Raw genomic sequence first — 55,486 nt, forward strand, 5'->3', positions numbered from 1 at the left:
CGCCGCCGACGCCGGCGTCGATCTCGTCGAAGATCAGCGTTCCCGCCTCGCCCAGCTGGCTGGTCGTTACGGCGATCGCCAGCGCGATGCGCGACAGCTCGCCGCCCGAGGCCACCTTGGCCAGCGGCCGCGGCGTGCTGCCGGCGTGGCCGGCGACCAGGAACTCGGCCGACTCGAGGCCGAAGGACTGCGGCGCGTCCTGCGCGACCAGCGCCACCTCGAAGCGGCCGCCGGCCATGCCGAGCTGCTGCATCGCCTGCGTGACGCTGGCGGCGAGCCGGGGCGCCGCGCCCTTGCGGGCCTTGGAGACCTCCTTCGCCAGCTTGTCGAAGCCGGCCTGCGCGCGCTGCAGCTGCTGCTCGAGCGCGGCCAGGTCGGTGGCCGCGTCGAGCGAGCGCAGCTCGTCCTTCCACTGCACCAGCAGCGCCGGCAGCTCGGCGGGCGGGCGGCGGTAGCGGCGCGCCAGGCTCAGCCAGGCGGCCAGGCGCTCGTCGAGCGCGGCCAGGCGTTGCGGGTCGAGTTCGGTGCGACCGAGGTAGCCGTTCAGGGTGTGGGCTGCGTCCTGCAGCTGCGCCTGCGCGCCCTGCAGCACTTCGGCCACCTCGGCCAGGGCATGGTCGAAGTCGGCCACCGATTCGAGTGCGTCGATCGCGCGGCCGGCCAGCGCCTCGGCGTTTTCGTCGGCCTCGGCCAGCGCATCGAGCGCGCGGCGCGCCGCGTCCAGCAGCGCCTGCGCGTTGGCCAGGCGCTTGTGTTCGGCCTCGAGCTCGTCCCACTCGTCGGTGCCGGGCGCGAGCTTGTCGAGCTCGCCGATCTGCCAGGCCAGGCGCTCGCGTTCGCGCTCCAGGTCGGCCTGCGCGCCGCGCGCCTTCTCCAGCGCCTCGCCGGCCGTCTTCCACTGCTGCCAGGCCGCGGCCAGCGGCGCGGCGTCGATGCCCGCGTAGGCGTCGAGCAGCGCGCGCACCGCCGCGCCGCGCGTCAGGCTCTGCCAGGCGTGCTGGCCGTGGATGTCCACCAGGTGCTCGGCCGCCTCGCGCAGCTGCGCGACGGTGGCGGCGCTGCCGTTGATCCAGGCGCGGCTCTTGCCCTGCGCGTCGATCGTGCGGCGCAGCAGCAGGGTGTCGTGGGCCTCGAAGCCGGCCTCCTCCAGCCAGGTGGCGAGGCTTGGCGGCGGGTCGAACTCCGCGCCGATCTCGGCGCGTGCCGCGCCCTCGCGCACCACGCCCGCATCGCCGCGGCTGCCCAGCGCGAGCTGCAGTGCATCGACCAGGATGGACTTGCCCGCGCCGGTCTCGCCGGTCAGCACGCTGAAGCCGCCGTCGAGCTCGACCTCGAGCGCGTCGACGATGACGAAGTCGCGCAGGGACAGGCGCCGCAGCATCAGGCCGCTCCCATCATGCGACTCCCGCGTTCCAGTGCAGCTTGCGGCGCAAGGTGGCGTAGTAGCTCCAGCCGCGCGGGTGCAGGAAGCGCACCTGGTCGCGCGAGCGGCGGATGCCGACGCGGTCGCCGTGCAGCAGGCTGGCCAGCGCATGCATGTCGAACGAGACGCTGGCGTCGCGGCCGGCGACGATCTCGATCGCGATCTCGTCGTGGTCGGGCAGCACGATCGGGCGATTGGAGAGGTCGTGCGGCGCGATGGGCACCACCACCCAGCCGGCAATGCCCGGGTGCAGGATCGGCCCGCCGGCCGACAGCGCGTAGGCCGTGGAGCCGGTGGGCGAGGCGATGATCAGGCCGTCGGCGCGGAAGTTGGCGACGAACTCGGTGCCGATGTCGACCTTCAGCTCGATCATGCTGCTGGCGGCGCCGCGGCTGACCACCACGTCGTTGAGCGCGAAGCCCTCGAAGATGCGCTCGCCGTCGCGCCACACCGCCCCGGCCAGCATGGTGCGCCGCTCCTCCTCGTAGTCGCCGGCGATCATCGGCGCGAGCGCCTGGGCGAACTGGCCCACCGAGACGTCGGTGATGAACCCGAGCCGGCCCTGGTTGATGCCGATCATCGGCGTGCCGTGGCGCGCCAGCTGGCGCGCGATGCCGAGCATGGTGCCGTCGCCGCCGACGACGACCGCCAGGTCGCAGTGCCGGCCGAGTTCGTCCGGGGCCATCGCCGCGTAGTCGGTGAAGCCGGTGCTCTGCGCGGTCTGCAGCTCGAGCGTGACCTCCAGGCCCTGGCGCACCAGGAAGTGGGCGATCTCCTCGAGCACCGGACGGATGCCGCGCGCCTGGTACTTGCCCACCAGCGCCGCGTGACGGAATCGGCTCACCATGCGCGGGATTACACCACAGGGCCCTCCCGCGGCAGGGCGGGCAAACGGGGCAGGAATGCACGCGGTCCTACAATGAAAACCATGCTCGACGAGCGCGCCAAGACCCTGCTGAAGACCCTGGTCGAACGCTACATCGCGGACGGCCAGCCGGTCGGCTCGCGCACGCTGTCGCGCGCCAGCGGGCTGGAGCTGTCGCCGGCGACCATCCGCAACGTGATGGCCGACCTCGAGGACCTCGGCCTGATCGCCAGCCCGCACACCAGCGCCGGCCGCGTGCCGACGGCGCGCGGCTACCGGCTGTTCGTCGACACCATGCTGACGGCGCAGCCTCTGTCGCTGGAGGCGGCCGCGCTGCCCCCCGAGCTGCCGCCGGACCAGCCGCAGAAGGTGATCGCCAACGCGGCGCAGCTGCTGTCGAGCCTGTCGAGCTTCGTCGGCGTGGTGACCGCGCCGCGCAAGGCGAGCGTGTTCCACCACATCGAGTTCATGCGCCTGTCGGAGCGGCGCGTGCTGGTGATCATGGTCGCCCCCGACGGCGACGTGCAGAACCGCGTGATCGTCACCGCGCAGGACTACACCTCCGCCCAGCTGCTCGAGGCGAGCAACTTCCTGACCGCGCACTACGCCGGGCTGACGATCGAGGAGGTGCGCGAGCGGCTGAAGACCGAGGTCGACGCGCTGCGCGGCGAGATCGCCGCGCTGATGCAGGCCGCGGTGCAGGCCGGCAGCGAGGCCATCGCCGACAGCCAGGAGCAGGTGGTGATCTCCGGCGAGCGCAACCTGCTGACGGTGCAGGACTTCTCCAGCGACATGGGCTCGCTGCGCAAGCTGTTCGACCTGTTCGAGCAGAAGACCCAGCTGATGCGGCTGCTCGAGGTGAGCAGCCGCGCCGAGGGCGTGCGCATCTTCATCGGCGGCGAGAGCATGGTAGTGCCCTACGAGGAACTCTCGGTCGTCTCGGCGCCCTACGTGGTGGACGGCCAGGTGGTGGGCACGCTGGGCGTGATCGGCCCGACGCGCATGGCCTACGACCGCATGATCCAGATCGTCGACATCACCTCGCGCCTGGTCAGCAACGCGCTGAGCCAGAAGTAGCCCTGCCTAGAATCCGCCGCGGCGGGCCCTCAGCTCGGTCGGTCAGAGCGGAGGACGCATGACAACCTGCTGCTGCCCGGCGTAGCGGGTGCCAGCAGGGCGCGCTGTACGAGGGCTGCAAGCATCGATGCGCGGGGCACAATGCTGGGCGCGTGGGCCGGTAGCTCAGTCGGTTAGAGCAGCAGACTCATAATCTGTCGGTCGCGGGTTCGAGCCCCGCCCGGCCTACCACGATGACCAGGCGTGAAGACTCAGGTGCCGGGGAAACAACTGGCGAGGGACGGGTCTCCGGCGATCCATCAGGAGTGCCAACCCTTGAGAACTGCTGGCCACGCAGCCAGCCAAGCGTGGCCTGAAAGTGGTCGGTGATCTGCGCGATGCGTCTTTCCAAGCAGGCCTCGTGGTGGTCGACGCGAATCGACATTGACAGCGGCAACATCACGCACATGTCCTCTGCGATCAGCAGGTTCGCTCGCTGAGGGACAAAGGAGTACCCGGGCCTTCATCGGAAGGCGGACGCGCAGCGCACAGGATCGGATCAGACCTACGAAAGGGCCGGCATGTCCTCCGGCCCGCACACGAGACTCACCGCCGCATCGGCGGGAACGACGGGCAATGTCGCCGCCCATCGCTCCCATTGCTGCCGCATCTCGACGAGCCTCTCCGGGCGCCGGAGTGCCTGGTTGGCCCGTTCGCGCTCGTCGAGCGAGAGGTCGAAGAGGTACTCGTGCCCATCCCGCGCCAGATACTTCCATGCGCCGTCCCGCAGCGCGCGCTGCTGGCGGTGTTTCATGCGCCAGAACAGCGGTCGCTGCGGATCCCAGCGCGCATCGTCGAACGCAGGCAGCAGCGAGACCCCATCCATCGGGTAGTCCGCATGTGGTTCGACCCCCGCGGCGGCCAGCAACGTGGCCGTCCAGTCCATCGTGATGACGGGGGCGTCGCAGCGTCCGGACGGCGTGATGCGAGCGGGCCAATGGGCGATCAGCGGTACGCGGATGCCGCCTTCCAGCAAGTCCATCTTCTGTCCGACGAGCGGCCAGTTGTCCGAGAAGCGCTCGCCACCGTTGTCGGCCGTGAAGACGATCAGCGTGTCGTCGATCTGCCGGGTCGCGCGCAGCGTGGCTGCGACGCGGCCGATGCCCTCGTCCATGTGGCGGATCATCTGCCGGTAGATCGCGACCGACCCTCCGTCCTTGTGCGCCAGCGCGTTGCCGATGCGTCGGGACTCGGCTGAATCGTCGCGCGTCTCCCAGGGCCAATGCGGTGCCGTGTAGTGCACGCTGAGCAGGAACGGGCGCTGCCCGTCCTGCCGCTGCAGGAACTCGACGGCCGCATCGCTGATCAGATCCGTGAGATAGCCCTGGCGCAGCGTGGGCCGGTCCTGCTCGTACAGGTCGTGCTGACCGGTCATGTCCCGGTGCGAGAAGTAGTCGACCGCCCCGGACAGCGGCCCGAAGTAGCGCTCGTATCCGCTCTTCAGCGGCCCGAAATGGGGCGGATAGCCAAGATGCCACTTCCCGCACAGCGCGGTGGCATAGCCGGCCGCACGCAGCAACGAAGGCAGTGTCGGGTGTTCGGGCGCCAGCCCGACCACCTTGTCGCCCCGCGCCGTGCCGACCAGCGGCTCCTCGGCGCCGCCGCGAAGCCGGTACTGCCAACGACCGGTCATCAGCGCGAAGCGCGTGGGCGAGCACACGGGCGAGTTGGCGTAGCCCTGCGTGAATCGCAGTCCTCCGGCCGCCAGCCCGTCGAGCACCGGCGACACCGCGACCGATGCACGCGCGCCATAGCAGCCCAGGTCCGCATAGCCCAGGTCATCGGCGAGTATGAAGACGAAGTTCGGCCGCCCCATCGTCGGCCTCCTCACTCCCCGCGGATGCCCGCTTCCCGCACGACCCGGTTCCAGCGCGTGATCTCCGACTGGATCAGCTTGCCGAACGACTCGGGTCCGCTGTCTTCTGCCACGTCCATGCCCATCGTGGACAGCCGGTCGCGAAACTCGGGCAAGGCCGTGGCTCGCGCCACCTCGGCGGCCACCTTGCGAACGATGGCGCCGGGCGTGCCGCTGGGCGCGACGATGCCCTGCCAATCGCGGATGTCGAACCCCGCGAAGCCAAGTTCCGCCACCGTGGGGACGTCGGGCAACGCGGCCAGCCGTGTCGGCGCCGATGTGGCCAGCGCACGCAGCCGACCCGACCTGATGTGCGGCACCACGGCGCCGGCCGCTGCGAACATCATGTCGACCTGTCCGCTGAGGACCGCAGCCACGCCTTCGGGCGCGCCGCGAAAGGGCACGTGGCGAAACTGGCCTTGGGTGCGCAGGCCCAGCAGTGCCGCGCCGAGATGGGCCGGTGTACCGTTGCCACCGGACGCATAGGTCAGTTCGCCGGGCTTGTCCCTGCCCGCGGCCACCACATCGCCCAGGGTGTGCAGCGTCGACGTGTCGGCCACGACGAGGACGTTGCTGGCCCAGACCACCTGGCTGACGGCCGTCAGATCCTTCTGCTGGTCGTAGGGCATGGAAGGCAGGAGGCTCGGCCCGAGGATGAACGGCATCGCCAGCACGCCGAAGGTGTACCCGTCGGGCGCCGCCTTGGCCACCGTCTGCAACCCGATCGTGCCCACCGCTCCGGGCCTGTTTTCCACGACGACCGGCTGTCCGAACGCGGCGGCCAGCCGTTCGCCGATCAGCCGCGCGATCACGTCCGGAGGCGACCCCGGCGGCGTGGGCGCCACGATGCGGATCGGCTTGCTGGGATAGTCGGCCGGCATCGCGTCGGCAGCGACCGCGGCAGGCGCCGCGAGGGCCGCGAGCACGATGGCCGCCAGCCGCAGATGCAGTGACGACGTCTTCATGCGCAATCTCCTGAAGTGAAGGAAGGAGCTCTGGACGTCCGCATTCAGTAGACCACCGGCGACCCCCGTGCGTAAGATGGCTGCGCGTGGATGGCGATAGCCTGGAGGTTGTCACATGCGAATGAGCCTGAGACAGCTGGAGAACTTCGTCGCCGTGGCGGAGACGGGCAGCATCCGGGCTGCGGCGCGCGGCTTGCGGGTCTCGCAGCCGACGGTCACGAAGAGCGTGCGCCATCTCGAGGACGAACTGCACGCACAACTCGTGCAGCGCACGCCTCAGGGCGTGACGCTCACCTCGACGGGGCGAAACTTCCTGGCGCGCGTGCGTGCCGCTCAGGCGGAATTGCGCAAGGCGCAGGAAGAGGTCGCGTACGGCCGCACGGGCGCCGCACCGGTCGCGCTCGGCGTGGGACCGGTGGCGGCCGTCATGCTGGCCCCCCAGGCCGTGGCGCGATTCCATCTCGAGTCGCCCGGAGCCACTGTCCGCGTGGTCGAGGGCTTCCCGCCGGCGCTTCTGCCGCAGGTGCGCGACGGCACGCTCGATTTCGCGATCGGCCCGAAGCTCGACGCGCAGATCGATCCGGCGCTGTCGTTTCGGCCCCTCTTCCGGGAGGACTTCGCGGTGGTCGCCCGCAAGGACCATCCGCTGCGCGGGGTGCGGTCGCTGGCGCAGCTGGTTGACGCCGAGTGGGCCGCGCTGTGGAAGAGCGGGCTGCCGAACAGCCCGCTGGATCGCATCTTCGCGGCGGCCGGTCTGCCGTTGCCGAGACAGGTCGTGCAGTGCGAGTCGTACAACCTGGTGGTGTCCGTGGTCGCCCGGACCCACATGCTCACGCTCCTGTCGCGACGCTCGTTGGCCCTGCCGTTGGCCCGCGATTCGCTGCAGCCGATCGCGCTCAGGGAACAGCACCCCCAACTGACCGTTGGCATGTTCACGCGTGCCGGTGCTCCAATGACGCAACACGCGGCCGCCTTCGCCAAGGTGCTCGTCAGCGAAGCAAGAGCGCTCGTGAAGGCCGGTTAGTCGCTCGCCGTCGAGGCGCCCTGCGGAGACGGGTCGAGGTCAGGTCAAGTGGTCGATGTCCAATGCTTGGCGCTGATCGGTCACACAGCATTCTTTCCTCAAGGCCGCCAACGCTGCACTGCGATCGTTGCTCGACTTCCATCCCGTCGCCAGTGGTGGCGCCAGCCAGTGGGCGGTGGAGCGCGACTGCCCTCCGGGGACCCAGGCAAGCGTCGCTGAACGTGCCGATGGAGGATCAAACGTTGAATGGGCCCGATACCTGCGGCGCTGGCGCCCTCACCGTGAGCCGCGCTCCTGTCGCGCCTGGGTCAGAAGCGCATCCAGGGCTGCCTCGCTCAGCCCCTTCAGGGCTCCGAAGTTCGCCTTCGACAGTGGGCTCTGCTCGAAGCTGCGCAGCAGCATTGCGCGCTGGTGACGAGCCTCGGCCTCGGCCGCCTGCTCGGGAGTCAGCGGCAGGGCCGGCGCGTTCACCGGCTCTTGATGTGCACGGGCAGGTTTCCGCTCGGGCGGGGGCTTGTGTGGGCGCCGCGGCGCTTGGCCGGGATGAGATGGCCGCGGAGCGCGGTCTGGGCGCTTGGAAGCACCGGGCTGCGCCGAGCGCGCGCCACGAGTGGCGGGCCGCTCGCCAGTCGCTTGCGGAGCGGACTGCGACAACTGCGCCTGCTGGGCGGGGAGTGGTGGCCGGGGTGGCCGGGGTGGCCGCGGCGGGCGGGCATCATGGCGCGAAGCCCGGGCCGCCTCGCGCCCCGCCTGTTTCTTTGCTTCGACGATGGCCCGGCGCCGCTCGAGTTCCACGCCTGCCGCCTCGCGGTGTTCGGCGGCCACTTCGCCGGCCGGCTGGCCGTCGAGGTCGATGCGTGTCGCGCCCTCGGCCACCAGGGCCCGCAGGTAGGCGGTCCCGGTGGTGTGACGGTGCAGGAAGATGGACAGTGCCTTCTTGGTGAAGACTCCGGGTGCCCGATGATGAATGTCGGCCTGGATGCGAAGCTTGATCGGCTTGATCACGCCCGCACCGAACAGCGCCGGGAAGTGCTCGGCCAGCAGGCGCGCGGTGTCGGCCACGCTGGGTTCGGGCCGCGACACCGGTGCGACAGCCGCCGCGGGGGCGGCGGTCGCCGCCTCGGTCGGCGTGTCCAGCGTTGCATCGGGTGTCGGGACCGGAGCAGTCTCGGGAATCTTGGGGATGTCAGGCATTGGAACGAAGCAGGTCGGTCACCGGGGCTGTGTAGCCGGGCCACGTATTCTCGGCCCATGGCCCCGACCAGTACAGGACTCCGCTCGGATCGCGGCGCGTCGATGGCGGCGGTGTAGCCGGCGACGCCGGCAGTGGTTGGAACTGCTCAACGCAGCACGCCGAACAGGTTGTTGAAGTCGTCGGTCCAGGCCGCCAGGCCGGGCAGTTCGGGGAAGGGCGATCCGGCGTCGCGCAGGCGCGTCCGCTGCAGCGTTGCGCTCTCGCGTGCGACCAGCACCCAGTCGGTGCGGCGCAGGTCGGAGCCTTCCGCCTCGTCGTGCACGTACAGCGCGTGCAGGCCGCGCGCCTCGGCGACGCGCTGCACCACCGGCGGCAGGTTCAGGAAGCGGTTCGTCACGTGGAAGGCCACCAGGCCGCCGGGTGCCAGGTGGCGCTCGTACAGCGCGAGTGCCTGGGTGGTGATCAGGTGCATGGGCACCGCGTCGCCCGAGAAGGCGTCGACCGCCAGCACGTCGAAGCGCTGCGCCGGCTCGCGCTCGAGCGCGAGGCGGGCGTCGCCGAGCACCCGCTCGATGGTTGCCGGGCTGTCGCGCAGGAAGCTGAACTCGCGATCGGCCGCGTCGAACACCTGCGGGTTGATTTCGTAGACGCGGTACACGTCGCCGGCCCGGCCGTAGCTGGCCAGCGTGCCGGCACCCAGGCCGATCAGGCCGACGCGCAGCGGCCGCCCGGGCGCGGCCTCCATCGCGGCCTGCAGCGCCCGGCCGATGCCGGCGCTGGCGCCGTAGTAGGTGGTCGGTTCGCGGCGGCGTGCCGGCGCGAGGTACTGCTCGCCGTGCTTCACCGAGCCGTGGTACATCTGCCGCACATCGTCGGCCGGGTCGTCGCGATGCGTGTCCAGCGTGCTGAGGGTGCCGTAGAAGTTGCGCTCGAGCAGGCGCGCGCCGGCCCGGTCGTCGTGCACCTGCAGCGCCAGCCCGGCCAGGCAGGCGAGCGCGATCACCAGTCCTGCCGCGCGGGCCGCCGGGTGACGCCAGCCGACCGCTGCGCCGGCCAGGGCGCACAGTGCGAGGCCGAGCCCGAGCTCGTAGTAGCCGGGCAGCAGACGCGGCGCCAGCAGGCCCACCACGATGCCGCCGAGCGCGCCGCCGCAGGCGAGCATCAGGTAGAAGCGCGTCAGCCAGCGCGGACCGGGGCGGTCGCGCGCCATCTCGCCGTGCAGCGCCATGCACAGCAGGAACAGGCCGCCGACGTACAGCGGCAGCGCGGTCTGCAGCCGCGAACCCAGGCTGTCCTGCAAGCCCCAGGCGCACAGCAGCAGCGCGAGCGCGGCCAGCGGCAGCCAGACGCGCCGGCGGTACCAGCGGTCGCTCTCGAAGCACAGCACGAAGCTCAGCAGGTACACGACCAGCGGCAGCACCCACAGGAATGGCACCGCGGCGACGTTCTGCGTCAGGTGGTTGGTCACGGCCAGCAGCAGCCACGAGCCCAGCGCCGGCAGCACGAGCCAGAGCGCCTGCCGGAGCGGGCCCGGCGCTGCGTCGTCGTCGGGCGACACAGCGACCGGTGCCGGGGTCGTCGCCGGCGCGGCCTGCGCCGGCGGCGCGCGCCCCACCTGCCAGGCCACGCCGCAACCCAGCAGCACGAAGGCCGCGTAGCCGGTCGACCAGCCCCAGGCCTGCGGCAGCAGCGCGAAGCGCGGCTCGATAAGCACCGGGTAGCACAGCAGCGAGGCGAGCGACGCGAGGTTGGAGAGCGAGAAGTAGCGGTACACCTGCCGGCCCAGCCCGGCCGCCAGCGTGGTGCCCGACAGCCAGGCCTGCAGCAGCGGCCCGGTGGTGCACAGCAGGAAGTAGGGCAGGCCCACGGTGGCCAGCAGCAGGCCGAGGATCCACAGCGTCGGCTCCTCGTGGCCGGCGGGCTTCCAGTGCGGCGCGGCGACGATCGGCAGCGTCGCCAGGCTGGCCAGCAGCAACGCGGCGTGCAGCTGCGCCTGGCGCCGCTGGCGCAGCCGGCGCACCAGCTGGTCGGAGTAGGCGTAGCCGGCCAGCAGCAGGCACTGGAAGAACACCATGCAGATCGACCAGACCGCCGCCGAGCCGCCGAACCAGGGCAGGATCTGCTTGGCGATCAGCGGCTGCACCAGGAACAGCAGGAAGGCGCTGGTGAAGATGGTGCCGGCGAACAGGGCGCGGGCGGCAGCGGTCGGCATGGGTGCCGGGGCCGGCAGCAAGTCGCGTTCCTGCTGCCCGGGCGGGGGGTCAGTTGGCGGGCGCGGCGGGCGGTACCGAGGTGACCGGCGGGGCCTTGCTGACGCGCGTCTTGCCGCCGGTGGTGACGAGGATCACCGGATCGCCCGGGTTGAAGGTCTCGCTGCCCTTGGCCTGCACGATCGCGCGGCGTTCGCCGTTGCGCAGCTGCAGCAGGATCTCGAGCGCCTCTTCCTTCGTGGCGCCGCGCTCCACCGCGTTGCCGACCACGGCACCGGCCACCGCGCCGAGCACGCCGATCGCAATGCCCTCGCGCCGCCCGCCGACCGACGAGCCGGCCACGCCGCCGATCACCGCGCCGGTGGCGCCGCCGGCGCCGCTCTGCGAGCCGTCGACGGTGACCGGCCGGACCGACAGCACCGTGGCGTCCTGCACCTGCGACAGGCGCTGCGCGTCGCCGCGCTGGATCACGTCGGGGCTGGTCGTGGAACACGCCGCCAGCGCCAGCGCGCTCGCCGCGGCGATCAGGATCTTCTTCATCGAAACTCTCCGGAGTGTCCCCGGGCAACGCCCTGCGGGCGGGCCGGGTTGACCAGGGCGTTGAGCTGCCTCAGGCGTGCAGCCGGCTGCTGCGCGGCACGCTGGCCAGCAGGAACTCCATCTGGTCGGCCAGGATGCGCCGGCCGCGCAGGATCATGTCCTCGTGCAGGCTCGGCACGTAGGGCAGGAAGAGCAGGCTCATGCGCGCTTCCTCGGGCAGCCGGTTGCCCTTGTGCCCGTTGCAGGGGCGGCAGGCGGTGATGCAGTTCATCCAGCTGTCGTCACCGCCGCGCGAGACCGGCACGATGTGCTCGCGCGTCAGCTCGTCCACGTGGAAATGCCCGCCGCAGTAGGCGCAGACCTGTCGGTCGCGCGCGAACAGCTTCGGGTTCGAGAGGGCCGGCGTCTGGCGCCAGGCCCGGCTCGGGATGGCGCCGCGCACGGCGACGATCGGGTGCACCTCGATGCGGCTCTGCAGCCCGGTGCGGCGCTGCATGCCGCCGCGCAGCACCGTGCAGGCGTCGCCCAGCGTCCAGGCGATGCCGTCGCTGGCGTACAGGATCGCGGCCTCCTTCGCGGAGATCCACGCTTGCGGCCGCCCTGACACATCGAGTTGCAGCACGTCCATCTCAGCGTGCGAGCGTAGCAAATCCGCGCGATTGCGCTCAAGTCCGGGGCATGACCGACTTCAACTAGGGACGAATGCCTAGAAATACCGCAGGGGTGTTCGGCGACAAGCCGGGGGAATCTGCAAAATAGAACGATCGTTCGTTTCTTCATCGCCCCCGTGCCCGACCCCCACGCCACCGCCGCGCACCGTTCGCTGCACAAGGGCCAGCAGACCCGCGCCGCGATCCTCGACGCCGCGCTCACGCTGGCCTCGCACATGGGCCTGGAAGGCCTGTCGATCGGCGCGCTGGCCGAGGTGACGCACATGAGCAAGTCGGGCGTGTTCGCCCATTTCGGCTCGCGCGAGGAACTGCAGATCTCGGTGGTGCGCGAGTACCACGCCAAGTTCGAGGAAGAGGTGTTCTACCCGGCGCTGCGCGAGCCGCGCGGCCTGCCGCGCCTGCGCGCGCTGTTCGACCGCTGGGTGCGCCGCGTGGCGGTCGAGATCGACTCGGGCTGCATCTACATCAGCGGCGCGGTCGAGTTCGACGACCGGCCGGGCCCGGTGCGCGACGCGCTGGTCACGATGGTCCAGACCTGGCAGGACGCGCTCGAGCGCGCCATCCGCATGGCGGTCGACGAAGGCCACCTGAAACCCGACACCGATCCGCCGCAGATGCTGTTCGAGGTGCATGGGCTGATCCTCGCGCTGCACCATGACGCGCGCTTCCTGCGCCACCCCGGCGCGGTCGAGCGGGCCCGCCGGGCCTTCGACCGCGTGATCGAGCACTACGCCATGCCCGCCGCCCCGGCGCGCCCGCGCAGCCCGGCGCGGCGCGGCGGCGCGGCGCTGCGCACCTGAATCCCCCTCAAGGAGCCTGCACGATGCCTCAGTACACCCCGCCGTTGCGCGACATGCAGTTCGTGATGCACGAGGTGCTGCACGCGGTCGACGAACTCCGGCTGCTGCCGGCCCATGCCGAGCTCGACGTGGACACGGTCAACGCCGTGCTGGAGGAGGGCGGCAAGTTCGCCGCCGAGGTGCTGGCGCCGCTGAACCAGAGCGGCGACGCCGAGGGCTGCACGCTCGACCCGGCCAGCCACGAGGTGAAGGCGCCCAAGGGCTTCAAGGAGGCCTACAAGACCTATGTGGAAGGCGGCTGGCCGGCGCTCTCGTGCGACCCGGCCTACGGCGGCCAGGGCCTGCCGCACCTGGTGAACCAGGCCTTCTACGAGATGATGAACTCGGCCAACCAGGCCTGGACCATGTACCCCGGCCTCTCGCACGGCGCCTACGAGGCGCTGCACGCGCACGGCTCGGACGAGCAGAAGGCGCTCTACCTGCCCAGGCTGACCAGCGGCCAGTGGACCGGCACGATGTGCCTGACCGAGCCGCACTGCGGCACCGACCTCGGCCTGCTGCGCAGCAAGGCCGAGCCGCAGGCCGACGGCAGCTACCGCATCACCGGCACCAAGATCTTCATTTCCGCCGGCGAGCACGACCTGGCCGAGAACATCGTGCACCTGGTGCTGGCGCGCCTGCCGGAGGCGCCGCAGGGCAGCAAGGGCATCTCGCTGTTCGTGGTGCCCAAGTTCATCCCGAACGCGGACGGCTCGCTCGGCGCGCGCAACGGCCTGTACTGCGGCGGCCTCGAGCACAAGATGGGCATCCACGGCAACGCCACCGCGCAGATCGTGCTCGAGGGTGCGAGCGGCTGGCTGGTGGGCGAGCCGAACAAGGGTCTGGCGGCGATGTTCGTGATGATGAACGCGGCGCGCCTGGGCGTGGGCATGCAGTCGCTCGGGCTCACCGAGGTGGCCTACCAGAACGCGGTGGCCTACGCGAAGCAGCGCATCCAGATGCGCGCGCTGTCGGGCCCGAAGAACCCGGAGCAGCCGGCCGACACCATCATCGTGCACCCGGACGTGCGCAAGATGCTGCTGACCGCGCGTGCCTACGCCGAGGGCGCGCGTGCCTTCGCGATGTGGACCACGCTGCAGCTCGACAAGGAGCTCGCCTCCGACGACGAGGACGAGCGGCGCGACTGCGCCGACCTCGTGGCGCTGATGACGCCCATCGTCAAGGCCTTCTTCACCGACAACGCCTGGATTGCCACCTCGCACTGCCTGCAGGTGTTCGGCGGGCACGGCTACATCCGCGAGTGGGGCATGGAGCAGTTCGTGCGCGACGCGCGCATCAACATGATCTACGAGGGCACCAACACGATCCAGTCGCTCGACCTGCTGGGCCGCAAGGTGCTGGGCGACAACGGCAAGAAGCTGAAGAAGTTCGCGAAGCTGGTGAGCGAGTTCATCGAGGACGAGGGCACCAACGAGGCGATGCAGGAGTTCGTCAACCCGCTCGCGGACCTCGGCGACAAGGTCACCAAGCTGACCACCGAGCTGGGCATGAAGGCGTTCCAGAATGCCGACGAGGTGGGTGCCGCCGCGGTGGACTACCTGCGCATCTGCGGCCACCTCGTGTTCGCCTACTTCTGGGCCCGCATGGCCAAGGTGGCGCTCGAGAAGCAGCCCGGGGGCGACCCGTTCTACACCGCCAAGCTGGCCACGGCGCGTTTCTACTTCGCCAAGCTGCTGCCGGAGACGGCCGGCCTGATCCGCAGCTGCCGCGCCGGGCTGCAACCACTGATGGCGCTCGACGAAGCGCTGTTCTGAAGGAGACCACGATGCTGAAGACCGCCGCCGCCCTGGCCATGTTCGCCGTCCACGCCGCCGCCTGGGCCCAGGCCACGCCGGTGGGCCTGTGGAAGACGATCGACGACGAGACCAAGAAGGAGAAGTCGCTGGTGCGCATCGTCGACGGCGGTGGCGTGCTGAGCGGCAAGATCGAGAAAATCATCGATCCCGCCAAGCAGAACGACGTGTGCGAGAAGTGCAGCGACGAGCGCAAGAACAAGCCCATCGTCGGCCTGACCATCATCCGCAACGCCAAGGCGAGCGGAGAGGACGCCGCCACCTGGACCGGCGGCGACATCCTCGACCCGAACAACGGCAAGGTCTACAAGCTGCGCCTCAAGCCGCTGGACGGCGGCAAGGAACTCGAGGTGCGCGGCTACATCGGGCCGTTCTACCGCAACCAGACCTGGATCCGCGTGGAGTGAACAAGCAATGAACCGATTCAACGTTCGCAAGGTCGCCGTGCTGGGCGCCGGCGTGATGGGCGCGCAGATCGCGGCGCACCTGGTCAACTGCCGCGTGCCGGTGGTGCTGTTCGACCTGCCGGCCAAGGAAGGCGCGAAGAACGGCATCGTCACCAAGGCGATCGACAACCTGAAGAAGCTCAAGCCCGCGCCGCTGGGCGTGAGCGAGGACGCCGCCCGCATCGAGGCGGCCAACTACGAGGAGCACCTGGCCAAGCTCGCCGAGTGCGACCTGGTGATCGAGGCGATCGCCGAGCGCATGGACTGGAAGCTGGACCTGTACCAGCGAATCGCCGGCGCGCTCGCGCCGCACGCGATCGTGGCCTCCAACACCTCGGGCCTGTCGATCACCAAGCTGAGCGAGGCGCTGCCGGAGGCCATCCGCCCGCGCTTCTGCGGCATCCACTTCTTCAACCCGCCGCGCTACATGTATCTCGTCGAGCTGATCCCGACGCCGACGACGCGGCCCGAGATCCTCGACCAGCTCGAGACCTTCGTCACCAGCACGCTGGGCAAGGGCGTGGTGCGCGCGAAGGACACGCCGAACTTCATCGCCAACCGGGTGGGCATCGCCGGCATGCTGGCCACCATCAAGGAGGCCGAGACCTTCGGCCTGAGCGTCGACGTGGTCGACGACCTGACCGGCAAGAAGCTCGGCCGCGCCAGCAGCGGCACCTTCCGCACCGCCGACGTGGTGGGCCTGGACACGATGGCGCATGTCATCAAGACGCTGCAGGACAACCTGCAGGGCGACCCGTTCTACCCGAGCTACGGCACGCCGCCGGTGCTCGCCAGGCTGATCGAGCAGGGCGCGCTCGGGCAGAAGACCGGCGCGGGCTTCTACAAGAAGGTCGGCAAGGACATCCTGCGGCTCGATGCGGCCAAGGGTGAGTACGTGGCCTCGGGCGGCAAGGCCGAGCCGATCGTCGAGCGCATGCTGAAGAAGGCGCCGGCCGAGCGGCTCAAGCTGCTGCGTGAGTCGAGCAACCCGCAGGCGCAGTTCCTGTGGGCCATCCTGCGCGACGCCTTCCACTACGCCGCGGTGCACCTGGCCGACATCGCCGACACCGCGCGCGACGTCGACTTCGCGATGCGCTGGGGCTTCGGCATGCAGCAGGGCCCGTTCGAGCTGTGGCAGCAGGCCGGCTGGAAGCAGGTGGCGCAGTGGGTGAAGGACGACATCGAGGCCGGCAAGGCGCTCTCGACGGCGCCGCTGCCGGCCTGGGTGTTCGACGGCCGCGATGGCGTGCACACGCCCGAGGGCTCGTGGAGCCCGGCGCAGGGCCGCTACGTGCCGCGCAGCAGCCTGGCGGTCTACCAGCGCCAGGCCTTCCCCGAGAACGTGGTCGGCGCCGGTGCCGCCGAGCCGCTGAAGAGCGGCACGGAGGAGTTCCGCGGCGAGGAGATCCGCCTCTGGTCGCCCGACGGCGAAGTGCTCGTCGCCAGCATCACCGCCAAGCTGCACCTGATCAGCCCGGACGTCACCGCCGGCCTGCTGAAGGCGGTGGAGATCGCCGAGGCGAAGTACCAGGGCCTCGTGATCTGGTCGCCCGACGACGTGTTCTCGGCCGGCGCCAACCTCGAGTCGCTGATGCCGGTGTTCATGAAGAGCGGCGCCAAGGGCATCGCGCCCGAGGAGAAGAAGCTGCAGGACATGATGCTGCGCGTCCGCTACGCCCAGGTGCCGGTGGTGGCGGCGATGCGCGGCCTCGCGCTCGGCGGCGGCTGCGAGCTCGCGGTGCATTGCGCCAGGCGTGTCGCGGCGATGGAGAGCTACATCGGCCTCGTGGAGGTGGGCGTCGGCCTGATTCCGGGCGGCGGCGGCCTGACCTACATCGCGCGCCGCGCGGCCGAGATGGCGGCCGCGGGCAACGCGAATGCCGACATCTTCAAGTTCCTGACCGACGGCTTCACGAACGCCGCGATGGCCAAGGTGGGCACCAGCGCGATCGAGTCGCGCAAGCTCGGCTACCTGCTCGACAGCGACGTGATCGTGCCCAACAAGGACGAGCTGCTGCACGTGGCGATCGGCCAGGCCAAGGCACTGGCGGACGCGGGTTACCGCCCGCCGCCGAAGGCCGTGATTCCGGTGGCGGGCCGCTCGGCGATCGCCACGATCAAGGGCCAGCTCGCCAACATGCGCGATGGCGGCTTCATCAGCGAGCACGACTTCCACATCAGCGCGCTGATCGCCGACGTGGTGTGCGGCGGCGAGGTCGATGCCGGCTCGCTGGTCAGCGAGGAATACCTGATGGCGCTCGAGCGCAAGCACTTCTGCGGGCTGCTCGAGCATCCCAAGACCCAAGAGCGAATCATGGGCATGCTCCAGACGGGCAAGCCGGTGCGCAACTGATCGGAGCGACGAGATGAGCACGAAACAAGTCCAGGACGCCTACATCGTCGCCGCCACCCGCACGCCGATCGGCAAGTCGGGCCGGGGCTACTTCAAGAACACGCGGCCGGACGACCTGCTGGTCGCCGCCGTGCGCAACGCACTCGCGCAGGTGCCGAGCCTCGACCCGAAGGCGATCGAGGACGCGGTGATCGGCTGCTCCTTCCCGGAGGCCGAGCAGGGCATCAACATGGCGCGGGTCGCGATGGTGCTGGCCGGGCTGCCGCACAGCGTGGGCGGCGTGACGATCAACCGCTTCTGTGCCTCGGGCCTCACTGCCGTGCAGATGGCGGCCGACCGCATCCGCGTCGGCGAGGCCGACGTGATGATTGCCGGCGGCGCCGAATCGATGAGCATGGTGCCGATGGGCGGCAACAAGCCCTCGTTCAACCCGGAGATCTTCACCAGGGACGAGAACGTCGGCATCGCCTACGGCATGGGCCTGACGGCCGAGAAGGTGGCCAACCAGTGGAAGGTCACCCGCGAGGCGCAGGACGCCTTCGCGCTCGCCTCGCACCAGAAGGCGCTGAAGGCGATGGCGGCGGGCGAGTTCACGGCCGAGATGACGCCCATCGAGATCGTCGACCGCTTCCCCGACCTCGCCAGCGGCGAGGTGAAGACGAAGACGCGCACCGTGAACCTCGACGAAGGCGCACGGCCCGACACCTCGCTCGAGGGCCTGGCCAAGCTCAAGCCGGTGTTCGCCGCCAAGGGCAGCGTCACCGCCGGCAACAGCTCGCAGACCAGCGACGGCGCGGGCGCGCTGATCCTGGCGAGCGAGAAGGCGGTGAAGCAGTTCGACCTGAAGCCGCTGGCGCGCTTCGTCTCCTTCGCGGCGCGCGGCGTGCCGCCGGACATCATGGGCATCGGACCGATCGAGGCGATTCCGGCCGCCCTGCGCGCCGGAGGCCTGAACCTCGGCGACATCGGCTGGATCGAGCTGAACGAGGCCTTCGCCGCGCAGGCGCTGGCCGTCATCAACACCTGCGGGCTCGACCCGTCCCGGGTCAACCCGATGGGCGGTGCGATCGCGCTCGGGCACCCGCTCGGTGCCACCGGCGCGATCCGTTCGGCCACCGCGATCCACGCGATGCACCGCCACCACCTGAAGTACGCCATGGTCACGATGTGCGTGGGCATGGGGCAGGGCGCGGCCGGCATCTTCGAGCGGGTCTGAGCGCATGGAGGCGCGTACGCTGACGACGGCCGACGGCGCGTCGGTCGCCGCCCGCTTCTACGCCCCGGCCGACGCGGCCAAGGCACGCGCCGCGGTGCTGATCGGCGGTGCGATGGGCGTGCGCCAGGGCTATTACGAGGCCTTCGCGCGCTGGCTGTCGGGCGAGGGCTTCCTCGTCGCGACCTTCGACTACCGCGGTTCGGGCGACTCGCGCCCGCGCTCGCTGCGCGGCTTCCGCGCCGACCTGTTCGACTGGGCGCGCGACACCGACACGGTGATCGAGGCGCTGGCCGCGCGCGCGGGCGGCGCGCCGCTGTACCTGATCGGCCACAGCCTGGGCGCGCAGCTGCCCGGGCTGTTGGTGCAGCGCGAGCGCATCGCCGGGCTGCTCTCGGTGGCCGCGGGCAGCGGCTACTGGCGCGACAACACGCCGCGCCTGAAGCGCACGGTGCTGTACTTCTGGCACGTTGCGGTGCCGCTGGCCACTGCGCTGTGGGGTTACTTCCCGGGCCGGCGGCTCGGCAAGGTGGGCGACCTGCCGCGCGGCGTGATCCTGCAGTGGCGCCGCTGGTGCCTGCACCCGCGCTACCACGTCGGCGTCGAAGGCGCGGATGCGCAGTTCGCGGCCGTGCGCTTTCCGATCGTCGCGCTGTCCATCACCGACGACGAACTGATGACCGAGCGGGGCACCCGCACGCTGGTGGGCTTCTACGCCAACGCGCCGGCGCGCATCGAGCGCATCGCGCCGGCCGACGTGCAGGCGCGGCGCATCGGCCACTTCGGGTTCTTCCGCGAGCAGTTCCGCGCGACCCTGTGGCAGCACGCCGGGCGGCTGCTGCACGGCCTGCAGGCCGCACCGCAGGCGACGCCATGAACGCGGCCGCTCGCCGCGACGGGCCCACGCGCCGGCACGTGCTGGTGCGCACCATCGGCGCGGCGGCGATCGCCGCCCCGCCGCTGCTGTTGGGCGCCTGCAGCCCGGCGCCTGTGCGGGGCCCGGGCTTCGGCTCCTTGCCGACGGCGCTGGCGACCCTGCAGGCGCTGAAGGACCGGCCGCCACGCACGACCGGCGCGTGGGACCTGGCGCAGGTGCTGCACCACGCGGCGCAGAGCGTCGAGTACTCGATGCAGGGCTACCCGCAGCCCAGGCCGGCGTGGTTCCGCGCCAGCGTCGGGCCGCTCGCCTTCGCGCTGTTCTCGGCGCGCGGCCGCATGAGCCATGCGCTGGACGAACCCATCCCCGGTGCGCCCGCCAACGCGCGCGGCCTGCCGCTGGCCGCGGCGGTGGACCGTGTCGTCGCCGCGCTCACGTCCTTCGAGGCGCACACGGGTGCGCTCGCGCCACACTTCGCCTATGGTGCGCTGGGCAAGGACGACTACCGCCGCGCGCACCTGATGCACCTGGCCAACCACTGGGACGAGCTGCAGGCCTGAGCGCCCGGCCCCGCCCATCCACCGAGGAGACACCTGCATGAGCATCCGCACCGGCGTGAGCGAGGGCGTGGCGACGATCGAGATCGCGCGGCCCGAGAAGAAGAATGCGCTGACCATCGCGATGTACCAGGCCATGGCCGAGGCGCTGGATGCGGCGCAGGCCGATGCCGCGGTGCGCGCCGTGCTGATCACCGGCCAGCCCGGCATCTTCAGCAGCGGCAACGACATCGAGGACTTCATGAGGCGCGGTCCCGGCGAGGGCACGGCCAACCCGGACTCGCCGGTGTTCCGCTTCATGCGCGCACTGACGGGCATCGACAAGCCGGTGATCGCCGCGGTCACCGGCGCGGCGGTCGGCATCGGCACGACGATGCTGCTGCACTGCGACCTCGTCTACGTGTCGGACGAGGCGCGCCTGGCGATGCCCTTCGTCAGCCTCGGCCTGGTGCCCGAGTTCGCCTCCAGCCTGATCGTGCCGCGCCTGATGGGCCAGGTGCGTGCCGCCGAGAAGCTGCTGCTGGGCGATCTGTTCTCGCCGCAGGACGCGGTGGAGGCCGGCATCGCCAACGCCGTGCTGCCGGCCGGCGAGGTGGTGAACCATGCGCGCCGGGTGGCCGAGCGCTTCAACGCGCTGCCGCCGGGCGCGGTGCGCGAGACCAAGAAGCTGTTGCGCCGCGCCAGCGCCGAGGAGGTGCTGAAGACCATCGCCGTCGAGGGTGAGCTGTTCGCGCAGCGGCTGCGCAGCCCCGAGGCGATGGAGGCCTTCCAGGCCTTCTTCCAGAAGCGCAAGCCCGACTTCTCGAAGTTCTCCTGAACCGGTGCTCGCCGCCGCGCTGAAGCCCGCGCTGCTGCCGGTGCTGATCGCACAGGCGGTGGCGCTGCGGCGGCGCGCGCCAACGCTGCCGGAGGCCGACGGGCCGCGCGAAGGCCGGGTGGGCGAAGGCGAGCCCCTGCGCCTGCTGATCGTGGGTGACTCGTCGGCGGCCGGCGTGGGCGTGGCGACGCAGGACGAGGCGCTCGCCGGACACCTGACGCGCACGCTGGCCGCGCGCAGCGGGCGCCGCATCGACTGGTGCCTGCAGGCACGCAGCGGGACGACCAGCGCGCAGGCGCTGGCGCTGCTGCAGGAGGCGCCGCCCGGTCCGCATGATCTGGCCGTGGCGGTGCTGGGCGTGAACGACGTGGTCGAGCAGGTGGCACCGCGCCGCGCCGTCCAGCAGCGCGCGGCGCTGGTCGACTGGCTGCGCACCGAGACCGGCGTGCGCCACGTGGTGTTCGCGCCGCTGCCGCCGATGCACCAGTTCCCGCTGCTGCCGCAGCCGCTGCGCTGGATCGCCGGGGCCGAGGCGCGTGCGCACGACGCGGCGCTGGCGCGCTGGGCCGCCACGCGCGCGGACGTGCACCACGTGCCGATCGCGCTGCGGCTCGGGCCGGAGAACATGGCGCTGGACGGCTTCCACCCCGGCGCGCCGGTCTACCGCGCCTGCGGCGAGGCGCTGGCCGGCTTCGTCGCCGAGCGGCTTCTCAGACTTTCGGGATCTGGCGCGGCTGGCCCTGGAGGTCGATCGCCACGTAGGTGAGGTTGGCCTCGGTCACCTTGACCACCTGCAGGTCGGCCGGGTTGCGTTCGGCGTAGACCTCGACGTGCACGGTGATCGAGGTGTTGCCGATGCGCTCCACCTTGGCATAGAAGCTCAGCAGGTCGCCCACCGAGACCGGCTGCTTGAACACGAACTGGTTCACCGCCACGGTGGCGATGCGGCCCTTGGAGATGCGCGCCGGCAGCACCGCGCCGGCCAGGTCGACCTGGGCCATGATCCAGCCGCCGAAGATGTCGCCGTTGCCGTTGGCGTCGGCCGGCATCGGCATCACGCGCATCACGAGCTGGCGGTCCTCGGGGAGCTGCAGCGGGGTGGCCGCGTCGGGGTGGCTTGAAATCTCGGGCATATTGCTGCACCTGCGGTGGGTCCTGCCGCATTCTTCCACGCCCCGCCGTCATGCGCCGCCACAGCCTGCCGATGTCCAGCGCCCCGGCCGCGCCCGCCACGGGCGCGCCGCGCTCGGACTGGGCCACGCTGCGCAAGCTCGCGCCCTACGTCTGGCAGTGGCGCTGGCGCGTGCTGCTGGCGCTCGCCTTCCTGGTGGCGGCCAAGGTGGCCAACGTCGGCGTGCCGCTGGTGCTCAAGGGCCTGGTCGACGCGCTCGACCTGAAGCCGGGCGACCCGCGCACGGCGCTCGTCGTGCCGGTGGCGCTGCTGCTGGCCTACGGCGCGCTGCGTGTCTCGGTGACGCTGTTCACCGAACTGCGCGAGTTCCTGTTCTACCCGGTGGCTGCGCGCATCGCGCGGCGCGTCTCGCTGGAGGCCTTCGAGCACCTGCTCAGCCTGAGCCTGCGCTTCCACCTCGAGCGCCAGACCGGCGGTGTCTCGCGCGACATCGAACGCGGCTCGCGTTCGATCCACTCGCTGCTGAACTACACCATCTACACCATCGCGCCCACGCTGGTGGAGATGACGCTGGTGATCGCGCTGCTGTCGGCCAAGTTCGACGGCTGGTTCGCCGCCATCACGCTCACCGCGCTGGTGCTCTACATCGGCTTCACCGTCACGGTCACGGAGTGGCGCACGCATTTCCGCCGTGCCATGAACGAGCAGGACAGCAAGGCCAACACCAAGGCGGTCGACGCGCTGATCAACTACGAGACGGTCAAGTACTTCGGCAACGAGGCCTTCGAGCAGGCCCGCTACGACGAGAACCTGCGCCAGCTCGAGCGCGCCTCGGTCAAGTCGCAGACCTCGCTGTCGCTGCTGAACCTGGGCCAGAGCCTGATCATCTCGGCGGCCGTGGTGCTGCTGGTGTGGCGTGCCACCGTCGGCGTGGTCGCCGGCACGATGACGCTGGGCGACCTGGTGCTGGTCAACGCGCTCATGATCCAGCTCTACATCCCGCTGAACTTCCTGGGCGTCATCTACCGCGAGATCAAGCAGTCGATGATCGACATGGAGAAGATGTTCCTGTTGCTCGGCGAGCACCGCGAGGTGGCCGACGCGCCGGGCGCGCCGCCGCTGGCCACGCACGGCGCGGCGGTGCGCTTCGAGGGCGTGCGCTTTGGCTACGACCGCGAACGCGAGATCCTGCATGGCATCGACTTCGAGATCCCGGCCGGCAAGACGGTCGCGGTGGTCGGCCCGTCGGGCTCGGGCAAGAGCACGCTGGCGCGGCTGCTCTACCGCTTCTACGACGTCGACGCCGGGCGCATCCTGATCGACGGCCAGGACATCCGGCAGGTGACGCAGAAAAGCCTGCGCGCGGCCATCGGCATCGTGCCGCAGGACACGGTGCTGTTCAACGACACGGTCGAATACAACATCGCCTACGGCCGGCCGGGCGCGGGCCGCGCCGAGGTGGAGGCCGCGGCGCAGGCGGCGCACATCCACCGCTTCATCACGAGCACGCCCCGGGGCTACGACACGATGGTGGGCGAGCGCGGGCTCAAGCTCTCCGGCGGCGAGAAGCAGCGCGTGGCGATCGCGCGCACGCTGCTGAAGAACCCGCCGCTGCTGATCTTCGACGAGGCCACCTCGGCGCTCGACTCGGCCAACGAACGCGCCATCCAGGAGGAGCTGAAGAGCGCGGCGCGCAACAAGACGGCGCTGGTGATCGCGCACCGGCTCTCGACGGTGGCCGACGCGCACCAGATCCTGGTGATGGAGCACGGTCGCATCGTCGAGCGCGGCACGCATGCCGAGCTGCTCGAGCGCGGCGGGCGCTACGCCGAGATGTGGCGGCTGCAGCAGGCGGGCGAGGAAGAGCCGGCCTAGGGCCTGTTCACACGACGGGAGGGCTCGCGCCGGGGTGGCCCAAGGCGCTGGGCAAGGCGCGGCGCGCAGCCCAGGCTGGCGGCCTGGGCCAGTGGCGCAACGCGGCCCAGCGCCTTGGGGTACCCCGGCCCTGCGGGTGATCTCGGCAAACAGGCGTCCGCCGCGTTGCCCGTCTTGCCCAGGCGTCCAGCCTGGGCTGCACCGTGCGCCTTGCGGGCGCCTGTTTGTCGAGTCACGCGAGCCCTCCCGTCGTGTGAACAGGCCCTAGCGCAAGCGCCGCGCCACCAGTGCGGCCAGGCCCAGCGCCAGCAGCGAGGCGCTGCCGGTGGCCAGCCAGGTCCAGTGCCAGCCGCCCGCGCGGGCGGCCAGCGCGGCGACGATCGGCGGCCCGGCGAACTGGCCCAGGGCCGACAGCTGCTGCATCCAGCCCACCGTCGTCGAGACGGTGTCCTCGCCCGGCGCCAGGCGCATGGCGAGCGCGAACAGCGTGGCCGGCACCATGCCGCCGACACCCGAGAACACCAGCACCGCGAGGAAGCGTCCGGCCGGCGGCAGGCCCGCCTCGGGGCCGCCGGCAAAGGCCGCGCCGGCGGCCAGCGCCATCACGACGAAGCCGGTGGCCAGCAGCCGCGGCGGGGCCACGCCGCGCTGCAGCAGGCGCCCGGCGCCGAGGTTGCCGAGCATGTTGACCGCGGCGGCCAGCGCGGTCAGCACGCCGGTCAGCGCCGGCGCGATGCCGGCGCCGGTGTAGATGGTGGGCAGGAAGCCGATCACCGCCAGCCACTGGCTCGAGTAGAGCGCGAAGCAGCCCGCCACCAGCCAGGGCCCGGCGTCGCGCAGCGTGCGCGCCAGGCGCTCCGGCAAGCCGCCGCTGCGTGCATCCGCCGGCGCCTCGACGACCGTGCGCAGCGACAGCGCCGACAGCGCGGACAGCGCACCCAGCAGCAGCCACCACGAGCGCCAGCCCAGTGCCGCGATCCACACCGGCCCGGCCAGCAGGCCGATCGCCGCGCCCAGCGGCATGTAGGTGCCCCACACGCCCAGCATCAGCGACAAACGCTGCGGCGGCACCAGGCGGCGCATCAGTCCGGGCGCGGGCAGCACCACCATCAGGAAGCCGACGCCCTCCAGCGCGCGCAGCGCGAGCAGCGTCGCGACGCTCTCGGCCGCCGCGCCGAGCACGCTCGCGGCGGCCAGCAGTACCAGCCCGGCCTGCATGCTGCGGCGCAGCCCGATCGCGTCGGCGAGCAGGCCGAAGACGATGCCCGCCGCCATGCCGGCCGCCTGCACCAGCGAGAGCAGGAACCCCGCCTCGACCAGGCTCATGCCCAGAGCGTCGCGCAGCGCGACGATGGCCGGGGGCAGCTTGCCGACATGCAAGGCGGCACACACGCCGGCGGCGAACACCAGCCAGGCGGCGCGCCGCGCGGCGGCGCTGGGATTCGGATCGGTCATCGCGTTGCAGTGTGCCTGCGGCGCGGTCGGCGTGACGCCGCGCCGCGCGCGGTGACCCGAACGCAGGCCGCGTCATGCCGGCGTGAAATGAGCCCGTGATCTGAGCCACGCGCACTTGTGGCATCGGTCGGCGCCACGCGCATGCCTGGTCGCTTCTTCCTACAGTGCCGTCACTGCCACTGACACCTCCAGGGAAGGACGGTCGAGATGAAGAAGAATCGTTGGATCAGCGCCTGGGCCCTCGCGGCCGTCCATGCCCTCGCGGGCGCCCAGTCGGCCGCCGACGGCGACATCGTGTGGGTGGAGAACGAAAGCTTCGGCTTCGAGGCCTGCAGCGCACTGAATGGCGTGAACGGTGCCGAGAGCGCGTCGGCCACGCTGGCCGCGCTGCGCAGCAGCGCCGCGGGCGAGGTGCGGGAGGCGGTACGCCTGTCGGGCGTGGCCGTGGACGGCCCGCAGCGCCTGACGCTGACCCCGGTGGAGGGCCGCTTCGCCTGCGGCGCGGACGACAGCCAGGTGACCTTCCGCCTCGCCGCGGTCGACTCCCTGGGCGGTAAGTTCTGGTCGGCCGACCTGACCGTGCGCGCGCAGGAAGCGGCCACCGACCGCGCCGGGATCGCCGCACTGGCGGCCGACCTCGCGCAGTCCTTCCGCGGTGTCGTGTCCCGCTCGGCCGGCCTGCGCTGAGCGGATCCGGGGCCCCGCCCCGGAGCGGCTGGCTACACTGCCGGCCGTGGAAACCAAGTGGCTCGAGGACTTCGTCAGCCTCGCCGAGACGCGCAGCTTCTCGCGCTCGGCGCAGCTGCGCCACGTCACCCAGCCCGCGTTCTCGCGCCGCATCCAGGCCCTCGAGGCCTGGGCCGGCATCGACCTGGTCGACCGCTCGTCCTATCCGACGCGGCTGACGCCCGCGGGCGAGACGCTGCACGCGCAGGCGCTCGAGATCCTCGGCACGCTGCAGGCCACGCGCAACATGATGCGCGCACACCAGAGCGGCGCGGCGGACATGATCGAGTTCGCGGTGCCGCACTCGCTGGCCTTCAGCTTCTTCCCGCAGTGGCTGACGGACCTGCGCGAGCGCTTCGGCGCGCTCAAGAGCCGCCTCATCACGCTGAACGTGCACGACGCGGTGCTGCAGCTCACCGAGGGCGGCTGCGACCTGCTGATCGCCTACCACCACGCGAGCGACCCGCTGCAGCTGCCGGGTGACCGCTACGAGATGCTCAGCCTCGGCCGCGAGACACTCGCGCCCTATGCCAAGGCCGACGCGGCGGGCGCGCCGCTGTACCGCCTGCCCGGCTCACCGGCGCACAAGCTGCCCTTCCTGAGCTACGGCGAGGGCGCCTACCTCGGCCGCCTGGTCGGCGTGATCATGCGCGAGGCCAGCCCTGCGCTCGCGCTCGAGCCGGTCTACGAGACCGACATGGCCGAGGGCCTGAAGGCGATGGCGCTGGAGGGCCACGGCCTGGCCTTCCTGCCCGCCAGCTCGGTGCGCAAGGAGCTCAAGGGCAAGCGCCTGGTGCGTGCCGCCGAGCCGGGCCAGCACGAGCTGACCATGGAGGTGCGCATCTACCGCGAGCGGCCCGAGACCGCGCGCCACGCCAAGGCCGGCGCGCTGGCGCTGTGGGACTTCCTGCGCAGCGAGGCGCGCCGGTCTCCGGCTCAGGGTTGACCCGGAGGGGCCATGCAAGGATTGCATGGCCCGGCCGCGAAACGGCATTGGCCACGACACGGGGGCCGCGCCTACAGTGCGCCCCCATGCAAGCAGACACCCCCCAAGCGACCCGCACCGAGCAGGACTTCCTCGGCCCGCGCGTCATCCCGCAAGCCGCCTACTGGGGCGTGCACAGCGCCCGCGCGGTGGAGAACTTCCCGATCTCCGGCCACACGGTCGGCCAGTGGCCCGAGCTGGTGCGCGCGCTGGCCGCGGTCAAGAAGGCGGCGGCGCGCGCCAACCGGGGCTTCGGCGTGCTCGACGCGCCGCGCGCCGAGGCCATCGAACGCGCCTGCGACGACCTGCTCGCCGGGCAGCTGCACGAGCAGTTCGTGGTCGACGTGATCCAGGGCGGCGCCGGCACCTCGACCAACATGAACGCCAACGAGGTGATCGCCAACCGCGCGCTCGAGCACCTGGGCCGCCAGCGCGGCGACTACGCGGCGCTGCACCCGAACGACCACGTCAACGCCTCGCAGAGCACCAACGACGTCTACCCGACCGCGCTGCGCCTGGCGGCCTGGGCCGGCATCGAGGCGTTGCTCGCCGAGATGGCCGCGCTGCGCGGCGCCTTCGCCGCCAAGGCGGAGGAGTTCAAGGCGGTGCTGAAGATCGGCCGCACCCAGCTGCAGGACGCGGTGCCGATGACGCTCGGCCAGGAGTTCCAGGCCTTCGCCATCATGATCGGCGAGGACGAGCAGCGCCTGCGCGAGGCACGTGCGCTGATCCAGGAGGTGAACCTGGGCGCCACGGCGATCGGCACCGGCATCAACGCGCCGCACGGCTACGCCGAGGCGGTGATCCCGCTGCTGCGCGAGACCAGCGGCGTGCCGGTCACGCTGGCCGAGAACCTGGTCGAGGCGACGCAGGACACCGGCGCCTTCGTGCAGCTGTCGGGCGTGCTCAAGCGCGTGGCCTGCAAGCTCAGCAAGACCTGCAACGACCTGCGGCTGCTGTCCTCCGGCCCGCAGGCCGGCTTCGGCGACATCCGGCTGCCGCCGCGCCAGGCCGGCTCGTCGATCATGCCGGGCAAGGTCAACCCGGTGATCCCGGAGGTGATGAACCAGGTCGCCTTCGAGGTGATCGGCAACGACGTGACGATCACGATGGCCTCCGAGGCCGGGCAGCTGCAGCTCAACGCCTTCGAGCCGATCATGGGCTGGTCGCTGCACAAGAGCATCGTGCACCTGAGCCGGGCCTGCCGAACGCTGCGCGAGAACTGCGTCGAGGGCATCGCGGCCAACCACGAGCTGCTGGCGCGCCGCGTGGCCGAGTCGGTGACGCTGGTGACGGCGCTGAACCCGATCATCGGCTACGAGAAGGCGGCGCTCATCGCCAAGACCGCGCTGGCCGAGGGGGGCACGATCGCGGCCACGGCGCAGCGCCTCGGGCTGATGGGCGAGGCCGAGATGGCCGCGCTGCTGGTGCCCGAGCGGCTCACCCAGCCGGTGCGGCTGGTGCGCTGAGCGGGGCTCGCCGAGTGGTCTAGGCATGGAGCTTGCGAACCCGATGGCCACACCCGCTGCGGGGCGGGGAACCCCGTGAAGACCCGGATGTCCCCGCTCCCTAGAATCCCGTTCTTCCTTCACCCTCTGTCAACCCCTCAGGAGTCGCTATGAAGAAGGCTGTGCAGGTCTCGCTCGTCGCGCTGGCCGCCGCGTTGGTGGCCGCCGGTGCCCAGGCGGACACGCTCAAGAAGATCAAGGAGTCCGGCTCGGTGACCATGGGCGTGCGCGAGTCCTCGGGCGCGCTGGCCTACACGCTGGGCGACGGCAAGTACGTGGGCTTCCACACCGAGGTCTGCACCAAGGTGCTGGCCGACATCCAGAAGCAGCTCGGGCTGGCCAAGCTCGACATCAAGTACCAGCCCGTCACCTCGCAGAACCGCATTCCGCTGGTGCAGAACGGCACCGTGGACATCGAGTGCGGCTCGACCACCAACAACGCCACGCGCCAGAAGGACGTGGCCTTCGCTGTGACCACCTACGTCGAGGAAGTGCGTATCGCCACCAAGGCGAACTCGGGCATCAACTCGATCAAGGACCTGAACGGCAAGACGATCGCCACCACCACCGGCACCACCTCCGTGCAGACCCTGCGCAAGCACGAGCGTGCCGGCGGCGTCGACTTCAAGGAGGTGTTCGGCAAGGACCACGCCGACAGCTTCCTGCTGCTCGAGAGCGGCCGCGCCGACGCGTTCGTGATGGACGGCCAGATCCTGGCCGGCAACATCAGCAAGTCCAAGAACCCGGCCGACTACAGGATCGTCGGCGAGGTGCTGTCGGTCGAGCCGATCGCGATCATGTTCCGCAAGGACGACCCGGCCTTCAAGAAGGCGGTGGACGACAGCATCATCGCGCAGATCAAGAGCGGCGAGATGGCCAAGACCTACGACAAGTGGTTCATGCAGCCGATCCCGCCCTCGAACACCAAGGTCGGCCTGCCGCTGTCGGAGGCCACCAAGGCGGCCTGGGCGAACCCGAACGACAAGCCGATGGAAGACTACGCGAAGAAGTAAGCGCGGCCCTTTCGCCCCGGCGCCACCCAGGCAAGCCCTGAGGCGCCCGGGCGCGGGGCTTGCTTATGCTGCGTCAAGCGCGGCGACGGTCACCCCGCGTCGCGCTTTTTTCTGCCCGATCACGACAAGAGCCCAGGAGGCAGCGCGATGACATGGGACTGGCAGGTGTTCCTGCAGGACACCGGCGGAGGGGAAACCTACCTGCAGTGGATGATGTCGGCCTGGGGATGGACGCTCTCGGTCGCAGCCTGCGCGCTGGCGGTGGCGCTGCTGGTGGGCTCGCTGATGGGCATCCTGCGCACCACGCCGCACAAGGGGCTGGTGCTGCTGGGCAACGCCTGGACCGAGCTGTTCCGCAACATCCCGCTGCTGGTGCAGATCTTCCTCTGGTACCACGTGATCCCGGCCCTCTTCACCAGCCTGAAGAGCGTGCCGAGCTTCGTGCTGGTGGTCTTCGCGCTCGGCTTCTTCACCTCGGCGCGCATCGCCGAGCAGGTGAAGGCCGGCATCCAGGCGCTGCCCAAGGGCCAGCGCTACGCCGGCCTGGCGATGGGCTTCACGCTGCCGCAGACCTACCGCTACGTGATCCTGCCGATGGCCTTCCGCATCGTCATCCCGCCGCTGACCAGCGAGTCGATGAACATCATCAAGAACTCCTCGGTGGCCTTTGCGGTGAGCATCGCCGAGCTGACGATGTTCGCGATGCAGGCGCAGGAGGAGACCTCGCGCGGCGTGGAGATCTACCTCGCGGTGACGGCGCTGTACTTCGTGTCGGCGTTCGCGATCAACCGTCTTGCGCTCTTCATCGAACATCGCGTGGCCGTGCCCGGCATGATCGGAGGCCACAAGTGAACCTCGACTTCGGCTTCCTCAACTGGGGTGTCATCTCCAGCTTCGTCGCCAAGGGCTTCATCTTCTCGATCCAGCTGACCATCATCGCGATGCTGGGCGGCATCGCGCTGGGCACCGTGCTGGCGCTGATGCGGCTGTCGGGCAAGAAGTGGCTGGTGCTGCCGGCGGCGTTCTACGTGAACACGCTGCGCTCGATCCCGCTGGTGATGGTGATCCTGTGGTTCTTCCTGCTGATCCCGCTGCTGATCGGGCGGCCGATGGGCGCGGAGCTGTCGGCCATCATCACCTTCACGGTGTTCGAGGCGGCGTACTACTCCGAGATCATGCGCGCCGGCATCCAGAGCGTGCCCAAGGGCCAGGTCCACGCCGGCTATGCGGTGGGCATGACCTATGCGCAGTGCATGAAGCTGGTCGTGCTGCCGCAGGCCTTCCGCAACATGCTGCCGGTGCTGCTGACGCAGACCATCATCCTGTTCCAGGACACCTCGCTGGTCTACGCGATCGGCGCCTACGACCTGCTCAAGGGCTTCGAGGTCGCGGGCAAGAACTTCAACCGGCCGGTGGAGACCTACCTCGTCGCCGCCGTCGTCTACTTCATCATCTGCTTCTCGCTGTCGATGCTGGTGCGCCGGCTGCAGCAGAAGATCCAGATCATCCGCTGAGGAGGCTGCAGTGATCGACATCAAGAACGTCAGCAAGTGGTACGGCAGCTTCCAGGTCCTGACCGACTGCACCACCAAGATCGAAAAGGGCGAGGTGGTGGTGGTGTGCGGGCCGTCGGGCTCGGGCAAGTCCACCCTGATCAAGACCGTCAATGCGCTCGAGCCCTTCCAGAAGGGCGACATCGTGGTCGACGGCATCAGCATCTCCGACCCGAAGACCAACCTGCCCAAGCTGCGCAGCCGCGTGGGCATGGTGTTCCAGCACTTCGAGCTGTTCCCCCACCTCTCGGTGACCGAGAACCTGACGATCGCGCAGACCAAGGTGCTCGGCCGCAACGCCGACGAGGCCAAGACACGCGGCCTGAAGATGCTCGACCGCGTGGGCCTGATGGCGCACAAGGACAAGTACCCCGGCCAGCTCTCCGGCGGCCAGCAGCAGCGCGTGGCGATCGCGCGGGCGCTGTCGATGGACCCGATCGTGATGCTGTTCGACGAGCCCACCTCGGCGCTCGACCCCGAGATGGTGGGCGAGGTGCTCGACGTGATGGTGCAGCTCGCCAACGAGGGCATGACGATGATGTGCGTCACCCACGAGATGGGCTTCGCGAAGAAGGTCAGCCACCGCGTCATCTTCATGGACGCCGGCAAGATCGTCGAGGACTGCAAGAAGGAAGACTTCTTCGGCAAACCCGACGCCCGCTCGCCGCGCGCGAAGGACTTCCTGTCCAAGATCCTGCAGCATTGACCCCCCCGTAGCGCCTGCGGCGCTCCCCCCAGGGGGCGCCGCCAGCGGACCGGCGAAGCCGGATCCGCGGCGACAGCTTGATGGTGGCCTGGGCGGGAGACCCCTCAGCACGTAGCCACGCAAAGAGTGTTTGAATCGCGGGCGTGGACAGTCGCGCCGCCAGCCCGCTCTACCTGCTCGAACGCTCCGACGTGGGCGTGGTGCAGCTCGACCGCGACCTGACCGTGGTCGCCATGAACAGCTTCGCCCGGCGCGCGCTGCCGGTGGAGGACAAGCAGCCCTTCGAGAAGATGGTGCTGTCGTTCCACCCGGAACGCTCGGTGCCGAAGGTGAAGTTCCTGCTCGACCAGGCCGAATGCCCGGTCAGCAACCCGCCGCCGATGACGATGATCATCAACATCCCCGAGCGGGTGCTGCTGATCAAGGTGACCAAGCTGTCCGACCTGCGCGGTGAGACCACCGGCTACACGCTGATCTTCTACGACATCACCGACGTGGTCTCGCGCGACGAGCCGGCCGCGCAGAAGCCGGCGGCCAAGCGCCAGCTGCAGAAGATCCCCACCGTCTCGCAGAACCGCATCGTGCTGGTCGATGCCGACGAGGTGAGCTACGTGCGCGCCGAGGGCCACTACACCTGGGTGAGCACGCCGCGCGGCGCGAGCTTCTGCAACTTGAACATCTCCGACCTGGCCGAGCGACTGGACGGCGCCTCGTTCCTGCGCATCCACCGCAGCTACCTCGCCAACCTGGAGTTCGCCGAGCAGATCGTGCGCGACGACGGCAAGGTCAGCCTGAAGCTGCGCGGCGAGAACTCGGCCCTGCCGGTGGCCCGCACCAGCGTGCCGCTGCTGCTGGCGCGCCTGGGCATCGCCGAGGCCGACGGCGCGCGCTGACGGCGGATCCGGGTTAACCCGCTGGCCTGGCCGCGGCGCTGCCGCTCGTGGCCGGCGCGCCGCATTTCGTGCATCGCCACGCGCGGTTCGTGCAGACGCGCGACCCCGGCGCCGCGCGCCGCCCTATCTTGGCGCCCGTCAAGCCGGCACCCCGACCGGCTCGCCCAGGAGACACGCACGATGATCCCGCCCGGATTCGACTACCACGCGCCGCGCTCGGTGGCCGAGGCGATCGGCCTGCTCGGCAGCCTGCCCGACGCCAAGCTGCTGGCCGGTGGCCACAGCCTGCTGCCGATGATGAAGCTGCGCTTCGCCCAGCCGGCGCACCTGATCGACCTGAACCGCATCGACGCCCTGCGCGGCATCCGCGAGGAGGGCGCGACGGTCGTGATCGGCGCGATGACGGTCGAGAACGACCTGATCGCCTCCCCGCTGCTGCAGGCCAAGGTGCCGCTGCTGCCCGAGGCGGCGAAGCAGATCGCCGATCCGCAGGTGCGCAACCGCGGCACGATCGGCGGCGACATCGCGCATGGCGACCCGGGCAACGACCACCCGGCGCTGATGCTGGCGCTGGACGCCACGTTCACGCTGGAAGGGCCTAAGGGCAAGCGCCAGGTCGCGGCCGACGGCTTCTTCCACGGCACCTACATGACGGCGCTGGCGGAGGACGAGATCCTCACCGAGATCCGCATCCCGGCCTGCGCGCCCAGGACCGGCCATGCCTACGCCAAGCTCAAGCGCAAGACGGGCGACTGGGCCACCGCCGCCGCCGCCGTGGTGCTGCGCATGGACGGCGGGAAGGTGAGCCACGTGCGCATCGCACTGACCAACCTGGCGCCGGCCGCGCTGCGCGCCGCCGAGGCCGAGGCCGCGTTGCTCGGCCAGCCGCTGAGCGACGCGGCAATCGCCGCGGCCGCCACCAAGGCCGTGGCGGCCTGCGACCCGGCCGAAGACCTGCGCGGCGACCGCGAGTACAAGCTCGCGATGGCCGGCCAGATGGTGCAACGCGCGCTGCGCCAGGCCGCAGCGCGCTGCCAGTGAGAGGAGACGTCGCATGGGCAAGAAACTCGTCACCGTCAAGGTGAACGGCAGAACGGTCGAGAAGGCCGTCGAACCGCGCCAGCTGCTGGTGCATTTCCTGCGCGAGGAATGCAGCCTGACCGGCGCGCACATCGGCTGCGAGACCAGCCACTGCGGCGCCTGCACCGTCGACATCGACGGCAAGTCCGTCAAGAGCTGCACCCACCTCGCGGTGCAGTGCGAGGGCTCGGAGGTGCTCACGGTCGAGGGCCTGGCGCAAGGCGGCGTGCTGCACGCGGTGCAGGAGGGCTTCTACAAGGAGCATGGGCTGCAGTGCGGCTTCTGCACCCCGGGCATGCTGATGCGGGCCTACCGCTTCCTGCAGGAGAACCCGAACCCGACCGAGGACGAGGTGCGCGCCGGCATGAGCGGCAACCTGTGCCGCTGCACCGGCTACCAGAACATCGTCAAGGCGGTGCTGTACGCGGCCGCCAAGCTGCAGGCGACTGCGAAGGAGGCCGCATGAACGCGCCCGAAAGAATCGCTGCGCTGCAGGGCCTGGGTGACGCGCGCCTGCGCAAGGAGGACGCACGTTTCATCCAGGGCAAGGGCAACTACGTCGACGACATCAAGCTGCCCGGCCTGCTGCACATGGACATCGTGCGCAGCCCGCTGGCGCATGCGCGCATCAAGTCCATCGACAAGAGCGAGGCGCTCAAGGTGCCGGGCGTGATCGCCGTGCTGACGGCCGAGGACCTGAAGCCGCTCAAGCTGCACTGGATGCCGACGCTCGCCGGCGACGTGGCCGCGGTGCTGGCCGACGGCAAGGTGCACTTCCAGATGCAGGAGGTGGCAGTCGTCATCGCCGAGGACCGTTATGCCGCGGCCGACGGCGTGGAGGCGGTGCAGGTCGAGTACGAGGAGCTGCCGGTCGTGATCGACCCGTTCGCCGCGCTCGAGCCCGGCGCGCCGGTGCTGCGCGAAGACCTGGCCGGCAAGACCGAGGGCGCGCATGGCGCGCGCGAGCACCACAACCACATCTTCACCTGGGAGGCGGGCGACAAGGCGGCCGCCGACGCCGCCTTCGCCAGCGCGCCGGTCACGGTGAAGGAGCGCATCTTCTACCCGCGTGTGCACCCCTGCCCGCTGGAGACCTGCGGCTGCGTCGCGAGCTTCGACCCGGTGCGCGGCGAGCTGACGACCTGGATGACCTCGCAGGCGCCGCACGTGGTGCGCACCGTGGTGTCGTTGCTGTCGGGCCTGCCGGAATCGAAGATCCGCATCGTCTCGCCCGACATCGGCGGCGGCTTCGGCAACAAGGTCGGCGTCTACCCCGGCTACGTGTGCGCCATCGTCGCGAGCATCGTGCTCGGCAAGCCGGTGAAGTGGATCGAGGACCGCATCGAGAACATCTCGACCACCGCCTTCGCGCGGGACTACCACATGGACGGCGAACTCGCCGCGACGCCGGACGGCAAGATCCTCGGCCTGCGCGTGGACGTGATCGCCGACCACGGCGCCTTCGACGCCTGCGCCGACCCGACCAAGTACCCCGCCGGCCTGTTCCACATCTGCTCGGGCAGCTACGACATCCCGGCCGCGTGGTGCCGGGTCAAGGGCGTGTACACCAACAAGGCGCCGGGCGGGGTGGCCTACCGCTGCTCGTTCCGCGTCACCGAGGCGGTGTACGTCATCGAGCGCATGGTGGACATCCTGGCGCAGAAGCTGGGCATCGACAAGGCGGAGATCCGCGCCAGGAACTTCATCCGCAAGGAGCAGTTCCCGTACCACAGCCCCTTCGGCTTCGAGTACGACTCGGGCGACTACCACACCGCCTTGAAGAAGGTGCTCGACACCTGCGACTACCCCGGCCTGCGCGCCGAGCAGGCGAAGAAACGCGCCGACCCGAACAGCCCGACGCTGATGGGCATCGGCCTCGTCACCTTCACCGAGGTGGTCGGTGCCGGCCCGAGCAAGATGTGCGACATCCTCGGCGTCGGCATGTTCGACAGTTGCGAGATCCGCGTGCACCCGACCGGCAGCGCGATCGCGCGCATGGGCACCATCACGCAGGGCCAGGGCCACCAGACCACCTACGCGCAGATCATCGCCACCGAGCTCGGCATCCCGAGCGAGGTGATCCAGGTCGAGGAGGGCGACACCAGCACCGCGCCCTACGGCCTGGGCACCTACGGCTCGCGCTCCACGCCGGTGGCCGGTGCGGCGATCGCGCTGGCCGCGCGCAAGATCCACGCGAAGGCGCGCAAGATCGCGGCCCATCTGCTGGAAGTGGGCGAGAACGACCTCGACTGGGAGATCGACCGCTTCAAGGTCAAGGGCGACGACGCGAAGTTCAAGACCATGAAGGACATCGCCTGGGCCGCCTACCACCAGGCCCCGCCCGGGCTGGAGCCCGGGCTCGAGGCGGTGCACTACTACGACCCGCCCAACTTCACCTACCCGTTCGGCATCTACCTGTGCGTGGTCGACATCGACCGCGGCACCGGCGAGACCCAGGTGCGGCGCTTCTACGCGCTGGACGACTGCGGCACGCGCATCAACCCGATGATCATCGAGGGCCAGATCCACGGCGGCCTGACCGAGGGCTACGCGGTGGCGATGGGCCAGCAGATGCCGTTCGACGCGCAGGGCAACCTGCTGGGCAACACGCTGATGGACTACTTCCTGCCCACCGCGGTGGAGACGCCGAAGTGGGAGACCGACTTCACCGTCACGCCCAGCCCGCACCACCCGATCGGCGCCAAGGGCGTGGCCGAGTCGCCGCATGTCGGCTCGATCCCGACCTTCACGGCGGCGGTGGTGGATGCCTTTGCCCACCTCGGGGTCAAGCACATGACGATGCCGCATTCGGCGTACCGTGTCTGGAAGCAACTCAAGGAAAGCGGCGTGGCGCTGTAATGGAAGTCAAACTGGACAAGCGGTACCCGCTGGAAGTCGATGCCGAACGCGCGTGGCAGGTGCTGCGCGACGTGAAGGCGGTGGCCGGCTGCATGCCCGGCGCCGAAATCACCGAGCAGCTCGACGCCACGCACTACAAGGGCACGGTGAAGGTCAAGGTCGGCCCGGCCAACGCGGCCTTCGGCGGCGACATCGAGGTGAAGCAGCTCGACGAGGCCACGCGCCGCCTGCAGCTGTTCGGCAAGGGCGCCGACCGCGGCGGGTCGTCCGCCTCGATGGACCTGACCGCCACCGTCGAGCCGGGCGAGACGCCGGCCAGCTCGGTGCTGGTGGGCCAGGCCGCGGTGGTGGTGAACGGCAAGTTCGCGCAGTTCGGCGGCCGCATGATGACCCAGGTGTCGGACATGCTGCTGGCGCAGTTCGTCGACAACTTCCGCGCCGCGGCGGCTGCGTTGCCGGGGCCGGAGGCCACCGCCGCGCCGGCACCGGCACCGCAGGCCGCGCGCGAGATCAACGGCCTGGCGATCCTGTGGAACCTGATCAAGGCCTGGCTGGCCGGCCTGTTCGGCAAGCGCGCTTGAACCGTTCATGGAAGAGGCCGAGCTGCGCGAAGCCCTGCACCGCGCCGGCTACCTGGCCGACGAGGCGCTGGCCACCACCTTGTGGCTGGCCGGCGAGCTGGGGCGGCCGCTGCTGGTGGAAGGCGATGCCGGCGTCGGCAAGACGGCGCTGGCCGCCGCGCTCGCGCGGGCGCAGGGCCGGCGCCTGGTGCGGCTGCAATGCCACGAGGGGCTGGACCTGGCGCAGGCCGCCTACGAATGGAACTACGGCCGCCAGCTGCTCGCGATCCGGCTCAGCGAGACCGGCGCCAGCGCGCTGCGCGAGGCCGACCTGTTCGCGCGCGAGTACCTGCTCGAGCGCCCGCTGCTGCAGGCGCTGACGAGCGAGACGCCGGTCGTGCTGCTGATCGACGAGCTCGACCGCGCCGACGAGGCCTTCGAGGCGTTCCTGCTCGAGGTGCTGGCGGAGGACCAGATCACCGTGCCCGAGCTGGGCACGATCCGCGCGCGCCACGTGCCGCAGGTGATCCTCACGAGCAACGGCACGCGCGAGCTGTCCGACGCGCTGCGCCGGCGCTGCCTCTACCACTGGCTCGACTACCCCGGCCTGGCGCGCGAGATCGCCATCGTGCGCACGACGCTGCCGCAGGCCGAGGGTGTGCTGGTCGAGCAGGCGGTGGCCTTCGTGCAACGGCTGCGCCGCGAGGACCTGGCCAAGAAACCCGGCATCGCCGAGACGCTGGACTGGGTGCGCGCGCTGCACCGCCTCGGCCATGCCGCGCTGCCCGACGAGGCGGCGCTGCTGGCCGGCACGCTGGCCTGCCTGCTGAAGACCCGGGAAGACCGCTTCCAGCTCGGCGAGGAGCGTGTGCGCCAGCTGATCGAGGGGCGGCGCAGCGTCGGTGTCGCGGAGAAGGCATGAACACCGTCGCGCAGCCGCTGGAGGCGATCGCCGGGTTCGCGGCCTTGCTGCGTGAGCACGGTCTCGCCGTCGGCATCGCCGAGCAGCAGGCCATGGTGCAGGCCGCGCTGCGTGTGCCGGTCGAACGCAGCGGCCTGCTCGATCCGGCCTGGCGTGCCATCGCCTGCCACGATGCACGCGACTGGCGCCGCTGGCCGGACCTGTTCGAGCGCTACTGGCACCCGCAGCGCGTGCGCGGCAGCACGCGCGTCTCCGGCCAGACGCGGCCGAGCCGCTCGCTGCAGCAGCTGGTGCAGGGGCTGCACGACAGCATGGCGCCGGGCCAGCCGCGCGGTGCCCCGGCGGACACCGCGCTGCAGGCCCCCGCCGCCGGCGACGAGGCCGGCGCGCCGCGTGCCCAGGGCGGCGCGAGCCGCACCGAGGCGCTGCACGACCGCCAGCTGTCGCAGTGGCTGCCTCAGGACCTGGCCTTGCTCGAGCAGCTCGCCGAGCGCATCGCGCGGCGCCTGCGCCGGCGCCTCACGCGCCGCTGGCAGGCCGACCCGCGCGGCCGCCGGCTCGACCTGCGCCGCACCTTGCGTGTCAGCCTGGCCCAAGGCGGCCTGCCGCTGCACCCGGCCTGGCGCACGCCGCGGCGCGAGCGGCCGCGCCTGTTCATCCTGGTGGATGTGAGCCGCTCGATGGAGACGCATGCGCAGCTGTTCCTGCGCATCGCCCGCGCCTTCGTGCACGCGGTCGAGGCGCGGGTGTTCGTGTTCCACACCCGGCTGGCCGAGGTCACGCCGCTGCTCAAGAGCGACAGCGCCGCGGTGCAGGAGAAGGTCAACGCGGTGACCGCCGGTTTCGGCGGCGGCACACGCATCGCCACCAGCCTGGCGGACTTCCACACCGTGCATGCCCGCGCCCAGCTGACGCGCCGCGCGCGGGTGTGGATCCTGTCCGACGGCTTCGATGCCGACGAGCCCGAGCGCCTGGCCGACGAGCTCGCAAGTGTGCGGGGTCGCGGCGCGCGTGTGGCCTGGTTCCACCCGGCGCCGCAGCCACCTGCCTCGGCGGCGATGGCGGCGGTGCGCGAGCGCGGCGCGCTCGTCGACGCTTTCCATCGCTTGAACAGCCTGGCCGATCTCGCGACGCTCGCGGACCGGCTGCAGTGAAGGAGAACTGCCCATGTCGACCATCGACACCGTCTTTGCCGCGGCCACGCGGCTGCAGCAGGCCGGCACGCCCTACGCGCTGGTGAGCGTGGTGCGTGCGCTCGCGCCGGCCTCGGCTCGGCCGGGCGACAAGGCCGTGGTCACCGCCGACGGCCAGTTGCACGGCTGGGTGGGCGGTGGCTGCGCGCAGCCGGTCGTGCTGCGCACGGTGCGCGAGGCGCTGGCCGACGGGCGCGCGCGCCTCGTGCGCATCGCGCCGGCGGCCGAGGGCCACGAGAAGCAGCTCGATGACGTGCTCGAGTTCGGCATGAGCTGCCACTCGGGCGGCACGCTGGAGCTGTTCGTCGACCCGGTGCTGCCGCGCGCGCAGCTGGTCGTGATCGGCGCCTCGCCGGTGGCCGCGAGCCTGGTGCAGCTGGCGCCGCGGGTCGGCTTCGGCGTCACGCTGGTGGCGCACGAGGCCGACGCCGCGGCCTACCCGGATGCGCAGCGCGTGATCGCCAGCGACGAGATCGCCGGCGCCACTGCGCAGATCGGCCCCGGCGCCTGGGTGGTGGTGGCCACGCAGGGCCGGCGCGACGTGCAGGGCCTGCGCCTCGCGCTCGCGCTGCAGGCCCGCCAGGTGTCCTTCGTCGCCAGTGCGAAGAAGGCACAGGTGCTGAAGGGCTCGCTGATCGCCGCCGGCGCCGAGGCGGCCGCGGTCGAGGCGATCGTCGCGCCGGCGGGTTACCCGATGGCGGCCAGCACGCCGGAGGAGATCGCACTCTCGGTGCTGGCGGCGGTGGTGTCGCAGCGGCGCGGGGCGGGGTTGCCGGCGGTCGAACCGCAGGCCGCTGCCGCACCGGTCGAACCGGCGGTCGAGGGGCCGGCTGCACCGGTCGCCTCCTGCTGCGGAGGCGGGCGCTGACATGGGCTGCCTCCTGAAGGGCGGCGGCGGCCTGTACCAGCGCCTGGTGGTCGGCGCCGTGCTGCTCGCGGCCGGCGCCGGCAGCCGGCTCGGGCACCGGCCGAAATGCCTGCTCGAGCTCGGCGGCGTGCCGCTCATCCGGCGCCAGCTGATCGCGCTGTCGGGCGCCGGGGTCGACGAGGTGGTCGTCGTGCTCGGCCACCATGCCGAGGCCATCGAGCCGGTGGTGCGCGACTTCCCGGTCACCGTGGTGCACAACCCGGTGCCCGAGGCGGGCCAGGCGTCCTCGGTGCGCGTCGGCCTGGCGGCGCTGGCGGGCAAGCTCGACGCGGTGATCGTCGCGCTGGCCGACCAGCCCTTGATCAACGCGCAGGACATCACTGCGCTGATCGGCGCCTACAAGAGGCGCGGCGACAAGGCCATGGTGGTGCCGGCGGTGCACGGCGAGCCCGGCAACCCGGTGATGCTCGACGCCGCGCTGCGCGACGAGTGGCTGGCCGGCGAGGCCGACGCCGGCTGCCGCCGCTGGCGCCTCGACCACCCGGAGCGCGTGCACTGGTTCGACACCGACAACCCGCGCTACCGCATCGACATCGACACGCCCGAGGACCTGCAGCGCTTCGCCGAGCGCACCGGCCACGTGCTGCGCTGGCCCGCGGTGCCGGAGCGGGCCTGACCATGCCCCGGGCCTGGCGCGTCGAGGCGGCACGGGCGCTGTCCTGGGCGCTGCTGCTGGGCGGCTGGATCGTGCTGACCGCGCTGGCCGACCGGCTTGCCGGACCGCCGCTGGCGGCCTTCGGCCTGATCGCGGCCTGGCTGCTCGCGCTCGGCGGTTTCGCGTCGCTGCTCGGGCGGCTCGCGCTCGCGCCGGGCTGGCAGCGCCTGCTGCTGTCGGTGGTCGCGCTGCTGGCACTGCGCGGCCTGGCCGGCACGCGCGAGGGCGCCGGCGCTGCGGCGCTGCTGCCGCCGCTGCTCGCCTGGGGCCTGCTGGTGGCGCTGGCCTCCTCGACGGTGCGCATGCTGCGCCGCGCCGCCCCGGTGCGACCGGGCCGGCCGGTGGGCGCTGCTGCGGCGGGGGCGCTGCTGGCCTGGGCGGTGCTCGGCGACCCGACCGACCTGACCACCCTGGTGCCGCGGGCCGGGGCGCTGCTGCTCGTCGCGGCGCTCGGGCTTGCAGCGCTGCTGCAGGGCCTCCGGGCTGCGCCGCCGGGCGGCTGCCGGGCCGGCCTGTTCGACTGCTCGCTGCCGGCCTGGCCGGCAGGCGCCTGGCGCGAGCCGGCGCGCTGGCCGCTGCTGCTCGGCGCGCTGGTGATGCTGCCGATGATGGCCGGCCTGCCGCAGATGCTGGCGCTGTGCCGCGGCGATGCGCTCGGGCCGCAGGCGATGCTGGGCATGCACCTGGCGGCGATGTTCCTGCCGGCCCTGCTGCTGCCGCGCCTGCGCCCTGCGGCCGCGGCGCTGGCCTGCGGCGCGCTGCTGGCCGGTGGCGGGCTGGCCGCCGGGCTGGACGCGGGCGCCTGGTGGTGGCTCGTGCTGAGCCAGGGGGCGGCCTGGAGCCTGGCCTGGGGCGCGCAGCTGGCCGAGCCGGCCGCGCGCGCCGGGCCGCACCGCGACCCCTGGTGCGGCGCGGTTGCCCAGGCCGCGCTGCTGCTCGCGCTCGGGCTCGCGGTCGAGTGGTTCGGCCCCGGCGTGCTGCCGGCCGTGCCCTTCGGCTTCGCCGTCGCCGCGGCGCTGGCCCTGGCGTGCTGGCGGCGCGCGGCGGTCTGCCGCGCGCAATCCTAGGCCGCGCGCCGGGCGGCCAGCGCCGCCGCGGTGTCGTACAGGCCGACGAAGCGGCACACGCGGCCGTCGCGCAGTGTGAACACGTGCATCCAGTCGGTCTCGAACACGCCACCGGCGGGCCGCGCGCGGGTGCGCTCCCAGCCGAGCACGGTGACATGGTCGGTCCCGGCCAGGAACTCGCGCGGCTCGAAGGCCTGCACCTCGTCGAGCTCGGCCACCTCGCCGAACCAGCGCGCCACGTCGGCCCGGCCGCGCGCGGTGCGCAGGTAGGCGGCGCCGCTGCTGCCCTTGTGCTCCCACTGCACGTCGTCGGTCAGCAGGTCCAGCACGGCAGCGATGTCACCGCGGCCGAAGGCGGCGTAGAGCGACTGGACGATCTCGGTGGGGCTGGGCATGGCGCGGCTCCGCAGGTGGTGGTGGGGATGCCTGCTCTACGGGCCCGTCGCCCGGCCGGATGCAGGCCCGATGCGAGAATGCCCGCATGACGCTAGACACCCTGACGATCACGCGCCCGGACGACTGGCACCTGCATGTGCGCGACGGCGCGGCGCTGGCCGACGTCGTGCCGGCCACGGCGCGCCAGTTCGGCCGCGCGATCATCATGCCCAACCTCAAGCCGCCGGTGACCAGCACCGCGCAGGCGCTGGCCTACCGCGAGCGCATCCGCGCCGCGGTGCCGGCCGGGCTCGACTTCGAGCCGCTGATGACGCTGTACCTGACCGACCGGCTGCCGCCCGAGGAGATCCGGCGCGCCAAGGAGGCCGGCATCGCGGCCGTCAAGCTCTACCCGGCCGGCGCGACGACCAACAGCGACGCCGGCGTGACCGACCTGCACCACACCTACGACACGCTCGCGGCCATGCAGCGCGAGGGCCTGCCGCTGCTGGTGCACGGCGAGGTGACCGACCCGGAGATCGACCTGTTCGACCGCGAGAAGGCCTTCATCGACCAGAAGCTGATCCCGCTGCGGCGCGACTTCCCCGAGCTGAAGATCGTCTTCGAGCACATCACCACGCGCGAGGCGGCGCAGTATGTCGGCGAGGCCGGGCCGAGGACCGCGGCGACCATCACCGCGCACCACCTGCTCTACAACCGCAACGCGATCTTCCTGGGCGGTGTGCGGCCGCACTTCTACTGCCTGCCGGTGCTCAAGCGCGAGGAGCACCGGCGCGCGCTGGTCAACGCCGCCACCTCGGGCAGCCCGAAGTTCTTCCTCGGCACCGACAGCGCGCCGCACCCGGCGCACCTGAAGGAGCATGCCAGCGGCTGCGCCGGCTGCTACACCGCGCTCAGCGCGCTCGAGCTGTATGCCGAGGCCTTCGATGCGGCCGGGGCGCTGGACAAGCTCGAGGGCTTCGCCAGCTTCCACGGCGCCGACTTCTACGGCCTGCCGCGCAACCGCGGCACGGTGACGCTGCGGCGCGAACTCTGGGCGCTGCCCGAGAGCGTGCCCTTCGGCGAGGCGCAGCTCAAGCCGCTGCGCGGCGGCGAAACCCTGGCCTGGAGGCTCGCATGAACGGCAAGCTGATGCTGCTGATCGACGCCGACAACGTCTCGGCCGACGTGGTCAGCCAGGCGGTCGAGCTGCTGCTCGCCGAACACGGCGCGATCCATGTGCGGCGCGCCTACTGCACGGCCGAATCGGCGCAGAAGAACCTGGCGCTGTTCAAGCGCCATTCGATCCGGCCGATGGTCAACCTGTCGGCGGGCAAGAACTCGACCGACATCGCGCTGGCGGTCGACGCGCTCGACCTGGTGCTGGCCGAGCGGCCCGAGCGGGTGGTCATCGTGTCCTCGGACTCGGACTTCGCGCCGCTGGTGATCCGCCTGCGCGAGAAGGGCTGCCGGGTCGAGGGCATCGGGCAGGAGGGCAAGACGGGCGACGAGACGATCGGCGTCTACGACGCCTACACCGTGCTGGCGCACCGCAAGGGCGGCGCCGCGAGGACGGTGAAGGCGGAGAAGCCGGAGAAGCAGGCGCGGGCGGCGAAGCCGGCCAAGGAGGCCAAGCCGCCGCGCACGCGCAAGGCTGCCAAGGCCGCGCCCCCCGCGCCGCCGCCCGCACCGGCGCTGCCCGACGACGTCGAGCGGCTGCTCAACGCGCTGCCCTCGCTGCGCGGCGGCGGCGAGCTCGAACTGCGCAAGGCCGTCGAGTTCCTGCGTGCCGCGGACCTGCTGCCGAAGAACGCACCCTCGACCAAGCTGTTCCGCAAGCACCCGGAGTACTTCGCGCTGGTGCCGGAAGAACAACCCAACAAAGTCAGGTTCATCGGCCAGGCCGGATAATCGGCGCCGTGAAGCGGGCCAGACCGCCGCCGGTGCGAGCTTCGAAAGAAGGCACGGGAGGAAGGTCCGGACTGCACAGGGCGGCGTAGCAGCTAACGGCTGTCCGGCGCGAGCCGAGGATCAGAGCAACAGAGACGAGTCGAGGCGGGACCCTGTCCCGCCTCGGGTGAAACGGGCAATCTCTACGCGCAGCAACACCGAATAGGCCGGCAGTGATGTGGTCCCGCGGAGCCGGCGGGTAGGTGGCACCGAGCCGTGCAGCGATGCACGGCCCAGAGGAATGGCGGTCACGGCCGTGCCGGCGCAAGCCGGCGCGGCTGCACAGAATCCGGCCTATCGGCCCGCTTCACACTTTTCGCGGCCGGCACGACAACAACAACGATCCGATGAACCCCGACGCCCACACCCTCTGGCGCGCGCCGCGCTGGGCGCTGGCGCTGCTGCTGGCCTGCCTGGGCATGCTCGGGCCGTTCTCGATCGACACCTACCTGCCGGCCTTCTCCGGCATCGCGCGTTCGATCGGCGCCACGCCCACCGAGATGCAGCAGACGCTCTCGGCCTACCTGTTCGGCTTCGCGGTGATGAACCTGTTCCACGGCGCGCTGTCGGACAGTTTCGGCCGCCGCCCGGTGGTGCTGTGGGGCGTGGCCGTGTTCACCATCGCCTCGGCCGGCTGCGCGCTGGCCCAGCACATCGGCACGCTGGTGTTCTGGCGTGCGGTGCAGGGCATGTCGGCCGGCGCCGGCATCGTGGTCTCGCGGGCGGTGATCCGCGACATGTTTCCGCCGGCCGACGCGCAGCGCGTGATGTCGCAGGTGACGATCTACTTCGGCGTGGCGCCGGCGGTGGCGCCGATGGTGGGCGGCTTCCTGTTCGTGCATGCCGACTGGCATTCGATCTTCTGGTTCCTGACCGCGGTGGGCGTGCTGCTGTGGCTGGCCAACTGGCGCCTGCTGCCCGAGACGCTGCACGCCACGCAGCGCCAGCCCTTCAACGTGCCGCACCTGCTGCGCGGCTACTGGCAGCTCGGCGCGAATCCGCGTTTCCTGCTGCTGGCGCTGGCCAGCGGCATCCCGTTCAACGGCATGTTCCTGTACGTGCTGTCGGCGCCGGTGTTCCTGGGCGACCTGCTGCACCTCGCGCCGGACCAGTTCTTCTGGTTCTTCTGCCTCACCATCGGCGGCATCATGGCTGGTTCGTTCCTGTCGGGCCGGCTGGCCGGGCGCATCGCGCCCAAGCGGCAGATCCGCCATGGCTTCGTGGTGATGACGCTGGTCTCGCTGGCCAACGTGGCGCTGAACCTGCTGTTCCCCGCCGCAGCCTGGTGGGCGATGCTGCCGGTGGCGATCTTCGCCTTCGGCTGGGCGCTGATGGTGCCGGTGGTCACGCTGATGGTGCTCGACCTGGTGCCCGACCGGCGCGGCATGGCCAGCTCGCTGCAGGCCTGCGTCGGCAGCGTGGCCAATGGCTTCGTCGCCGGGGCGATCGCGCCGCTGGTGATGCATTCGGCGCCGGCGCTGGCCATCGCCTCGCTGCTGATGATGGGCATTGGCCTGGTGGCCTGGATCTGGGTCAAGCGGCACGTGGGCTGATTCAAGTTCGGCGCCCGAGCGGCCGACATCCCGTGCACAGGCCCGCCGGACGCGGGCCCGGAGCCCTGCCGCCATGTCCGCCCGAATCCTGCTCGCCCTGCTGCCCCTGGCCGCCGCCTGCGCGGCGCTGCCGGCGCAGGCCTCCGATGCGCATGCCGACCCCAAGCCCGCCCCGGTGGCCGCGCCGGCGCGCAAGCCGCTGCCCGAGGGCGACGCGATGGACAAGCTGCGCGAGCGCCTGGCCGAGAAGCTCGGCGCCACCAAGGCGGCCCCGGGCACCCCGAACGTGGTGCGCGTGACGGCCCGCCCCGGCGCCGAGCCGGCGCCGGCGGAGAAGGCGGCGGAGCGCGCCGCGCACGCTGCCGCCCCGGCGCCGCGCCCGGCGCGACCGGCGCCGTCGGCCCACGCCGCCCACGGCGGCCACTGGGACTACAACGGCCCCGGCGGCCCCGAGCGCTGGGGCGAGCTCAAGCCGGAGTTCGCCAAGTGCTCGACCGGCACGCGCCAGAGCCCGATCGACATCCGCGACGGCGTGCGCGTGCAGCTCGACCCGGTGCAGTTCAGCTACCAGCCCAGCGCGTTCCGCGTGCTCGACAACGGCCACACCATCCAGGTCAACGTGGCCGCCGGCAACAGCATCGAGGTGATGGGGCGGCGCTACGAGCTGCAGCAGTTCCACTTCCACCGGCCCTCCGAGGAGCGCATCGACGGCCGGCAGTTCGACATGGTGGCGCACCTGGTGCACAAGGACCTGGACGGGCGGCTCGCCGTGGTCGCCGTGCTGCTGGAGCGTGGCAGCGCGCACCCGATCGTGCAGTCCGTCTGGAACAACCTGCCGCTCGAGAAGGGCGACGAGGTGGGCGCGCGCGGCACGCTCGACCTGGCCCGGCTGCTGCCGCCCGAGCCGCAGCGCCAGTACTTCACCTACATGGGCTCGCTGACCACGCCGCCGTGCAGCGAGGGTGTGCTGTGGATGGTGATGAAGCAGCCGGTGCCGATCTCGCCCGAGCAGATCGGCATCTTCGCGCGCCTGTACCCGATGAACGCGCGGCCGGTGCAGTCGGCGGCGGGCCGACTGATCAAGGAGTCCGAGTAGTCCCGAGTCGGTAGACTGCGGCGCATTCGGTCCACCCGGTGCGCCCCATGTTGCTGCTGATCGTCGGCCTCGTCGTCTTCCTCGGTGTCCACTCGGTCTCGATCGTCGCGCCGGCCTGGCGCGACGCGCAGGTGGCACGCCGCGGCGAGGGGGCCTGGAAGGGCCTGTACTCGGTGCTGTCGCTGGTCGGCTTCGTGCTGCTGGTGGTGGGCTACGGCCAGGCGCGGCTCGATCCGGTCGTGCTCTACGTGCCGCCGGTGGCGCTGCGCCACCTCGCGCTGCTGCTGATGCTGCCGGTGTTCGTGCTGCTGCTGGCGGCCTACCTGCCCGGGCGCCTCCAGGCCGCGGCCCGCCATCCGATGCTGGCGGCCACCAAGCTGTGGGCCACCGCCCACCTGCTGGCCAACGGCACGCTGGCCGACGTGCTGCTGTTCGGCGCCTTCCTCGCCTGGGCGGTGGCCGACCGGATCTCGCTGAAGCGCCGCGTCGCGCGGCCGGTGCCGGGCGCACCGCGGCGGCCGGTCAACGATGCCGTCGCGCTGGTGGGCGGGCTGCTGCTGTACGGCCTGTTCGTCGCCTGGGGGCACCGCTGGCTGATCGGGGTGGCCCTGGTTTGACCGCACGGCCGGCCAGGGCTTGATCCATCACAAAAGCGGGGCCCCGGGTCCCGATTCGTCGAGATCTCCCCACATCGGCGGCCCGACAGAACCCGCGGCGCCCGCCGATACCGAGCACATCGTTCACTGCTCGGAAGTAGGCGCAGATGCGAAAGACCGGCCCCGTGACGCAGCGCGAGTTCGTCATCGACGACGGCGCGACCCTCGTCTCCACCACCGACCTGAAGAGCCGGATCACCTACTGCAACCCCGCGTTCGTCGCCGTCAGCGGCTACGAGCGCGAGGAACTGATCGGCCAGCCGCACAACCTGATCCGCCACCCGGACATGCCGGCCGAGGCGTTCCGCGACCTGTGGGCCACGCTCGAGTCGGGCCGTCCCTGGTCGGCGCTGGTCAAGAACCGGCGCAAGAACGGCGACCACTACTGGGTGCGGGCCAACGTCACGCCCGTGCTCGAGAACGGCGCCGTGGTGGCCTACATGTCCGTGCGCACCAAGCCGGCACGCGCCGAGGTGGAGGCGGCCGAGCGCCTGTACGCCGCGATGCGCAGCGAAGCGGCTGGCGGCCATCTGATCACCCACCTGGAGCAGGGCGAGGTGGTGCGCCGCGGGGCGGCGCGCCTGGTCGCGCGGCTGCGGCGTCCGTCACTCGGCGTGCGCCTGGCCGCCGCCGGTGCGGTGCCGGCGGCCCTGGCCGGTGCGCTCGGCCAGTTCGTGCCCGGGCCGCTCGCCTGGCTGGGCATTGCCGCCGCCGTCGCGCTCTCGGCCTGGCTGGTGCGCGCGCTGGCCGTGCGCCCGCTCGTGCTGGCCACCGACACCGTGAACCGCATGGCCGCGGGTGACCTGACGCAGGTGCTCGAGAGCGACCGGCTCGACGAATTCGGCCGCCTGGCGCGTGGCATCACGCAGCTGAACGTCAACCTGCAGGCCATCGTCGGCGACGTGCGCCGCGAGGTCGAGAACATCGACAACGCCTCGCGCGAGATCGCCACCGGCAACCACGACCTGTCCAGCCGCACCGAGTCGCAGGCGAGCAACCTGCAGCAGACCGCCGCGTCGCTGGAGCAGATCACCGCGACCATCCGCCAGAACGCCGACTCGGCCCGTGCCGCCTCGACCCTGGCCGACCAGGCCGCGCAGGTGGCACAGCGCGGCGGCGCCGCGGCCAACGATGCGGTGCAGCGCATGGGCGGCATCCGCGAGGCCTCGCAGCGCATCGGCGAGATCATCGGCACGATCGACGGCATCTCGTTCCAGACCAACATCCTGGCGCTGAACGCGGCGGTCGAGGCCGCCAGGGCGGGCGAAGCCGGCCGTGGATTTGCGGTGGTGGCCGGTGAGGTCCGTGCACTGGCGCAGCGCACCAGCGCCGCGGCGCGCGAGATCAAGGCCCTGATCGAGGACGCGATCGGCAGGGTCGAGGCCGGAACGCGCCTGGTGGGCGACACCGGCACCACCGTGCAGCAGACGCTGCAGGCCGTGCAGCGCGTGCAGCAGCTGGTGGCCGAGATCAGCTCGGCCTCGGAGCAGCAGTCCACCGGCGTGGTGCAGGTCAATGCCGCGGTGGCCAACCTCGACGCGCTGACGCAGCAGAACGCCGCGATGGTCGAGGAGCTCGCGGCGGCGGCCAGCTCGCTCAGCCAGCAGTCGGAAGTGGTGTCCGAGGCGGTCCGCATCTTCCGTACCCGGGCCGCGCGCAGCGCGTGACCTCGGGCCGGCAGTGGCGCCACAATGCGCGCCACTCACAGGCATGGCACGCATCTACCTCGTCGATGACCATCAGCTGCTGCGCGACATGCTGCGCGCGGTGCTGGAGGTCGACGGCCACGAGATCGTCGGCGAGGCCGCGACGCCGACCGTCGCCGTGACCGACATCCAGCGCCTGGCGCCCGACGTGGTGCTGCTGGACCTGAACCTCGGCCCGCGCTCCGGCCTGGAGGTGCTGGCTGAACTGCAGCGCCGCCAGCTCGGCGCGCCGGTGCTGGTGGTGTCGATGTCGGAGCAGCCGCGCGACCTGGCCCAGGCGATGGACCTCGGCGCGGCCGGCTACGTGCGCAAGGGCTCCTCGCGCGAGGAACTGCGCCAGGCGATCGACCGCGTGCTGGCCGGCAGCCGGCACCTGGCGCCCGCCGAGGCGGAGATGGTCCGGCTTGGCCGCTCGCTGGCCGAGAGCGACCCGGCCGCGCTGTCTCCGCGTGAACGGCAGATCGCCGTGATGGTGTGCCGCGGGGCGTCCAGCGCCGAGATCGGCGCGCAGCTGCATCTCTCGCCCAAGACGGTGGACACCTACCGCAGCCGGTTGATGGCCAAGCTCGGCCTGTCCGACGTGCCCGCGCTGGTGCGTTGGGCGGTGCGCGAAGGCCTGGTGGGGCTGGACGAGCGCTGAGTGAGCTTCCAGCGCCGGCGCGGCTCGGCTGCGACCCGCCGCTGAACCCTGAACTCACCACCGGCATCCTCGACCGAATTGGTCCGCAACCTCAGGCTTCACTTTCAGTGCAGCCTGCAAGTGCTTGCTTTTGAAAGAGAACTCTCGCGAGACTGCCTCAAAAACGAGCGCTAAGTGATTGATTTCACTGATTTTTCTTTACATGTCGGATTGACCCGGGGAGAAGTCATCCGCTAAAGTGGCACAAAGTGCACTTTAGTGGGTTTTTGTGGCGAACATTGTCTTTCAGGGCCCTGCGGCCCTGACGCTGGACACCAAGGGGCGGCTGGCCATGCCGGCGCGCCACCGTGTCCTGCTGGAGGCGATGCGTGTCACGCAGCTGACGGTCACCAAGCACCCGGACGGTTGCCTGATGATCTTCCCGCGCCCGATCTGGGAGACCTTCCGCGACCACGTGGCCTCGCTGCCGATGGACGCGGTGCGCTGGAAGCGCGTGTTCCTCGGCAGCGCGATGGACGTCGACCTGGACGCCTCCGGCCGACTGCTGATCGCGCCCGAACTGCGCAGCGCCACCGGGCTCGAACGCGACGTGATGCTGCTGGGCATGGGCAACCACCTCGAGTTGTGGGACCTGAAGAAGCACGAGGAGCACGAGGCCCAGGTGATGGCCTCGGAGATGCCCGAGTCGCTCAAGAACTTCAGCTTCTGATGACCGACGCGCAGACATGGCACCACACCACTGTCCTGCTGGCCGAAGCGATCGACGCGCTCCTGACCACGCAAGACGGTGTGTACGTCGACGGCACCTTCGGCCGCGGCGGTCATTCTCGCGCGTTGCTGGCGCGCCTGGGCCCGGCCGCGCGCCTGGTGGCGCTGGACCGCGACCCGCAGGCGGTGGCCGCGGCGGCCGGCATCGCCGATCCGCGTTTCTCGATCCACCACGCCCGCTTCGGCGACCTGCGCGCGGTGCTGGCCGCGCTGGGCATCGGGCGCATCGCCGGGCTGCTGCTCGACCTGGGCGTCAGCTCGCCGCAGATCGACGACCCGGCGCGCGGCTTCAGCTTCCGTTTCGACGGCCCGCTGGACATGCGCATGGACCCGACCCGGGGCGAGAGCGCCGCCGAGTTCCTGCAACGCGCCGACGAGCGCCAGATCGCGGAGGTGATCAGAGATCATGGGGAAGAACGGTTTGCTGTACCGATTGCAAAGGCGCTTGTTGCTCGGCGCCAAAGCGGGAACCCTGTTCGAACCACGCGGGAGCTTTCCGAACTCGTGGCTCGTGCGGTCAAGACCCGCGAGGGCAGCCAGGACCCTGCAACGCGCACATTTCAGGGCCTTCGGATTCACGTCAACGCCGAGCTTGAGGAGCTCCAACAGGGCCTGAGCGCGGCGCTCGACCTGCTGCAGCCCGGAGGGCGCATGGTCGTGATCAGCTTTCATTCGCTGGAAGACCGCATCGTCAAGAACTTCATCGCGCGCGAGAGCCGCGACGAGGTGGACCGGCGCGCGCCGTTCGCGCCGGCGCGGCCGCACCGCCTGCGCGCGCTGGCGCGTGTCAAGGCGTCGGAGGCCGAGCTGGCCGCCAATCCGCGGGCGCGTTCGGCGGTGATGCGGGTGGCCGAGCGGACGGAGGTGATGGCATGACCCGCCTCAACGTGCTGCTGTTCGTGGCCCTGCTGCTCAGCAGCCTGTACCTGGTGCGCATCTCCTACGACGCGCGCCGGCTGTTCGCCGAGCTCGACAAGGCGCAGGGCGAGGAGCGTGCGCTGAACACCGAGTTCGAGCGCCTGAAGGCCGAGCGCCAGGCGCAGGCCACACCGCTGCGCGTGGAGAAGACGGCGCGCGAGCGGCTGGCGATGCGCAACGCCACACCGGCCGTCACGCAGTACGTGCCGTGGGCGGGCGCCGCCTCGGCCCCCGGGGGGGCGCCATGAGCTGGTTCAAATCGCGTCCGGCCCGCGAGACGCGCGCCGCGATGGCGCGGCATCGCGGCGTGGCCTATTCGAGCAGCCCGCTGCTGGCCAGCAAGACGCCGCCGTGGCGCTCCAAGTTCCTGGTCGCGCTGGTCGGCCTGGGCTTCAGCGTGCTGCTCGGCCGCGCGGTCTACGTGCAGATCGTCGGCACCGAGTTCTTCCAGAAGCAGGGCGAGATCCGCTTCGCGCGCAAGCTGGAGCTGCCCGCCAGCCGCGGCCGCATCCTCGACCGCAACGGCCAGATCCTCGCCGCCAGCGTGCCGGCGCCTTCGCTGTGGGTGCTGCCGAAGGACTTCGCCGCCACGCCGGCGCAGCGCCGCACGCTCGCGAAGCTGCTCGGCATGACGCCGGGCGAGCTCGAGCGGCGCCTGGACGACAACCCGAACTTCATCTGGCTGCGCCGCCAGGTCGACGAGCAGGTCGCCAAGGACGTGCTGGCGCTGAACATCCCCGGCCTGCACCAGGTGCGCGAGTACAAGCGCAAGTACCCGGAGGGCGAATCCTCCGCCCACGTGGTCGGCTTCACCAACGCCGAGGAGCACGGCCAGGAGGGCGTCGAGCTGTCCTTCGACGCCCAGCTGGCCGGCCGCGACGGCCTGCGCCGAGTCATCAAGGACCGGCTCGGCCGCGTGGTCGAGGACATCGGCGACAGCGTGCCGCCGGTGGACGGGCAGGACCTGCGCCTGTCGATCGATTCCAAGGTGCAGTTCTTCGCCTACCAGCGCGTGCGCGACGCGGTGGCCGAGCACAAGGCCAGGGCCGGCAGCGTGGTCGTGCTGGACGTGCAGACCGGCGAGGTGCTGGCGCTGGCCAACTACCCGAGCTACGCGCCCGGCGACCGGCGCAACCTGAACCGCGAGCAGATGCGCAACCGCGCGCTGACCGACAGCTTCGAGCCCGGCTCGACGATGAAGCCGTTCATCGTCGGCCTGGCGATGGAGACCGGCCGCGTGACGCCGAGCAGCGTGATCCAGACCGCCCCGGGCTACCTGATGATCACCGGCTCGCGCATCAGCGACGCGCACCCGCACGGCGCGCTGACGGTGGCCGAGGTGATCCAGAAGTCGAGCAACGTCGGCACCACCAAGCTCGCGATGCAGATGCAGCCGCGCGAGATGTGGGAGCTCTACACCGAGCTCGGCTTCGGGCAGAAGCCGCAGATCCCGTTTCCCGGCGCGGTGACCGGCCGGCTGCGCCCGTACAAGACCTGGCGGCCGATCGAGCAGGCGACCATGAGCTACGGCTACGGCCTGTCGGTCTCGCTGTTCCAGCTGGCGCGCGCCTACACGGTGCTGGCCAACGACGGCGAGCTGCTGCCGCTGTCGCTGGTGCATGCCGAAGCGAACGAGGCCGTGACGCAGCGCGCCGCCGGGCTGCGCATCATGTCGGCGCAGACCGCGCGCGAGGTGCGCCGGATGCTGCAGATGGCTGCCGGCCCGGGCGGCACCGCGCCCAGGGCGCAGGCGATCGGCTACTCCGTGGGCGGCAAGACCGGCACGGCGCACAAGCAGGAAGGCAAGGGCTACGCGGAGAAGAAGTACCGCGCCTGGTTCGTCGGCATGGCGCCGATCGACAAGCCGCGCATCGTGGTCGCGGTGATGGTCGACGAGCCGAACAACGGCAAGTACTACGGCGGCGACGTCGCCGCGCCGGTGTTCAGCGAGGTGGTGCAGCAGACCCTGCGCATGATGGGCGTACCGCCGGACCTGGAGGTCAAGCCGCAGATCCTGGTGCGCGACGTGCCGGCGGTGGAGGAGAGCTTCTGATGCCGCTGCTGCGCCTGCCCGACCTTGCCGCCGTCTCGGCCTTCCTGGCCGCGCGTGGCGTGCGCGGGCTCGCCACCGACAGCCGGCGGGTCGGCGCCGGCGAGGCCTTCATCGCGTGGCCGGGCCATGCGCTGGACGGCCGGCAGTACGTGCCGCAGGCTTTGCAGCGCGGCGCCGTGGCCTGCCTGGTGGAGGCGCAGGGTGTCGAGTCCTTCGGCTTCGACGACCCGCGCATCGCCGCCGTGCCGGACCTGAAGGCGCTCACCGGGCCGATCGCCGCGGCCTTCTTCGGCGACCCGAGCGCGCGGCTCGAGCTGGTGGCCACCACCGGCACCAACGGCAAGACCTCCACCGCCTGGTGGACGGCGCAGGCCCTGTCGCAGCTCGGCCGGCGTGCCGGCGTGATCGGCACGCTCGGGATCGGTGAACCGCCGCAGGTGCAGTCCACCGGCCTGACCACGCCCGACCCGGTGACGCTGCAGCGCGCGCTGGCCGACTTCGCGCAGCGCGGCTTCTCGGCCTGCGCGATCGAGGCCTCGTCGATCGGCATCGTCGAGCACCGCCTGGCCGGCACGCACATCGCCGTGGCCCTGTTCACCAACTTCACGCAGGACCACCTCGACTTCCACGGCACCATGGAGGCCTACTGGGAAGCCAAGAGCGCGCTGTTCCGCTGGCCCGGCCTGCGCGCCGCAGTCCTCAACCTGGACGACCGCCACGGCCTCGCGCTGGCCGGGGTGCTGCGCGAGCAGGGCCTGGACGTGTGGGGCTACTCGCGCCGCTTCGAGGCGCGGCTGCACAGCGAGGCGCCGGCCTACCGGCAGGGCGGCCTGGCCTTCGACGTGCTCGAGGGCCGCGAGCGGGCCGCGGTGCACACCCGGCTGATCGGCGACTACAACGTGTCGAACCTGCTGGCGGTGATCGGCGCGCTGCGAGCGCTGGGGGTGCCGCTCGTGCAGGCGGCGTCGGCCTGCGCGCACCTGACGCCGGTGCCCGGCCGCATGCAGCGTGTGCCCGGCGGTGCCGCGGGGCCGGAGGTCATCGTCGACTACGCCCACTCGCCCGACGCGCTCGAGCAGGCGCTGCTCGCATTGCGCCCGTTCGCCGCGGCGCGCGGCGGCAAGCTGGTTTGCGTGTTCGGCTGCGGCGGCAACCGCGACACCGCCAAGCGGCCGCTGATGGGCGGCATCGCGCAGCGCCTGGCCGACCGGGTGGTGATCACCAGCGACAACCCGCGCCACGAGTCGCCCGGCTTCATCGTCTCGCAGATCGTCGCCGGGCTGGCGGGTGCACGCGAGCACGTGCAGGTGATCGAGGACCGCCGCGCCGCCATCGCCGCCGCGGTGCGCGAGGCGCAGGCGCCGGACGTGCTGCTGATCGCCGGCAAGGGCCACGAGGACTACCAGGAGATCGCCGGCGTGAAGCACCCGTTCTCCGACCTCGCCGAAGCCGCCGCGGCCCTGGAGCAGCGCACATGATGGCCACGCTCGAGCATCTGCACGCGCTGCTGCCCGGCAGCCGACTGGTCGGCGACGGCGCGATCGAGATCGCGCGCGTGCACAGCGACACGCGCACGCTGCTGCCGGGCGACCTGTTCGTCGCGCTGAAGGGCGAACGCTTCGACGCGCACGACTTCCTGGCCCAGGCGCGCGAGGCCGGGGCCGTCGCCGGGCTGGCCGAGCGCGGGCTGACGGTGACCGGCCTGCCGGGCCTCGAGGTGCCCGACACGCAGGCCGCACTGACCGCGCTGGCGACCGCCTGGCGCGCGCAGTTCGAGCTGCCCGTCATCGCCGTGACCGGCAGCAACGGCAAGACCACCGTGACGCAGATGGTCGCCGGCATCCTGCGCGCCTGGCACGGCCCGGCCGCGCTGGCCACCAC

At 71.2% G+C, this 55,486-nt stretch carries 53 protein-coding genes, 1 tRNA gene and 1 other RNA gene (2 of these 55 only partly in view); 44 read left to right on the top strand and 11 right to left on the bottom strand.

The window, feature by feature from the left end; translation table 11 throughout:
• A protein-coding gene (recN, locus tag D9C15_RS07760; protein ID WP_205854751.1) for a DNA repair protein RecN crosses the window boundary here: on the bottom strand, positions 1-1,381 show its 5' portion. Its footprint begins 281 nt before the window's first position; 1,381 of the gene's 1,662 nt are visible here — the first part of the coding sequence; it begins with the start codon at positions 1,379-1,381; its stop codon lies beyond the left edge, outside the window.
• A 13-nt stretch (positions 1,382-1,394) separates the two neighbouring features.
• A complete protein-coding gene (locus D9C15_RS07765) occupies positions 1,395-2,270 on the bottom strand; it encodes an NAD kinase (RefSeq protein ID WP_127996870.1) in 876 nt (291 codons plus the stop codon).
• A gap of 81 nt (positions 2,271-2,351) precedes the next feature.
• On the opposite strand from D9C15_RS07765, the gene hrcA reads away from it, so the two are divergent.
• Both hrcA and D9C15_RS07775 read left to right on the top strand, forming a co-directional pair.
• Complete coding sequence (gene hrcA, locus D9C15_RS07770; protein ID WP_127996871.1) at positions 2,352-3,365, top strand: heat-inducible transcriptional repressor HrcA; 1,014 nt, start codon at positions 2,352-2,354, stop codon at positions 3,363-3,365.
• A gap of 154 nt (positions 3,366-3,519) precedes the next feature.
• Positions 3,520-3,596, top strand: a tRNA-Ile gene (locus tag D9C15_RS07775).
• Between the two features lie 313 nt (positions 3,597-3,909).
• On the opposite strand, the gene D9C15_RS07780 is transcribed toward D9C15_RS07775, so the two are convergent.
• Together D9C15_RS07780 and D9C15_RS07785 are read right to left on the bottom strand one after the other, a co-directional pair.
• Positions 3,910-5,220: a sulfatase family protein gene (locus tag D9C15_RS07780; RefSeq protein ID WP_127996872.1), complete on the bottom strand. Its 1,311-nt coding sequence runs from the start codon at positions 5,218-5,220 to the stop codon at positions 3,910-3,912.
• An 11-nt stretch (positions 5,221-5,231) separates the two neighbouring features.
• A complete protein-coding gene (locus D9C15_RS07785; RefSeq protein ID WP_127996873.1) occupies positions 5,232-6,224 on the bottom strand; it encodes a tripartite tricarboxylate transporter substrate binding protein in 993 nt (330 codons plus the stop codon).
• A gap of 115 nt (positions 6,225-6,339) precedes the next feature.
• Here D9C15_RS07785 and D9C15_RS07790 point away from each other — a divergent pair, with 115 nt between their 5' ends.
• Positions 6,340-7,248: a LysR substrate-binding domain-containing protein gene (locus tag D9C15_RS07790; RefSeq protein WP_127996874.1), complete on the top strand. Its 909-nt coding sequence runs from the start codon at positions 6,340-6,342 to the stop codon at positions 7,246-7,248.
• 276 nt (positions 7,249-7,524) lie between these two features.
• Here the strand turns inward: D9C15_RS07790 and D9C15_RS07795 are convergent, their stop codons facing one another.
• From D9C15_RS07795 to D9C15_RS07810, 4 genes are all read right to left on the bottom strand, one after another.
• The gene (locus D9C15_RS07795) at positions 7,525-8,442 is read right to left on the bottom strand and encodes a ProQ/FINO family protein (RefSeq protein WP_127996875.1); all 918 of its coding nucleotides are present in this window, start codon (positions 8,440-8,442) and stop codon (positions 7,525-7,527) included.
• 146 nt (positions 8,443-8,588) lie between these two features.
• On the bottom strand, positions 8,589-10,655 hold the full coding sequence (locus tag D9C15_RS07800) for a spermidine synthase (protein ID WP_127996876.1): 2,067 nt from the start codon (positions 10,653-10,655) through the stop codon (positions 8,589-8,591).
• A gap of 49 nt (positions 10,656-10,704) precedes the next feature.
• On the bottom strand, positions 10,705-11,193 hold the full coding sequence (locus D9C15_RS07805; protein ID WP_127996877.1) for an outer membrane lipoprotein: 489 nt from the start codon (positions 11,191-11,193) through the stop codon (positions 10,705-10,707).
• A 70-nt stretch (positions 11,194-11,263) separates the two neighbouring features.
• Positions 11,264-11,821 carry an HNH endonuclease gene (locus D9C15_RS07810; RefSeq protein ID WP_127996878.1) on the bottom strand — a complete coding sequence of 186 codons (558 nt, stop codon included), beginning with the start codon at positions 11,819-11,821 and terminating at the stop codon, positions 11,264-11,266.
• A gap of 159 nt (positions 11,822-11,980) precedes the next feature.
• On the opposite strand from D9C15_RS07810, the gene D9C15_RS07815 reads away from it, so the two are divergent.
• The 9 genes from D9C15_RS07815 to D9C15_RS07855 are packed head-to-tail and all read left to right on the top strand — an operon-like array spanning position 11,981 to position 21,546.
• A complete protein-coding gene (locus D9C15_RS07815) occupies positions 11,981-12,664 on the top strand; it encodes a TetR/AcrR family transcriptional regulator (RefSeq protein WP_240668326.1) in 684 nt (227 codons plus the stop codon).
• 23 nt (positions 12,665-12,687) lie between these two features.
• Positions 12,688-14,478 (top strand): acyl-CoA dehydrogenase C-terminal domain-containing protein, encoded by a 1,791-nt coding sequence (locus D9C15_RS07820; RefSeq protein WP_127996879.1) that lies wholly within the window; start codon positions 12,688-12,690, stop codon positions 14,476-14,478.
• Between the two features lie 11 nt (positions 14,479-14,489).
• Complete coding sequence (locus D9C15_RS07825; protein WP_127996880.1) at positions 14,490-14,924, top strand: DUF2147 domain-containing protein; 435 nt, start codon at positions 14,490-14,492, stop codon at positions 14,922-14,924.
• Between the two features lie 7 nt (positions 14,925-14,931).
• On the top strand, positions 14,932-17,316 hold the full coding sequence (locus D9C15_RS07830) for a 3-hydroxyacyl-CoA dehydrogenase/enoyl-CoA hydratase family protein (RefSeq protein WP_127996881.1): 2,385 nt from the start codon (positions 14,932-14,934) through the stop codon (positions 17,314-17,316).
• A 13-nt stretch (positions 17,317-17,329) separates the two neighbouring features.
• Positions 17,330-18,532, top strand: a complete 1,203-nt coding sequence (locus D9C15_RS07835; RefSeq protein ID WP_127996882.1) for an acetyl-CoA C-acyltransferase — start codon at positions 17,330-17,332, stop codon at positions 18,530-18,532.
• A 4-nt stretch (positions 18,533-18,536) separates the two neighbouring features.
• Positions 18,537-19,406 (top strand): alpha/beta hydrolase family protein, encoded by an 870-nt coding sequence (locus tag D9C15_RS07840; RefSeq protein ID WP_127996883.1) that lies wholly within the window; start codon positions 18,537-18,539, stop codon positions 19,404-19,406.
• The gene (locus D9C15_RS07845) at positions 19,403-19,966 is read left to right on the top strand and encodes a DUF1569 domain-containing protein (protein WP_127996884.1); all 564 of its coding nucleotides are present in this window, start codon (positions 19,403-19,405) and stop codon (positions 19,964-19,966) included. The genes D9C15_RS07840 and D9C15_RS07845 overlap by 4 nt, the downstream gene beginning before the upstream one ends.
• A 37-nt stretch (positions 19,967-20,003) precedes the next feature.
• Positions 20,004-20,780, top strand: a complete 777-nt coding sequence (locus D9C15_RS07850; RefSeq protein ID WP_127996885.1) for an enoyl-CoA hydratase — start codon at positions 20,004-20,006, stop codon at positions 20,778-20,780.
• A gap of 4 nt (positions 20,781-20,784) precedes the next feature.
• The gene (locus D9C15_RS07855; RefSeq protein ID WP_127996886.1) at positions 20,785-21,546 is read left to right on the top strand and encodes an SGNH/GDSL hydrolase family protein; all 762 of its coding nucleotides are present in this window, start codon (positions 20,785-20,787) and stop codon (positions 21,544-21,546) included.
• Here D9C15_RS07855 and D9C15_RS07860 read toward each other — a convergent pair.
• Entirely contained in the window at positions 21,491-21,913 is a 423-nt protein-coding gene (locus tag D9C15_RS07860) for an acyl-CoA thioesterase (protein ID WP_127996887.1), read from the bottom strand. The genes D9C15_RS07855 and D9C15_RS07860 overlap by 56 nt on opposite strands.
• A gap of 50 nt (positions 21,914-21,963) precedes the next feature.
• On the opposite strand from D9C15_RS07860, the gene D9C15_RS07865 reads away from it, so the two are divergent.
• Positions 21,964-23,787: an ABCB family ABC transporter ATP-binding protein/permease gene (locus D9C15_RS07865; protein WP_127996888.1), complete on the top strand. Its 1,824-nt coding sequence runs from the start codon at positions 21,964-21,966 to the stop codon at positions 23,785-23,787.
• A gap of 264 nt (positions 23,788-24,051) precedes the next feature.
• On the opposite strand, the gene D9C15_RS07870 is transcribed toward D9C15_RS07865, so the two are convergent.
• Positions 24,052-25,242 (bottom strand): MFS transporter, encoded by a 1,191-nt coding sequence (locus tag D9C15_RS07870; protein WP_127996889.1) that lies wholly within the window; start codon positions 25,240-25,242, stop codon positions 24,052-24,054.
• A 207-nt stretch (positions 25,243-25,449) separates the two neighbouring features.
• On the opposite strand from D9C15_RS07870, the gene D9C15_RS07875 reads away from it, so the two are divergent.
• The 17 genes from D9C15_RS07875 to D9C15_RS07955 all read left to right on the top strand — a co-directional run bounded on the left by D9C15_RS07875 (position 25,450) and on the right by D9C15_RS07955 (position 41,890).
• Positions 25,450-25,929 carry a hypothetical protein gene (locus tag D9C15_RS07875; protein WP_127996890.1) on the top strand — a complete coding sequence of 160 codons (480 nt, stop codon included), beginning with the start codon at positions 25,450-25,452 and terminating at the stop codon, positions 25,927-25,929.
• Positions 25,930-25,975: 46 nt separating this feature from the next.
• Positions 25,976-26,914 (top strand): LysR substrate-binding domain-containing protein, encoded by a 939-nt coding sequence (locus D9C15_RS07880; protein ID WP_127996891.1) that lies wholly within the window; start codon positions 25,976-25,978, stop codon positions 26,912-26,914.
• An 86-nt stretch (positions 26,915-27,000) separates the two neighbouring features.
• Positions 27,001-28,422, top strand: coding sequence for an aspartate ammonia-lyase (locus D9C15_RS07885; protein ID WP_127996892.1), 1,422 nt, complete (start codon positions 27,001-27,003; stop codon positions 28,420-28,422).
• Between the two features lie 149 nt (positions 28,423-28,571).
• Entirely contained in the window at positions 28,572-29,474 is a 903-nt protein-coding gene (locus tag D9C15_RS07890; RefSeq protein WP_127996893.1) for an amino acid ABC transporter substrate-binding protein, read from the top strand.
• 147 nt (positions 29,475-29,621) lie between these two features.
• Positions 29,622-30,326: an amino acid ABC transporter permease gene (locus tag D9C15_RS07895; RefSeq protein ID WP_127996894.1), complete on the top strand. Its 705-nt coding sequence runs from the start codon at positions 29,622-29,624 to the stop codon at positions 30,324-30,326.
• Positions 30,323-30,988, top strand: a complete 666-nt coding sequence (locus D9C15_RS07900) for an amino acid ABC transporter permease (RefSeq protein WP_127996895.1) — start codon at positions 30,323-30,325, stop codon at positions 30,986-30,988. The genes D9C15_RS07895 and D9C15_RS07900 overlap by 4 nt, the downstream gene beginning before the upstream one ends.
• A 10-nt stretch (positions 30,989-30,998) precedes the next feature.
• Positions 30,999-31,733, top strand: coding sequence for an amino acid ABC transporter ATP-binding protein (locus D9C15_RS07905; protein WP_127996896.1), 735 nt, complete (start codon positions 30,999-31,001; stop codon positions 31,731-31,733).
• A 143-nt stretch (positions 31,734-31,876) separates the two neighbouring features.
• On the top strand, positions 31,877-32,626 hold the full coding sequence (locus D9C15_RS07910; RefSeq protein WP_127996897.1) for a PAS domain-containing transcriptional regulator: 750 nt from the start codon (positions 31,877-31,879) through the stop codon (positions 32,624-32,626).
• 180 nt (positions 32,627-32,806) lie between these two features.
• Entirely contained in the window at positions 32,807-33,667 is an 861-nt protein-coding gene (locus tag D9C15_RS07915; RefSeq protein ID WP_127996898.1) for an FAD binding domain-containing protein, read from the top strand.
• 13 nt (positions 33,668-33,680) lie between these two features.
• A complete protein-coding gene (locus D9C15_RS07920; protein ID WP_127996899.1) occupies positions 33,681-34,172 on the top strand; it encodes a (2Fe-2S)-binding protein in 492 nt (163 codons plus the stop codon).
• Positions 34,169-36,565: an aerobic carbon-monoxide dehydrogenase large subunit gene (locus D9C15_RS07925; protein ID WP_127996900.1), complete on the top strand. Its 2,397-nt coding sequence runs from the start codon at positions 34,169-34,171 to the stop codon at positions 36,563-36,565. The genes D9C15_RS07920 and D9C15_RS07925 overlap by 4 nt, the downstream gene beginning before the upstream one ends.
• Entirely contained in the window at positions 36,565-37,146 is a 582-nt protein-coding gene (locus D9C15_RS07930; protein ID WP_127996901.1) for an SRPBCC family protein, read from the top strand. Before D9C15_RS07925 ends, D9C15_RS07930 begins: the two co-directional genes overlap by 1 nt.
• A gap of 7 nt (positions 37,147-37,153) precedes the next feature.
• On the top strand, positions 37,154-38,047 hold the full coding sequence (locus D9C15_RS07935) for an AAA family ATPase (protein ID WP_127996902.1): 894 nt from the start codon (positions 37,154-37,156) through the stop codon (positions 38,045-38,047).
• Positions 38,044-39,201: a VWA domain-containing protein gene (locus tag D9C15_RS07940; protein ID WP_127996903.1), complete on the top strand. Its 1,158-nt coding sequence runs from the start codon at positions 38,044-38,046 to the stop codon at positions 39,199-39,201. Before D9C15_RS07935 ends, D9C15_RS07940 begins: the two co-directional genes overlap by 4 nt.
• Positions 39,202-39,214: 13 nt before the next feature.
• Positions 39,215-40,108, top strand: a complete 894-nt coding sequence (locus D9C15_RS07945) for an XdhC family protein (protein WP_127996904.1) — start codon at positions 39,215-39,217, stop codon at positions 40,106-40,108.
• A gap of 1 nt (position 40,109) precedes the next feature.
• Entirely contained in the window at positions 40,110-40,784 is a 675-nt protein-coding gene (locus D9C15_RS07950; RefSeq protein ID WP_127996905.1) for a nucleotidyltransferase family protein, read from the top strand.
• A 2-nt stretch (positions 40,785-40,786) separates the two neighbouring features.
• Positions 40,787-41,890, top strand: a complete 1,104-nt coding sequence (locus D9C15_RS07955) for a hypothetical protein (protein ID WP_127996906.1) — start codon at positions 40,787-40,789, stop codon at positions 41,888-41,890.
• Here D9C15_RS07955 and D9C15_RS07960 read toward each other — a convergent pair.
• Positions 41,887-42,285: a nuclear transport factor 2 family protein gene (locus D9C15_RS07960; protein ID WP_127996907.1), complete on the bottom strand. Its 399-nt coding sequence runs from the start codon at positions 42,283-42,285 to the stop codon at positions 41,887-41,889. The genes D9C15_RS07955 and D9C15_RS07960 overlap by 4 nt on opposite strands.
• Positions 42,286-42,371: 86 nt before the next feature.
• On the opposite strand from D9C15_RS07960, the gene pyrC reads away from it, so the two are divergent.
• The 14 genes from pyrC to D9C15_RS08030 form a co-directional block, all read left to right on the top strand.
• The gene (gene pyrC / locus D9C15_RS07965; protein ID WP_127996908.1) at positions 42,372-43,406 is read left to right on the top strand and encodes a dihydroorotase; all 1,035 of its coding nucleotides are present in this window, start codon (positions 42,372-42,374) and stop codon (positions 43,404-43,406) included.
• Positions 43,403-44,176 (top strand): NYN domain-containing protein, encoded by a 774-nt coding sequence (locus D9C15_RS07970; RefSeq protein WP_127996909.1) that lies wholly within the window; start codon positions 43,403-43,405, stop codon positions 44,174-44,176. Before pyrC ends, D9C15_RS07970 begins: the two co-directional genes overlap by 4 nt.
• A 10-nt stretch (positions 44,177-44,186) precedes the next feature.
• Positions 44,187-44,528, top strand: an RNA gene (gene rnpB / locus D9C15_RS07975) — RNase P RNA component class A.
• A gap of 34 nt (positions 44,529-44,562) precedes the next feature.
• Positions 44,563-45,768: a multidrug effflux MFS transporter gene (locus D9C15_RS07980; RefSeq protein ID WP_127996910.1), complete on the top strand. Its 1,206-nt coding sequence runs from the start codon at positions 44,563-44,565 to the stop codon at positions 45,766-45,768.
• A 73-nt stretch (positions 45,769-45,841) separates the two neighbouring features.
• Entirely contained in the window at positions 45,842-46,864 is a 1,023-nt protein-coding gene (locus D9C15_RS07985; protein WP_127996911.1) for a carbonic anhydrase, read from the top strand.
• A gap of 47 nt (positions 46,865-46,911) precedes the next feature.
• Positions 46,912-47,481 (top strand): NnrU family protein, encoded by a 570-nt coding sequence (locus tag D9C15_RS07990; RefSeq protein ID WP_127996912.1) that lies wholly within the window; start codon positions 46,912-46,914, stop codon positions 47,479-47,481.
• Between the two features lie 146 nt (positions 47,482-47,627).
• Entirely contained in the window at positions 47,628-49,187 is a 1,560-nt protein-coding gene (locus D9C15_RS07995; protein WP_127996913.1) for a methyl-accepting chemotaxis protein, read from the top strand.
• A gap of 43 nt (positions 49,188-49,230) precedes the next feature.
• A complete protein-coding gene (locus D9C15_RS08000; protein ID WP_127996914.1) occupies positions 49,231-49,866 on the top strand; it encodes a response regulator in 636 nt (211 codons plus the stop codon).
• A gap of 277 nt (positions 49,867-50,143) precedes the next feature.
• Positions 50,144-50,575 carry a division/cell wall cluster transcriptional repressor MraZ gene (gene mraZ / locus D9C15_RS08005; protein WP_259372597.1) on the top strand — a complete coding sequence of 144 codons (432 nt, stop codon included), beginning with the start codon at positions 50,144-50,146 and terminating at the stop codon, positions 50,573-50,575.
• Positions 50,575-51,510, top strand: coding sequence for a 16S rRNA (cytosine(1402)-N(4))-methyltransferase RsmH (rsmH, locus tag D9C15_RS08010; protein ID WP_127996915.1), 936 nt, complete (start codon positions 50,575-50,577; stop codon positions 51,508-51,510). The genes mraZ and rsmH overlap by 1 nt, the downstream gene beginning before the upstream one ends.
• The gene (gene ftsL / locus D9C15_RS08015; RefSeq protein WP_127996916.1) at positions 51,507-51,800 is read left to right on the top strand and encodes a cell division protein FtsL; all 294 of its coding nucleotides are present in this window, start codon (positions 51,507-51,509) and stop codon (positions 51,798-51,800) included. The genes rsmH and ftsL overlap by 4 nt, the downstream gene beginning before the upstream one ends.
• On the top strand, positions 51,797-53,605 hold the full coding sequence (locus D9C15_RS08020; protein WP_127996917.1) for a peptidoglycan D,D-transpeptidase FtsI family protein: 1,809 nt from the start codon (positions 51,797-51,799) through the stop codon (positions 53,603-53,605). The genes ftsL and D9C15_RS08020 overlap by 4 nt, the downstream gene beginning before the upstream one ends.
• On the top strand, positions 53,605-55,083 hold the full coding sequence (locus D9C15_RS08025) for a UDP-N-acetylmuramoyl-L-alanyl-D-glutamate--2,6-diaminopimelate ligase (protein ID WP_127996918.1): 1,479 nt from the start codon (positions 53,605-53,607) through the stop codon (positions 55,081-55,083). The genes D9C15_RS08020 and D9C15_RS08025 overlap by 1 nt, the downstream gene beginning before the upstream one ends.
• On the top strand, positions 55,080-55,486 hold the beginning of the coding sequence (locus D9C15_RS08030; protein ID WP_375138761.1) for a UDP-N-acetylmuramoyl-tripeptide--D-alanyl-D-alanine ligase. It continues 967 nt past the right edge of the window; only the first 407 of its 1,374 coding nucleotides appear in the window; the start codon lies at positions 55,080-55,082; its stop codon lies beyond the right edge, outside the window. The genes D9C15_RS08025 and D9C15_RS08030 overlap by 4 nt, the downstream gene beginning before the upstream one ends.

Origin of the sequence: Piscinibacter defluvii (genome assembly GCF_004011805.1) — a bacterium.
GTDB lineage: Bacteria > Pseudomonadota > Gammaproteobacteria > Burkholderiales > Burkholderiaceae_C > Piscinibacter > Piscinibacter defluvii.

Excerpts from the sequence above, each read along its gene's own strand:
- D9C15_RS07980 (WP_127996910.1), top strand. The coding sequence starts at position 44,563 with ATGAACCCCGACGCCCACACCCTCTGGCGCGCGCCGCGCTGGGCGCTG.
- D9C15_RS07865 (WP_127996888.1), top strand. The coding sequence starts at position 21,964 with ATGCGCCGCCACAGCCTGCCGATGTCCAGCGCCCCGGCCGCGCCCGCC.
- D9C15_RS07925 (WP_127996900.1), top strand. The coding sequence starts at position 34,169 with ATGAACGCGCCCGAAAGAATCGCTGCGCTGCAGGGCCTGGGTGACGCG.
- D9C15_RS07915 (WP_127996898.1), top strand. The coding sequence starts at position 32,807 with ATGATCCCGCCCGGATTCGACTACCACGCGCCGCGCTCGGTGGCCGAG.
- D9C15_RS07850 (WP_127996885.1), top strand. The coding sequence starts at position 20,004 with ATGAGCATCCGCACCGGCGTGAGCGAGGGCGTGGCGACGATCGAGATC.
- D9C15_RS07870 (WP_127996889.1), bottom strand. The coding sequence starts at position 25,242 with ATGACCGATCCGAATCCCAGCGCCGCCGCGCGGCGCGCCGCCTGGCTG.
- D9C15_RS08025 (WP_127996918.1), top strand. The coding sequence starts at position 53,605 with ATGCCGCTGCTGCGCCTGCCCGACCTTGCCGCCGTCTCGGCCTTCCTG.
- D9C15_RS07800 (WP_127996876.1), bottom strand. The coding sequence starts at position 10,655 with ATGCCGACCGCTGCCGCCCGCGCCCTGTTCGCCGGCACCATCTTCACC.
- D9C15_RS07825 (WP_127996880.1), top strand. The coding sequence starts at position 14,490 with ATGCTGAAGACCGCCGCCGCCCTGGCCATGTTCGCCGTCCACGCCGCC.
- D9C15_RS07780 (WP_127996872.1), bottom strand. The coding sequence starts at position 5,220 with ATGGGGCGGCCGAACTTCGTCTTCATACTCGCCGATGACCTGGGCTAT.
- D9C15_RS07830 (WP_127996881.1), top strand. The coding sequence starts at position 14,932 with ATGAACCGATTCAACGTTCGCAAGGTCGCCGTGCTGGGCGCCGGCGTG.
- D9C15_RS07930 (WP_127996901.1), top strand. The coding sequence starts at position 36,565 with ATGGAAGTCAAACTGGACAAGCGGTACCCGCTGGAAGTCGATGCCGAA.
- pyrC (WP_127996908.1), top strand. The coding sequence starts at position 42,372 with ATGACGCTAGACACCCTGACGATCACGCGCCCGGACGACTGGCACCTG.
- D9C15_RS07785 (WP_127996873.1), bottom strand. The coding sequence starts at position 6,224 with ATGAAGACGTCGTCACTGCATCTGCGGCTGGCGGCCATCGTGCTCGCG.
- D9C15_RS08020 (WP_127996917.1), top strand. The coding sequence starts at position 51,797 with ATGAGCTGGTTCAAATCGCGTCCGGCCCGCGAGACGCGCGCCGCGATG.
- D9C15_RS08000 (WP_127996914.1), top strand. The coding sequence starts at position 49,231 with ATGGCACGCATCTACCTCGTCGATGACCATCAGCTGCTGCGCGACATG.
- D9C15_RS07765 (WP_127996870.1), bottom strand. The coding sequence starts at position 2,270 with ATGGTGAGCCGATTCCGTCACGCGGCGCTGGTGGGCAAGTACCAGGCG.
- rsmH (WP_127996915.1), top strand. The coding sequence starts at position 50,575 with ATGACCGACGCGCAGACATGGCACCACACCACTGTCCTGCTGGCCGAA.
- D9C15_RS07805 (WP_127996877.1), bottom strand. The coding sequence starts at position 11,193 with ATGAAGAAGATCCTGATCGCCGCGGCGAGCGCGCTGGCGCTGGCGGCG.
- D9C15_RS07810 (WP_127996878.1), bottom strand. The coding sequence starts at position 11,821 with ATGGACGTGCTGCAACTCGATGTGTCAGGGCGGCCGCAAGCGTGGATC.
- D9C15_RS07795 (WP_127996875.1), bottom strand. The coding sequence starts at position 8,442 with ATGCCTGACATCCCCAAGATTCCCGAGACTGCTCCGGTCCCGACACCC.
- D9C15_RS07820 (WP_127996879.1), top strand. The coding sequence starts at position 12,688 with ATGCCTCAGTACACCCCGCCGTTGCGCGACATGCAGTTCGTGATGCAC.
- D9C15_RS07985 (WP_127996911.1), top strand. The coding sequence starts at position 45,842 with ATGTCCGCCCGAATCCTGCTCGCCCTGCTGCCCCTGGCCGCCGCCTGC.
- D9C15_RS07845 (WP_127996884.1), top strand. The coding sequence starts at position 19,403 with ATGAACGCGGCCGCTCGCCGCGACGGGCCCACGCGCCGGCACGTGCTG.
- D9C15_RS07995 (WP_127996913.1), top strand. The coding sequence starts at position 47,628 with ATGCGAAAGACCGGCCCCGTGACGCAGCGCGAGTTCGTCATCGACGAC.
- D9C15_RS07970 (WP_127996909.1), top strand. The coding sequence starts at position 43,403 with ATGAACGGCAAGCTGATGCTGCTGATCGACGCCGACAACGTCTCGGCC.
- D9C15_RS07920 (WP_127996899.1), top strand. The coding sequence starts at position 33,681 with ATGGGCAAGAAACTCGTCACCGTCAAGGTGAACGGCAGAACGGTCGAG.
- D9C15_RS07960 (WP_127996907.1), bottom strand. The coding sequence starts at position 42,285 with ATGCCCAGCCCCACCGAGATCGTCCAGTCGCTCTACGCCGCCTTCGGC.
- D9C15_RS07840 (WP_127996883.1), top strand. The coding sequence starts at position 18,537 with ATGGAGGCGCGTACGCTGACGACGGCCGACGGCGCGTCGGTCGCCGCC.
- D9C15_RS07885 (WP_127996892.1), top strand. The coding sequence starts at position 27,001 with ATGCAAGCAGACACCCCCCAAGCGACCCGCACCGAGCAGGACTTCCTC.
- D9C15_RS07935 (WP_127996902.1), top strand. The coding sequence starts at position 37,154 with ATGGAAGAGGCCGAGCTGCGCGAAGCCCTGCACCGCGCCGGCTACCTG.
- D9C15_RS07890 (WP_127996893.1), top strand. The coding sequence starts at position 28,572 with ATGAAGAAGGCTGTGCAGGTCTCGCTCGTCGCGCTGGCCGCCGCGTTG.
- D9C15_RS07990 (WP_127996912.1), top strand. The coding sequence starts at position 46,912 with ATGTTGCTGCTGATCGTCGGCCTCGTCGTCTTCCTCGGTGTCCACTCG.
- ftsL (WP_127996916.1), top strand. The coding sequence starts at position 51,507 with ATGACCCGCCTCAACGTGCTGCTGTTCGTGGCCCTGCTGCTCAGCAGC.
- D9C15_RS07790 (WP_127996874.1), top strand. The coding sequence starts at position 6,340 with ATGCGAATGAGCCTGAGACAGCTGGAGAACTTCGTCGCCGTGGCGGAG.
- hrcA (WP_127996871.1), top strand. The coding sequence starts at position 2,352 with ATGCTCGACGAGCGCGCCAAGACCCTGCTGAAGACCCTGGTCGAACGC.
- D9C15_RS07945 (WP_127996904.1), top strand. The coding sequence starts at position 39,215 with ATGTCGACCATCGACACCGTCTTTGCCGCGGCCACGCGGCTGCAGCAG.
- D9C15_RS07875 (WP_127996890.1), top strand. The coding sequence starts at position 25,450 with ATGAAGAAGAATCGTTGGATCAGCGCCTGGGCCCTCGCGGCCGTCCAT.
- D9C15_RS07895 (WP_127996894.1), top strand. The coding sequence starts at position 29,622 with ATGACATGGGACTGGCAGGTGTTCCTGCAGGACACCGGCGGAGGGGAA.
- D9C15_RS07950 (WP_127996905.1), top strand. The coding sequence starts at position 40,110 with ATGGGCTGCCTCCTGAAGGGCGGCGGCGGCCTGTACCAGCGCCTGGTG.
- D9C15_RS07940 (WP_127996903.1), top strand. The coding sequence starts at position 38,044 with ATGAACACCGTCGCGCAGCCGCTGGAGGCGATCGCCGGGTTCGCGGCC.
- D9C15_RS07835 (WP_127996882.1), top strand. The coding sequence starts at position 17,330 with ATGAGCACGAAACAAGTCCAGGACGCCTACATCGTCGCCGCCACCCGC.
- D9C15_RS07860 (WP_127996887.1), bottom strand. The coding sequence starts at position 21,913 with ATGCCCGAGATTTCAAGCCACCCCGACGCGGCCACCCCGCTGCAGCTC.
- D9C15_RS07955 (WP_127996906.1), top strand. The coding sequence starts at position 40,787 with ATGCCCCGGGCCTGGCGCGTCGAGGCGGCACGGGCGCTGTCCTGGGCG.